The 49,120-nt window shown below is 51.1% G+C and carries 34 protein-coding genes and 1 pseudogene (1 of these 35 cut by a window edge); 7 read left to right on the top strand and 28 right to left on the bottom strand.

Translation table 11 applies throughout. The features are described from left to right. Window positions 1-97: 97 nt before the first annotated feature. A pseudogene (locus MSL71_RS19175) lies at window positions 98-793 on the top strand (IS256 family transposase); the annotation flags it as partial. A 1,164-nt stretch (window positions 794-1,957) separates the two neighbouring features. On the opposite strand, the gene MSL71_RS19170 reads toward MSL71_RS19175, so the two are convergent. Together MSL71_RS19170 and MSL71_RS19165 are read right to left on the bottom strand one after the other, a co-directional pair. Next, window positions 1,958-3,430 (bottom strand): AMP-binding protein, encoded by a 1,473-nt coding sequence (locus MSL71_RS19170; RefSeq protein ID WP_180143512.1) that lies wholly within the window; start codon window positions 3,428-3,430, stop codon window positions 1,958-1,960. Beyond that, on the bottom strand, window positions 3,427-4,203 hold the full coding sequence (locus MSL71_RS19165; protein ID WP_180143510.1) for an AAC(3) family N-acetyltransferase: 777 nt from the start codon (window positions 4,201-4,203) through the stop codon (window positions 3,427-3,429). The genes MSL71_RS19170 and MSL71_RS19165 overlap by 4 nt, the downstream gene beginning before the upstream one ends. 323 nt (window positions 4,204-4,526) lie before the next feature. On the opposite strand from MSL71_RS19165, the gene MSL71_RS26540 reads away from it, so the two are divergent. Beyond that, entirely contained in the window at window positions 4,527-5,027 is a 501-nt protein-coding gene (locus MSL71_RS26540) for a DUF4372 domain-containing protein (protein ID WP_246317832.1), read from the top strand. Window positions 5,028-6,962: 1,935 nt separating this feature from the next. On the opposite strand, the gene MSL71_RS19155 is transcribed toward MSL71_RS26540, so the two are convergent. The 9 genes from MSL71_RS19155 to MSL71_RS19115 all read right to left on the bottom strand — a co-directional run bounded on the left by MSL71_RS19155 (window position 6,963) and on the right by MSL71_RS19115 (window position 19,463). Next, window positions 6,963-9,026, bottom strand: coding sequence for an aminotransferase class III-fold pyridoxal phosphate-dependent enzyme (locus tag MSL71_RS19155; RefSeq protein WP_180143507.1), 2,064 nt, complete (start codon window positions 9,024-9,026; stop codon window positions 6,963-6,965). Continuing rightward, window positions 9,026-9,778 carry a hypothetical protein gene (locus MSL71_RS19150; RefSeq protein WP_180143505.1) on the bottom strand — a complete coding sequence of 251 codons (753 nt, stop codon included), beginning with the start codon at window positions 9,776-9,778 and terminating at the stop codon, window positions 9,026-9,028. The genes MSL71_RS19155 and MSL71_RS19150 overlap by 1 nt, the downstream gene beginning before the upstream one ends. Window positions 9,779-9,833: 55 nt before the next feature. After that, window positions 9,834-10,862, bottom strand: coding sequence for an SDR family NAD(P)-dependent oxidoreductase (locus MSL71_RS19145; RefSeq protein ID WP_180143503.1), 1,029 nt, complete (start codon window positions 10,860-10,862; stop codon window positions 9,834-9,836). 13 nt (window positions 10,863-10,875) lie between these two features. Beyond that, window positions 10,876-11,958 carry an N-acetylneuraminate synthase family protein gene (locus tag MSL71_RS19140; RefSeq protein ID WP_180143501.1) on the bottom strand — a complete coding sequence of 361 codons (1,083 nt, stop codon included), beginning with the start codon at window positions 11,956-11,958 and terminating at the stop codon, window positions 10,876-10,878. 1,651 nt (window positions 11,959-13,609) lie between these two features. Further along, window positions 13,610-14,638, bottom strand: a complete 1,029-nt coding sequence (locus MSL71_RS19135) for an NAD-dependent epimerase (RefSeq protein ID WP_281374534.1) — start codon at window positions 14,636-14,638, stop codon at window positions 13,610-13,612. After that, window positions 14,639-15,970 carry a UDP-glucose dehydrogenase family protein gene (locus MSL71_RS19130; RefSeq protein WP_180143499.1) on the bottom strand — a complete coding sequence of 444 codons (1,332 nt, stop codon included), beginning with the start codon at window positions 15,968-15,970 and terminating at the stop codon, window positions 14,639-14,641. A 14-nt stretch (window positions 15,971-15,984) separates the two neighbouring features. Then, window positions 15,985-17,022 carry an NAD-dependent epimerase/dehydratase family protein gene (locus tag MSL71_RS19125; protein ID WP_180143497.1) on the bottom strand — a complete coding sequence of 346 codons (1,038 nt, stop codon included), beginning with the start codon at window positions 17,020-17,022 and terminating at the stop codon, window positions 15,985-15,987. 65 nt (window positions 17,023-17,087) lie between these two features. Further along, the gene (tviB, locus tag MSL71_RS19120; RefSeq protein WP_180143495.1) at window positions 17,088-18,359 is read right to left on the bottom strand and encodes a Vi polysaccharide biosynthesis UDP-N-acetylglucosamine C-6 dehydrogenase TviB; all 1,272 of its coding nucleotides are present in this window, start codon (window positions 18,357-18,359) and stop codon (window positions 17,088-17,090) included. Between the two features lie 30 nt (window positions 18,360-18,389). After that, window positions 18,390-19,463, bottom strand: coding sequence for a Wzz/FepE/Etk N-terminal domain-containing protein (locus tag MSL71_RS19115; RefSeq protein WP_180143493.1), 1,074 nt, complete (start codon window positions 19,461-19,463; stop codon window positions 18,390-18,392). Window positions 19,464-20,026: 563 nt separating this feature from the next. Here MSL71_RS19115 and MSL71_RS19110 point away from each other — a divergent pair. Continuing rightward, window positions 20,027-20,635: an L-threonylcarbamoyladenylate synthase gene (locus MSL71_RS19110; RefSeq protein ID WP_180143491.1), complete on the top strand. Its 609-nt coding sequence runs from the start codon at window positions 20,027-20,029 to the stop codon at window positions 20,633-20,635. A 142-nt stretch (window positions 20,636-20,777) separates the two neighbouring features. On the opposite strand, the gene sppA is transcribed toward MSL71_RS19110, so the two are convergent. The 4 genes from sppA to MSL71_RS19090 all read right to left on the bottom strand — a co-directional run bounded on the left by sppA (window position 20,778) and on the right by MSL71_RS19090 (window position 25,985). Next, window positions 20,778-21,620 (bottom strand): signal peptide peptidase SppA, encoded by an 843-nt coding sequence (gene sppA / locus MSL71_RS19105; protein ID WP_180143489.1) that lies wholly within the window; start codon window positions 21,618-21,620, stop codon window positions 20,778-20,780. A gap of 632 nt (window positions 21,621-22,252) precedes the next feature. Further along, window positions 22,253-24,052 (bottom strand): 30S ribosomal protein S1, encoded by a 1,800-nt coding sequence (locus tag MSL71_RS19100; RefSeq protein ID WP_180143487.1) that lies wholly within the window; start codon window positions 24,050-24,052, stop codon window positions 22,253-22,255. A 104-nt stretch (window positions 24,053-24,156) separates the two neighbouring features. Beyond that, entirely contained in the window at window positions 24,157-24,831 is a 675-nt protein-coding gene (gene cmk, locus MSL71_RS19095) for a (d)CMP kinase (RefSeq protein WP_180143485.1), read from the bottom strand. Window positions 24,832-25,151: 320 nt separating this feature from the next. Then, window positions 25,152-25,985, bottom strand: coding sequence for a cytidylate kinase family protein (locus MSL71_RS19090; protein ID WP_180143483.1), 834 nt, complete (start codon window positions 25,983-25,985; stop codon window positions 25,152-25,154). Between the two features lie 167 nt (window positions 25,986-26,152). Between MSL71_RS19090 and MSL71_RS19085 the strand changes: the two genes are divergently transcribed. Further along, the gene (locus MSL71_RS19085) at window positions 26,153-26,671 is read left to right on the top strand and encodes an O-acetyl-ADP-ribose deacetylase (protein ID WP_180143481.1); all 519 of its coding nucleotides are present in this window, start codon (window positions 26,153-26,155) and stop codon (window positions 26,669-26,671) included. Window positions 26,672-27,107: 436 nt separating this feature from the next. Here the strand turns inward: MSL71_RS19085 and holA are convergent, their stop codons facing one another. From holA to rsmG, 5 genes are all read right to left on the bottom strand, one after another. Continuing rightward, window positions 27,108-28,514 (bottom strand): DNA polymerase III subunit delta, encoded by a 1,407-nt coding sequence (gene holA, locus MSL71_RS19080; RefSeq protein ID WP_180143479.1) that lies wholly within the window; start codon window positions 28,512-28,514, stop codon window positions 27,108-27,110. Next, entirely contained in the window at window positions 28,507-29,283 is a 777-nt protein-coding gene (gene lgt / locus MSL71_RS19075) for a prolipoprotein diacylglyceryl transferase (protein ID WP_180143477.1), read from the bottom strand. Before lgt ends, holA begins: the two co-directional genes overlap by 8 nt. Next, window positions 29,283-29,780 carry a signal peptidase II gene (lspA, locus tag MSL71_RS19070; protein WP_180143475.1) on the bottom strand — a complete coding sequence of 166 codons (498 nt, stop codon included), beginning with the start codon at window positions 29,778-29,780 and terminating at the stop codon, window positions 29,283-29,285. Before lspA ends, lgt begins: the two co-directional genes overlap by 1 nt. A gap of 679 nt (window positions 29,781-30,459) precedes the next feature. Further along, on the bottom strand, window positions 30,460-33,258 hold the full coding sequence (gene ileS / locus MSL71_RS19065) for an isoleucine--tRNA ligase (protein WP_180143473.1): 2,799 nt from the start codon (window positions 33,256-33,258) through the stop codon (window positions 30,460-30,462). 298 nt (window positions 33,259-33,556) lie between these two features. After that, window positions 33,557-34,246 carry a 16S rRNA (guanine(527)-N(7))-methyltransferase RsmG gene (gene rsmG, locus MSL71_RS19060; RefSeq protein ID WP_180143466.1) on the bottom strand — a complete coding sequence of 230 codons (690 nt, stop codon included), beginning with the start codon at window positions 34,244-34,246 and terminating at the stop codon, window positions 33,557-33,559. Window positions 34,247-34,446: 200 nt separating this feature from the next. Here rsmG and MSL71_RS19055 point away from each other — a divergent pair, with 200 nt between their 5' ends. Then, window positions 34,447-34,896, top strand: coding sequence for an NUDIX domain-containing protein (locus MSL71_RS19055; RefSeq protein WP_180143464.1), 450 nt, complete (start codon window positions 34,447-34,449; stop codon window positions 34,894-34,896). Window positions 34,897-35,049: 153 nt separating this feature from the next. Further along, the gene (gene elbB, locus MSL71_RS19050; protein WP_180143462.1) at window positions 35,050-35,709 is read left to right on the top strand and encodes an isoprenoid biosynthesis glyoxalase ElbB; all 660 of its coding nucleotides are present in this window, start codon (window positions 35,050-35,052) and stop codon (window positions 35,707-35,709) included. A 681-nt stretch (window positions 35,710-36,390) separates the two neighbouring features. Here the strand turns inward: elbB and MSL71_RS19045 are convergent. The 8 genes from MSL71_RS19045 to MSL71_RS19010 form a co-directional block, all read right to left on the bottom strand. Beyond that, window positions 36,391-36,921, bottom strand: coding sequence for a nitroreductase family protein (locus MSL71_RS19045; protein ID WP_246317831.1), 531 nt, complete (start codon window positions 36,919-36,921; stop codon window positions 36,391-36,393). A gap of 106 nt (window positions 36,922-37,027) precedes the next feature. Next, window positions 37,028-38,491: a 30S ribosomal protein S1 gene (locus tag MSL71_RS19040; RefSeq protein ID WP_180143455.1), complete on the bottom strand. Its 1,464-nt coding sequence runs from the start codon at window positions 38,489-38,491 to the stop codon at window positions 37,028-37,030. Between the two features lie 433 nt (window positions 38,492-38,924). After that, window positions 38,925-41,090: a formylglycine-generating enzyme family protein gene (locus tag MSL71_RS19035; protein WP_180143449.1), complete on the bottom strand. Its 2,166-nt coding sequence runs from the start codon at window positions 41,088-41,090 to the stop codon at window positions 38,925-38,927. 14 nt (window positions 41,091-41,104) lie between these two features. Continuing rightward, window positions 41,105-42,292 (bottom strand): hypothetical protein, encoded by a 1,188-nt coding sequence (locus tag MSL71_RS19030; RefSeq protein ID WP_180143441.1) that lies wholly within the window; start codon window positions 42,290-42,292, stop codon window positions 41,105-41,107. Between the two features lie 321 nt (window positions 42,293-42,613). After that, a complete protein-coding gene (locus MSL71_RS19025; RefSeq protein ID WP_180143439.1) occupies window positions 42,614-43,948 on the bottom strand; it encodes a hypothetical protein in 1,335 nt (444 codons plus the stop codon). Window positions 43,949-44,001: 53 nt separating this feature from the next. Next, the gene (locus MSL71_RS19020; RefSeq protein ID WP_180143437.1) at window positions 44,002-44,436 is read right to left on the bottom strand and encodes a type 2 periplasmic-binding domain-containing protein; all 435 of its coding nucleotides are present in this window, start codon (window positions 44,434-44,436) and stop codon (window positions 44,002-44,004) included. Between the two features lie 151 nt (window positions 44,437-44,587). Continuing rightward, window positions 44,588-45,103 (bottom strand): hypothetical protein, encoded by a 516-nt coding sequence (locus MSL71_RS19015; RefSeq protein ID WP_180143436.1) that lies wholly within the window; start codon window positions 45,101-45,103, stop codon window positions 44,588-44,590. Beyond that, complete coding sequence (locus MSL71_RS19010) at window positions 45,081-46,745, bottom strand: response regulator (RefSeq protein WP_180143434.1); 1,665 nt, start codon at window positions 46,743-46,745, stop codon at window positions 45,081-45,083. Before MSL71_RS19010 ends, MSL71_RS19015 begins: the two co-directional genes overlap by 23 nt. Before the next feature lie 639 nt (window positions 46,746-47,384). On the opposite strand from MSL71_RS19010, the gene MSL71_RS19005 reads away from it, so the two are divergent. After that, on the top strand, window positions 47,385-49,120 hold the 5' portion of the coding sequence (locus MSL71_RS19005) for an AAA family ATPase (protein ID WP_180143432.1). It continues 52 nt past the right edge of the window; 1,736 of the gene's 1,788 nt are visible here — the first part of the coding sequence; its start codon is at window positions 47,385-47,387; the stop codon falls past the right edge of the window.

Raw genomic sequence — 49,120 nt, 5'->3', positions numbered from 1 at the left:
GGGCTCCCGCCTGTTTGCTGAAAAGCAATACCCTATAAGACCATCGAGTACCGAAAACCGGGCTTCTTGAACAAAGGATTGATGTGACCTTCGGTCACGAGCAATCCTTAATGTTATTGTAGGTGTTACCGAGTATGACATAAAAGAACTGGTGGCTGTCGAAGACGGCTTTCGAGAATCAGAGGCCAGTTGGTATGAATTGCTCGCAGGCTTGCGTTCTCGTAGCTTAACCGAGGGCCCGAAGTTGGCCGTGGGTGATGGTGCTCTTGGGTTCTGGAAGGCGCTTTCCAAATGCTACCCAGATGCAAAACATCAACGCTGTTGGGTGCATAAGACAGCCAACGTATTGAACAAGGTGCCGAAGACCATTCAGCCAAAAATCAAAGCGGCCCTTCATGAAATATAGATGGAGGAGACTCGGAAGGACGCCCAAAAGGCATTCGACGAAGCATTGTTTCGGTTTGAGCCCAAATATCCGAGCGCGATGAAATGCTTGAAGAAAAGCAGAAAGGAACTTCTGGCATTTTACGATTTCCCCGCGGAACACTGGGTCCACATACGGACAACAAACCCAATCAAGTCAACATTTGCGACAGTTCGGTTGCGGACGAACCGTACACGAAACTGTGGATCAAGAGAGACTACTCTGTCGATGGTTTTTAAGTTGTTGGAGTCAGCTCAAAAGCGGTGGCGACAAATCAAAGGCTTTCGGCTGCTTACATTAGTGGTCAACAACATCAAATTTAAAGATGGAATCAAAGTGACGGATCAATCAGAGGAGAATGCTGCTTAGACCCCGTACACCAGATTTGACAATAACTCCGTATATTGAAAACCTCGGTCTAAAATGATAAAGCGACCCAGGTTCGGTTTTTCTCTGCGAAAAACGCCATGTCCATATCACTTAGTACCAAGTTTTGTCATGCGCTCTCTAATACACCAAGCAAGGGTTCTTCGAAAGTATTGACCTATGATAATGGCAAGGTAAGGCCACTTTTCAAGGGTCCAAAAATATGCAATATCGGTTGTACAAACCTTATTGACCGCCACAAGGGTAAATCTTTCTGTCTAAAGCATTTTCATCAACAGTGATACTTATGGTTGCTGTTCGTTGTAACTCTTTATTTTTTTTGTCGTTTTTAGGCGTAACCAAGCTTTTTCATCAATCGTCATGTTTTGCACCAGGCTATTTCAGTACCTTTGGGTTAGAAATCTATTTATTACAGGTCGAATTGAAATGCCCCTACGGTTCAAAAAAAACATCAAAAGCACTAAGGCTTACCATCATAACTCGGCATAGTACGGAACAGGGTAAGTCTGCATTTGTTGCTGGATGAAGTCAGATTTTAGTTTGAATATTCGACAAAGAAGGCCGCACCCTATTTAGGATTTCACGTTTCATTTCAAGGCGTTTGTTTTCAGCCTTCAAGCGCTGAATCTCGAATTTCAAATCTTTCATAGGTAGGATGGACAAGCTTCTCGGGTCTTTTTTACCAAGTTCCCACAAACTAACCCCAATACCTAAATGTTAATGGATTGATGCCAAGACATCCGGCGGGTTCTGCTCCATTATAGCCTGCGACATTCACAAAGGTGTGACAGCATCATTTTCAAGTCCTTGAAAATATTTCTTTCGTACTGAGGCCTTGTTCATAGGAACCTCGCTAATACTTTTTACATGCCTTAGCAAGGTGTCCGTAAAATCTATACACATCATAAAGCTTTTAATGAACCATAGGATGTCCACAAGTTTTGTAACTCTCGGCTTCAGAACAATCATTTTTTAAACATAAAATTTTTGCTCTACATGAAACCTGATACGCTTCAGCTGGATAAACTTTATTTTTATTGAGCAAAGTTATTATTTCCTACTTATCTATAGCGAAAGTTTAAAAATTAAGTAACTACAATTTAATTTCACTTGACTGAAGCCGAAAGGCGGCTTTTTAGCACAGTTTCATAAACAAGACAAATCGTCATTCACCAGACGAACTAACTGCTTACGATCAACTTTATCATTTGCATTACGAGGAAACACATTAATTGCACTGATTTTTGTAGGTATCTCATATTCAGGTAGGCAACAAGCTAAGGCTGACCTAATGACACTAAGGTCTGGTAAGGAATCAGTCTCAACAAAACTATGCAACATATTATCCACAAATACAGTATATGAGTTACCATATCCAAGGCCAGAAATCGCTGAATCAATTTCACTCAATTCGACGCGGTTACCTCGAATCTTCACCTGTGTATCAATACGGTCTTTAAAGTACAATTGCCCATCTTCAATCTTACACCAATCACCAGTACGGTAATACCGCCTGGAGCCATCACTGGTCTGAACTATATTGAAGACTCTTTTGGTTTCTTCCTGATTATTCCAATAACCACGCGCAAGCTGAGGCCCTGAAAGAATTAGCTCGCCCTCGGTGGAGTCATCCCCGCCCATCAATTCCATCTCCATCCCATCTATTGCACTCCCCAATGCAATACTAGAACCAGAAAACATACGGTAGTTATCTACACTAAGGCAAATTAACGTACACGAAACTGTTGCCTCAGTTGGCCCATACGTATTATTAACCTGAACATACGGGTTGGCCGCAAATATCGCATCAAGATGTCTTTGGTAGAGAGGTTCTCCGCAAAAAGTTAATAGTCGAAGTGAATCAAAGTGCTTTGTAGTTACTTGTCGCGCGCGTATCATTAAATCGACAACACTAGGAACAGAGTTCCAAATAGTTAACTTGCAACGACGAATAAAATCCCCTGGCAGAAGCCTGTCAATTTTAGATGTTAGTGGACATAGTGTAGCGCCTGCACATAATGCCCCATAGATATCAAGCACGCTAAGATCAAATGCAATGTTAGGATGCTGAGACATTCGATCTTCCGCAGTAATCCCCATATCCCTTATTGCCCATCGAACGTAATGAGATAAACCCTCACGAGGAATCATAACTCCCTTAGGATCACCTGTCGAACCCGAAGTAAAAATAACATAAGCTAAATCGTGCGAAGAATATATAGTATTTAATGGCACTGTCGGTAATTCTTCGATATCGACAAATTTAATCCCCATCTCATTAAGTGGAAAATCCTTTGATAGTTCTTTGTTGCTTAATACTACATCCGGTGAAAACTGTCTTAGTATCTCAATATTACGCAAAACTGGCGAATTTACATTGGTCGGTGTATAATATCCTCCAACCATCAGAGTACCGAACATGGCCGCATAAGCATCTGCACACTGCGGTAAATGAATAAAGACCTTGGGATGGTCAGAAGCACTAGAAAGTGCTGCCGCTATACGAGATGCAACTCTCCCTAATTCTTCATAACTAACAGAGCAGTTGTCCTCAATAACCGCAGCATGGGAAGGTCTTTCCTTCACATTATCAAAGAATCTATCGACAATATCTCTCATTCATCCCCCTTTACAGGTTTCACTAAAACATATTGGTCATTACTCAGCATTTGTGAAACACAAGAATAAATTTTTTCTAATGACATGAAGTAACTTTTGCCGATAGGTGCCTGTACTATTGACATTTTTTTTTGCTTTGCCATCTCCAACTCAACCAGCGTAAGATTATTTTCATAGCGCCCTGGATGTATGTGCCCGTAATAATGACACGTCATGTTAAGCAATGAGCCACTCTGACACTTCCTTATGCGATTTAGTTTCAGCCAGTTACGATATGGGACACCAACCTCGGATTCTACATGATGCACAAAAGTTGCTCCTTCCTGAAAGCTGCATCCTAACATCAACAACTTAAAACCCAACCTTCGCATCACTGAAAATGACGACCCTTGCCCCATTGATTTACACGGGTCCGCTTCTACTACACGAGCGGCTAAAGGCCCCGTTGCCAAGTGGCCATGCAAAGGACTATCACTTCTTAAAACATCAGGTAATGTCCAAACGTACTCACTGAGTGCGCCCATCGCAACTGGAGGTGTGTTACGAGGATCATAAACATCTTGGGGTCCCAAGTTTAAAGTATACGCTGGAAAGACTAAAGTTCCTTCAGGCCCAACAATTTGCCTAAGAGCCTTGTAAACAATAGCTGCACCTCCTTTTATAAAGCCGAATGATAACAACTTCGAGTGTACAGAAACATTATGTCCGGTGTGCAAGCCAAGCGATTTGAGATGTCTAACGATTGAATCAAAATCACTATTTGGAATAGGCATAAAAACCTCTATTACTCTCTATAATTAAATAACTAACTCAAAATCGCTGTCCGTGAATCTTTCTTTTTGATTATTGCGCTCACTGTTGTCCAAAATAGGATTTGACCGGAAGTAAACCGCTGAGAATTTGAAAAGAAGCTCCTCATAAGGCATGGTTAAGTTTGCCAACAAAGACCTCCCCAAACAAGGAGTATATCAGTAGGACGTCATGCCAGCCTTTTCAGTCAAATCGTAGGCTTTTTTGACCGTAACCGGTTTGCTCGCTTAGTCTTCTTGACCACGACGCAGAAAGAGACGCAAAAGGCTGGGACCATTTTGTTTCCATGCTTTTCTGCCAAATAGCTCAAGCAAAAAGCCTCCGAGAAATATCTGGTGGTTTAACCTCCGCCAATGGCAAGTTGAGGCACGTTGGAATGAAACAATCCCAAAGCAAGTCGACACTGTCATATTCAAACCAGAAGCAGCCCTGGGAGATGTATAGAAGTCTCTTTTATGAAACCCTTGGTAAAGCACAGACCTGGCATAAGTTTCGATTTAAGCACAAATTATTGTCACTTGACAGTACAACAATTTCCCTTTGCCTAGTGCTGTTTCCATGGGCAAAATTTCGAAGAACAAAAGGTGCAGTTAAGCTGCATCTCTTTTTAGACCATGATGGCTACCTGCCAAGTTTTGTGCATATCACAACAGGTGACACGCATGATGTCACCGTAGCGAGCGAGAAATTTGAATATCGCCCCAGAATCAGTAGTGGCAATGGACCGAGCCTACAACGATTACAAGCTATTTTGTCGATGGAACTCAGGATCATGTCCATTTTGTAACAAGAACGAAAAGCAATGCCGCATATCGAGTCGTTGAGACAAGAGCGGTTCCAAAAAATCGAAATATTATCAATGACGGGGGTATTGATTGAGTTCACAGATAAGAAGTCTTATGAAAATGTCCTTACCGGCTTCGGAAAATTGTCGTCTTCGATATGGACCGATGGCAAATCGAGCTGTTATTCAAAACGATAAAGCAGAACCTGCGAATCAAAAAATTCGTTGGAACCTCCGAAAATGCCATGATGAGACAGAGTTGGACAACACTTATCGCTATGTTGATTATCAAGTCCCTTCAGGCAAAATCAAAATTTAGCTCGTCACTGTCAAATCTTGTTGCCTTTTTGAGGTGCAACCTGTTTACACACCGAAATTTGTGGGCTTGGATAGATCAACCATATGATGTTCTGCCACTTGAGCCTATGTCAGTACAGTTAATGCTCCCATTTACGTAAGCTGGAGAGCATGCAGAACAATGGGACTTGTTCTGCAGAATTTTAACAACATTCAATAATCACAGGGGTCTCTCGAAGAAAATTTTTCTTGGGGCGGCTATTTTGGACAGTAGTGTATTGCGCTATCATCCAAATTTTAAGTATCCTATTAGAACTTGAGAACTAAAAATATGGTAACTATTCAGTTTGCCTCCGTCGATTCGCTTTTTTGAAAAAAGCTCCGCAAAAGAACTTTCCGGGTGCTCACTCTCTTCGTTTTCTGCCCCTGCGGGGCCGCCGGAGGCATAAGCTGAATAGTTACAAATTATGTATCAATTTAAGTTTAATTTGTCGATTCCGGTATTGAGCAGTAGATCGATAAACTAACAGTTTTTGATTTCTCTATCAGATATGAAAGGATTCAAAATATTCGCAATTACGACTGCAATTTCAATTCTATTTTTGAATCGATGGTTATGAAACTTCACTATTTTGAGTTTTCCCCAAAGATTTTCGATAGGAGCATTATCGTAACAGTTTCCCTTTCGAATCATGAATTGTTTCATCACGAAAGCATCTATTATTGGCTGACTTCACTATCACAATACTGTCCACCTTGTCCTAAGCGATAAATAAACCTTTGAGGCAGACTATGCAAGGCATTGACCTTAAAAAACGACGGAAAAACCAAGTTTCACTCATGCGTTGTGCCATAGCATAGCCAAGATCTTTCCTTGCATGTGTCCTGATTCCTCCAAAGACAGCGCCATTCCTCAATTGTTAAAAGAAACCGACACTTATCAATCAAGGGTTTCGGATTCCGAGAATTCAAATTCCTACTTTATATTAAGGTTAGTGCAACAGGATAGTCATGATTTTAAGTTGTTATAATTTTAAAAGGGCTGCTTATGCTTACGGACTTTGTAAAGGCATGCAGCCGCTATTGCAATCTTTTTGGCTCATGCATCTTTCTGGTTTCCTTATGAACGATTTCAATTTCAAGCCACAACGGTGCAGCGTACTGGGGGGAATTCATAATGAGAATTCTTCATAAAAGCATAGAACCGACTGCGAGATAACCCAAAATTATGACAAAGTTAGTCCACAGGTTAATTGCCTCGCTCTCGCTTTATAAACAGTCACTCGAGCACGTCTCCTTCGGAAAGTACGCAGTAATGTTTTTTAAAATATCGCGTTCCAATTTGGCATTAGAAATCTCTCTTTTCACACGGGCAATTTCATTGCTCAACTACGTGAGAAACCTCTTCCCTATGCAACAAAACTCTGATTCCCTTCCTTATGAAGGCGAAACGAATTTTCAAATTGGCCATTGGATTGAATATATTGCTTGCGGCTAAGCCTTCTTCCTTGATAAGGCGAACGACCTTGTTCGGAATATTGGTCGTATGATACTTTTGAAGTTAGGACACCTCCTATCAATACTTTCATAACCAGCAGTATTAACAGAAGGTGTCCGCTCTTTGCAGCATAAATCAGTGTTCTATACTCTCGCGCGAAATGCGGGAACAGGAATAGGCCCATCTAACCAATCTTTCGGGTCCACACCGAGTTTCCTAGCAAGTTGTACCCGCTTAAAGGCATGGGCAAATGCTGAAAGGACTTTAGTTACCAACGATTCATCAAGTGTCGAAGAAATGTTAAACGTGGTAAGAATTAAGACGCCCCTGCGAGTAAGCTCTTGTATCCAAAGTGCTCGAGTAGCAGAGTCATCATTACCATTTTCGTCAATGAATGAAAAAATGGCCCAATGAGGGTGCCCGTAAATTTGAAATACGTCCTTTAGCCCTGCGGCTGCCGCCATCACCTGAGCACCATCAAATAATTTTGTTCCAGCAGCCGTCATGCGATGATAGGTATCACCAGACTCCAAAAGATCAAGTACTTTCATTGCAGCCGCCATCGCAGCGACATCTCCAGCAAAGGTAAAACTCACAAAAGCATCTTCAAATACTTTCATGACATCTTTACGCCCGACGATACAACTGATTGGCCACCCATTACCGATGGCCTTTCCAAAAGTTGCCAAGTCAGGCGTCACACCAAAAATTTTCTGAGCTCCACCTAAGCCGAAATGAAATCCAGAACATATCTCATCAAAAATTAACAATGCTCCGTGACGATGCGTAATTTCTTTTACCTTCTCTAAATAACCTTTATCTGGCCAATAAAAATTCACCGGTTCCATAATAACTGCAGCGAACTGATTCGGCATGCTCGATAGTAAGGTATCCAATGCTTCTGGATCATTGTAGGGAAAGGGGTGCGCTAACTTCCGAACGGCCCCTGGCACTCCAGCTGAACGTGATGTGGTTCCTATGAACCAGTCCTGCCATCCGTGGTATCCACAAACAGCAACGTGCTCGCGTTCAGTGTATGCCCGAGCGACACGAACAGCACCGGCAGTGGCATCAGAACCATTTTTTCCGAATCGTACCATTTCCGCACATGGAATTAGCCGGCATAACCGTTCAGCAAGTTGAACTTCAATTGGATGCGGAAGAGAAAAGCTGTGACCTTTTAATGCGCGTTCATGCGCAGCAAGATTTACTTCCTCATTGGCATATCCGAGAATATTGGGCAACAAACCCTGGATCAAATCCACATACTGATTTCCATCAACGTCAGTAACAACTGACCCTGCGCCGCTATCCAAAAAAATGGGAGTAACGCCTTTAATGTGGTGACGCCAGCTTTTGGAATATGTTTGAGCCGCACCTGGAATCACTTGATCGCTACGCTCAAGCCAAGAATAACTTTTCTTAAGATCAAGGGGGCAAGCAGCCTCTCCAGTAGCCTCTTTAAATAATGATAAATAGAAGCCTTCATTAATAATTGATGAACCCGGTACTGCGCTACTCTCTTTAACAGCTGTCATAATTTCCTCAAAAATAAATGGACCGGCGCCTTGCCGGTCTAGCCAAGACCATACACAACGAGCAAACTCAAGATCATCAAGATAATCAACCGACCAACGCTGTGGAGACTGAACAGGCGAGGAATGAAGAAAATCCAATCTTTTAATATTAGCCTTTCGGCGTATCCAAGGTGTCACATGCTCACGATCAGTTGCCATCTCGGCGTTAACAGAAGCCTGGCTTAGAACTTCGCGTGTGAACACTTCTACATCCTGTCCCTCGGGCCTTGTGTATGGACTTACATTGGATGCATAATCTACACCAGCATCTATAAATCCTTCAATAACTTCATCAACAGTATCCGGTGAATGCAAGGGGCAATCAGCTGTTATGCGCACAACTATATCAGCATCTGAAACATCTGCCGCCAGTACATACCGGCTGAGGACATCATCCTCAGGGCCTCGAACCACACGAAAGGCCTGAGTTTCGGCAAAGCCTGCAATTATATCATCCGATGAATCCTTACTTGTAGCGACTACAACTTCATCAAGCAACGTTGACCCTGATAATTGACGAAGAACGCGGTTCAGCAATGGTGTACCAGCCAAGTCCATCATAGTCTTGCCTGGCAATCGGGATGATCCCATTCTTGCCTGGACAACTGCCACAATTTTTGGTGTCTTCACTATGACACTACCTCATCAACTAAAGGATTGAGTGGATATTCACTTATAATACTCTTCTCTTCCATATACCATCTCGTTTCATGGACAAACTTCATAGAAGTGATTTCTGTTGCAACAATCAATTTATTCGATAAACTATTAATCAGTTTTGAAAGTTGAATAAATCTTTCGCTTCCGACAGGCGCCAGTATGCGCCCTAAAGGAACATGTGCCCACCCGGATTGTTTCTTTGGTAGAAATGATATTTTATTTTTTATATAGTCTCGAATCTGGAAGAGTGCAGCATCATGGTCATAACCTTTCGCAACTACGCATCCATCAGGATTGATTTGAACTCCATATATACTAAAGGTGAATGATGGGTGTAATTTTGAACTGATTGCCGATTGTATCGATTCAATATCAGATATACTCAATGCCCCTTCTGGCCACTTGAAAACACAGTATTCTAAGCCAAGATTCTTTGGTTTCACCCAGTAATGCAAACAATCATCCAAAATGTAAGAAATCTGTCTTTGTATTTGAACGAGCTTTTGAGAGAATTCGGCTGGAAAAGACAATCCCGAGAGCAATGCATATACCTCAAATTTCTTAGGTAGAGGTTCTCCAATTACCAAACTTTCTGGTGTAAAAAGTTTCTTTGAGATATCGAGGTTGGATTCAAGAAAATCTTCAGCACACCAAGTACTGTTTCCTACCGCATTATATGCTTTATTAAGATTTTTAAAGTGCGTAGATGAGGTCACTGACATTTTTGACTAAAACCTATATATATCTATCTATTATCGACTACAAATTCAACAGCAACTATACATGGACTTTCCCCAAATCGAGCATTGAAACTATATCCGACTGATTTAAGAGACATGCATCTGATCGAAGGGGTTGAGCCAATCGCTTCAGTTCATCATACTTTGCGTACTCATATTGAATATCGTCAGGCATTAGGTCAACTGTAGACGGTAAAACCACATATGTACTGCCTACTAAAACCGTTCGAGGAGCTTCTTCTTCCGTAACGAGTTCCTCATATAATTTTTCTCCTGGTTTTATACCGATCTCTGAATATTTAAAGGGACGATCACCATTTACAGCTTTTGCCAAGCTCATGATATCGCAACTCCCCATACTCCTGACAAATATCTCCCCGCCCGCCATGGATTCCGATGCATCTATACACAAATCTACGGCATCTGTCATGGTAAGAAAAAACCGTGTCATATCTTTTGAAGTAATGGTTAACGGTATATTCCTGTCTAATTGTCGTTTGAAGATCTGTAGAACCGATCCATTGGAATTTAAGACATTGCCAAACCGAACACATGCGAATTTGGTCTTATGGGCCCCAACAAAATGGTTTGCTGCTATGAACAACCTTTCTCCAAGTAGTTTTGTCGCTCCCATTGTACTCGTTGGATTCACAGCCTTGTCGCTGCTCGTAAGAACAACTCGCTCTACCCCGACCGAAAGTGCTGCTTCTATAACATTCTGAGTTCCGCGAATATTTGTTTGCATAGCCTCGAACGGATTGTACTCAGAAAGATAAACATGCTTCATGGCAGCGCAATGAAAGACAACTTCTACGCCATCCATAGCTCGGCGCAAGCGGTCCTCGTCTCTCACATTGCCCATAAAGAGCCTTAATCTGCCACCAACTTCGCCCAACTCTTGATCAAGTTTAAAGAGACCATCTTCACTTTGGTCCAAAGCACAAACAGTATGCCCATCTTCTACGAGCCGTCGAACCAACGCTGAACCGACAGACCCACACGCACCAGTTACAAGCACTCGAGATTTTTCAGAGATAATAGGTTTCTGTATATCATTATTTAACATGTTATTGACCATCCTAAATCAAATCCTCCCATTTTACATGCTCACCGGACTTAATACATCGTTTCAATTTCTTCCCTTTCAGATTACGTAACTCATATGGTGCAATGCCATCTGGTGGGCAGGGTCTAAGCACTGTTAAATCATCGTAATCCAACTCAGAGTTCACCTTGAGGTCGCGTACAGCACGAATGCATCGCCGCTGAGCAATAACAGTGTCGAGTTCATTGCTCTCCACTTTCTTTTGCCCGTCCCCTAATGCAGCCTCAAGTTCACGGGTTCGATCAACCATCTCTCTCCATGACATTGGCGTCATGGAAAATGGGTGATCAGGTCCCTCACGATCAATTGAGTCCGTAAAATGTTTTTCAATCACACGTGCGCCCAGAGCTACTGCTCCCAGAACCGCAACATGTCCGGGCGTATGATCACTGAGTCCTAAAACTACCCCTGGGTACTGAGCTTCATACTCACGTAGTACATTAAGTTGAAGACATGAAAAATTCTCAGGATTCACAGTGTAGTTGGTATTGCATTGGAGCAAAATTAAATCAGGTGTCAACTTTAAAGTCTCATTTACAGCCCGCTGAACATCCAGCATATCTGAAGCCCCTGTAGCCAAAAGTACAGGTTTCCCCTTTGATGCCATTCGGGTAATAATCTCGGGCCATGTGATGTCACCTGAACCAACCTTATAGGCTGAGATAAAAGGGTCTACATAATCGACAAGGTCAAGTGAGTAGGGACTTGTAAAGAAAGTAATTCCCGCTTCATCACAAGTTGTCTTGAGTACAGATGTCCAGTCCCGATTAAGCGATGCATCCTGATAAGTATCGAATACAGATTTCTTCCACAAAGCCTGATGAGATTGCCGGCGTCCTAACTGATTGAAACCTTCATCACTTACCAAGGTTTCTGCTGAATAATGTTGAAATTTTACTGCATCTGCCCCTGATTCCTTCGCGAGGTGAATGAGATCCTTTGCTCTGCTTAGATCACGGTCAAAATTGGAACCAATCTCCGCAATAAAATAGACTGGATCACTCAGACTAATTCTCTTTTTATCAATATGAATTACAGAAGAGGGTTTATGAACCATGTTGATCCTCCCAACTCCACCTCACAGCAGAGAGTTGTCTTGATTAGTTTCACAAGAATGTATGATGAAGTTAGACTGTTAAGATAGATGCCTACAGCATTTTTAGTGGCCAACTAAAAACAGACATGCGGGTTATTCTGGAAATTTAAGAGGCTTTTTAGCCTTAGGTCTGTAAGGCAGAGGTACCCCAAACAAAGTTGAATACAACAAGTTAGGGATTGTACTGAGTTATAGAATTGAGGACTACTTGCTGCCGGCAATAACGAATAGGAATTATCCAGCACTTTAAAGTGCTCATGTATTAATTCCGGTAGTATGTCAGAGACCGATAACTTAACTGTTTTTATTTTCTCATTCGATTGTAAAAAACATTGATGTATTCCGTAATCATGGCAGCGACTTTTTTTTATTCTCAAATATATGTTTTGAGTTTCCCGCATAGACTTCGGTGGGCGTATTGTCAAAGCAGTTGCCTTTCCGACTCATGAATTTCCGAATACCGAAGACAATCAACTTATCGCTAACTTTGCCAGTACAAAACTGGCTCCTCCGGTCTGAATGGTGTATAAGCCCAGAAAATGGCCTATACAGAGCGCAGGCCTTCAAGAGTGATAAGGATCAGGTTTCTGATCATACGCTGTGCCATTACTCAGGTTAGTTGCTTAGCCTTGGTGTCGTTTTTGTTGGCCACTACATTGTGGCATTGTGGTCATGAAGGACCGCATCTGCTTGAAACAGATGCCCATATCTACCCTCAGCTTTAGAACCTTAAAAGGATTGCATCAACCCTTCTGTCCATCAAATAGGACTGCAGCCTCTTGGGGCCATACATCTCTCTGATTTCCTTATGGCCGATTTGAATTTCAAAACCCAATCGAGCATCGCTCTGAAAGATATCAGAACAAGCCTTTTTGGGTAAAACCATAGAACCAGCTCAAGGCGAAAAAGTCCAAACACTGGACAATGAAGTCGCTCACGTTTGATAAACACGCACTTCAGAGCGATTCGTTCGCAAAATACGCAGCGGCCTTTTTGAGTATTGCGCGCCATCTTGACCTTGACCAGTTCTCGAGAGTAGGTTTGGGAATCACGGGGGGATACACTGCCTGGTGCCAGCCCCTCTTCTGTTATGAAGCGAACAACCTCTTCTCGGTGTTCATTGGAATATTTGCCGTATGCCGCTTTTGGCATGCGACACTTCATGTTTGCCCTGTAATAAATAGCAGTTCACTTGGTGTCCACTATCTCCGGCATAGACCAGTTTTTAGTTTCCGTTCGAAGCCCTATTAGCACAAACATGTCGGGTCTAATATGAAACCATTCGTAAGTAACATCCTCAACACCATGATGAAAAAACATGAATTTGACATAGCCATAGGAAAAAGCTACTTCCAGATGAGACAGTACAGGGATCCATAAAGGATTTAGACACGCCAGCAGTTAAAGAGGACTCGGTCTTTCATTACTTATAAATAGTAACAATTCATCATGAACTTTGCAATTCACGTATCTTTAAATACAAGGACGAACTTGTCGAAGCTAAAATATTAGCCCATCAACAAAAAAGAAAACTTGATTCCAGTGCACCCCGCATATCCGACAATATTCAAGTACTTAGCCACCGAGACCACTATAAACCATATTTTAACTATTATTGATAGTATGTTCTGTACCAATCGACAAAACTTTTAACACCTTCTTTGATCGTAGTAGAGGGCTTGAAACCTGTCTCTCTGATCAAATCATCAACATCTGCGTAGGTCTCGGCTACATCACCCTTTTGCATAGGAAGAAGATTCCGCTTGGCCTTTTTTCCTAAGGCTTTTTCGATTTCTAAAATGAAATCGTTCAAACATACGGAAGAATTGTTCCCGATATTATAAACCTTAAATGAAGTATACGAGGTTCCTGAATCGGGATTTTTACCATCCCACTCTGGGTTGGAGGCAGGAATACGCTTCAACACCCTAAACACACCTTCCACAATATCGTCAATGTAAGTAAAGTCTCTCCTCATATCCCCTTTATTAAATACATTAATGGGTTTTCCCTCAGTAATTGCTTTTGTAAATAGAAAAAGAGCCATATCAGGCCGACCCCATGGGCCATAGACAGTGAAAAATCGTAGTCCAGTACATGGAATGCCAAACAAATGACTGTATGAATGGGCCAACAATTCATTTGATTTTTTGGTGGCGGCATACAGAGATATCGGATGGTCAACATTGTGATGGACCGAAAAGGGCATGGTAGTGTTTGCTCCATACACAGAACTTGATGAAGCATAAAGAAAATGCTTCACACCGGTGTGTCTACACCCTTCAAGAAGATTAACAAATCCTACTAAATTGGAATCCACATAGGCATTGGGGTTTTCGAGGGAATAGCGCACACCGGCCTGGGCTGCCATGTTAATCACGGCCTCGAAAGCATGATTCTCAAAAAGCGATGCCGTCGCGTCTCGGTCAGAAATATCGGTCTTTATAAAAACAAAACGATCGTAACCATTCAAAATCGATAGTCGTGCTTTTTTTAGTTCGACATCGTAATAATTATTCAGATTATCAACTCCGACAACCTCAATGCCTTCTTCCAGCAACCTTTTTGAGAGGCTAAATCCGATGAAGCCAGCGGCTCCGGTAACCAAGCATTTTTTAGGCGTAAATACTTCCATCATCATTTATCTTCCAATTCCAATATAATGAAAACCGGCAGATTTAACAAACTCGGGAGAATACTGATTTCTCCCATCAAAAATGACATTGCCTGTCATTTCCTCTTGTAGCGCTTTGTAATCAGGCTGCCGAAACTGCTTCCACTCTGTCACAAGAACCATCGCATCAGCACCCGTGACAGCGTCATACTGATTTTGAGCGAGAATAAGTCTCTGTTCCTTTAAACAAGTAGGATCGAAGTACTCAAGAGCCTCCCCCATGGCTTGGGGATCATAGGCCCTGACCGTAGCTCCAGCTTCAATCAAACTAGTTATCAAGACAATCGAAGATGCTTCACGCATATCGTCAGTACCAGGTTTAAATGCAAGTCCCCAAATACCGAAACTCTTTCCTGAAAGATCCGAACCAAATTTTGACACGATCTTTTTGAACAAAACGTTCTTCTGCGATGCGTTTCTCGACTCAACAGCATCAAGAAGCGTCGGTTCAAAATCATTTTCACGGCTTGTCCGGATTAATGCTTTCACATCTTTTGGAAAACAAGAACCACCATACCCGCACCCCGGATAAATAAAGGAGTAGCCAATACGTGTATCAGACCCTATGCCTTTTCTGACGTTTTCTACATCGACACCAAGACGTTCACAAATGCATGCGATCTCGTTCATGAATGAAATTTTGGTTGCAAGCATGGAATTGGCTGCATACTTCGTCATCTCAGCATCCTTGATACCCATAACCTGAACTTTGTCATGGTTTCGATTGAAAGGGCTGTACAATTCCTTCATATAGCTTTCAGCCTTCTTTGACTCAATTCCAAGAATGATTCGATCCGGTTTCATGAAGTCGTTAACAGCATCGCCTTCCTTCAAAAACTCGGGGTTACTTACAACATCAAATTCAACTTCAGCTCCGCGATTTTCCAACACTTTATTTATCGTCGCCGTAACATGTTCCGCTGTTCCAACAGGGACAGTTGACTTATTGACAACAACTGTATAATCGTTCATGCATTTACCGATTTCAGAAGCAACGGCCAACACATGCTGTAGGTCTGCGGACCCATCCTCTTTCGGCGGTGTGCCCACGGCGATAAAGACAATAGAAGCATCTTTCATTGAGGCTTCCAGCGAGTCAGAAAAAAGCAAAAAACCATTCTTATAGTTGTCTTTAACGATCCCATCAAGACCGGGTTCATAAATTGGCAGAATTCCTCTTTCGAGATTCTCCAATTTTTTTCTATCAACATCTACGCATGTTACAGTATTGCCCATTTCTGAAAAACATGCACCGGTTACAAGCCCAACATATCCAGTTCCAACAACGGTAATTTTCATTTTCTATTCAAGTCCTATGAATTTTTATCAAGAAAATTGATATACCAACCCATTGATTCATCCAATCCTGCATCGACATTGTGGGTTGGCGTATACTCGAGAAAATCGGTCGCTTTTGAGATATCAGCCTGAGAGTGCTTTACATCCCCGGCCCTGAAATTCCGAAATAATGGCTCTACTTCTTCATGTTTTTTAACTGTTGAAAGGACTTTCTCCTGTATGGAACTAAACAATTGATTCAGAGTCGTCCGATCTCCCACCGCCACATTATAGACCTGATTCAAAGCATCGGTATTCTCTGCTACTGCGGCAAGTATATTGGCCTGTACAGCATTTTTGATATAGCAAAAGTCTCGGCTGGTTTCGCCATCTCCGTTAATAAAGACCGGCTCATCTTTTAGGAGCGCTGCAACCCATTTTGGAATTACTGCCGCATAGGCGCCATCGGGATCCTGCCGTGGCCCGAATATATTAAAATAGCGCAAACCTATGGTATTAAGCCCATATGATCTCGCAAACACGTCCGCATACAACTCATTCACATATTTGGTCACGGCATACGGAGATAAGGGCTTCCCAATATTCTCTTCAACCTTGGGAAGTGCCGGATGGTCACCATAGGTTGAGCTCGACGCAGCATAGACAAAATTCTTGACATTAGCGTCGCGGGCTGCAACCAGTATATTCAGAAAACCCGATATATTTATCTCATTTGTAGTGATGGGGTCCTCGAGAGAACGCGGAACGGAGCCCAATGCCGCTTGGTGCAAAACATAATCCACACCTTGACAGGCGTCATTACATACTGAGATATTTTGTATATCGCCTTCAATAAATCTGAATCGGTCCCACTGGTCTGGTGTAACGAGCCCTTTCACTTCGTCAAGGTTCCTCTGGAACCCCGTTACAAAATTATCGACTCCGACAACCCGCTGGTTGAGCCGTAGAAGATGCTCAAGTAAATTGGATCCGATAAAGCCTGCTACGCCAGTTATAAGCCATCTATATTCATTTTCAATTAGAATTCTCTTAACCTGATCAAATCGTGACACGAAAAATCACCGTATTATTTTTGAAAGATTTTTAATAAATCGATAATACTTAAGCTATTATTCTTTTACAGCCGTCCATCTGTTAATTCTGATGCGAGAAGGCACTTGACATCGTAGACAACATTGACATCTTTACCAAAAGCTCTGATATCTTGAATATTCTTAAATTCAGCATGCGCAACAGCTAAAACAATTGCGTCGTAATACCCCTGCTTCATCTCTTTTACAGGAGTAATACCGTATTCGTACTCGGCCTCTTCCGAATCTACCCAAGGGTCATACACATCAACGCGGGTATTGTAATCCTTAAACTCAGATATGATATCCACCACCCGTGTGTTGCGGAGGTCAGGGCAATTCTCTTTAAAGGTAAGCCCCATAATAAGAATATTGGCTTCTTCGACCTGAATTCGCTTTTTAACCATCAACTTGACGACCTGAGAGACAACGTAAGCCCCCATGCCATCATTAATTCGCCTGCCGGCCAGAATCACATCGGGATGGTAACCGATCTCCTGAGCCTTGAATGTAAGATAGTAAGGATCAACACCAATACAGTGCCCACCAACAAGACCGGGTCGAAACGGCAAAAAATTCCATTTAGTACCTGCTGCTTTCAGGACCTCTTCAGTATTGATACCCAGCTTGTTGAAAATGATTGAGAGTTCATTAATCAATGCGATGTTTAAGTCACGCTGGGTGTTCTCGATTACTTTTGCAGCCTCAGCCACACGGATAGAACTTGCTTTGTGGGTGCCGGCCTCAATAATTATCTTGTAGAGGGCATCTACAAAATCGGCAATATCCGGAGTTGAGCCCGAAGTTACTTTCAAAATATTAGTAACTCGGTGTTCCTTGTCGCCGGGGTTGATACGCTCAGGGCTGTACCCAACATAAAAGTCCTCATTAAATGTTAGGCCTGAGGACCGTTCCAACTCAGGAACACAGACTTCCTCTGTGGCGCCGGGGTAAACTGTGGATTCATAGATTACAAGATCACCCTTTTTCAATATCTTCCCGAGCATCTCACTGGCTTTCACAAGCGGTGTGAGGTCTGGCTGTTTGTGAGCATCAATCGGTGTGGGAACGGTCACGATGAATACATTGGAATCGTTCAGGGCCTCAATCTTTGAACCAAAGGTAAGTTTAACTGCCTGTTTAAGAAGTTCTGGTTCAACCTCAAGGGTAGAGTCATTACCGGCAGTAAGTTCTTCAACTCTCGCTTCATCGATATCAAAACCGATAACATCGATTTTTTTTCCGAATTCAACGGCAAGAGGAAGACCTACATAACCAAGGCCAACAATAGCAAGTTTGATTTCGTCAATATTTAGCATTATCACTCTCTATGAATAGCAAACAACAATTTAAAAATCTTTGTCATTGTGAGGCATTACATACTCAACCACAAATGCGGTAAAAACCATAACGAAAATGCCACAGACAAAGCTCATTAAAATAATGATTTTTCGATTCGGGCTAACATGATCATTATCAACAATCACAGGCACGATCTCTTTAAAGTTTTTAATATTCTGTATAGCAAGCATATCTTCATCTATACTTGACTGAATTTCTTTAACCAATTCGTTTGTGTATTGAAGTCTATCCTCAAGCGAACCGATCTCAGCACTGATCGATCTTTGCTCTCTCTTCAAATCTAAAAAGTATTGCCTATTCTGAATCACGAGGCTGTTATGAAAAAGTGCGTTTTGAAAGTTCACATTGGAAGATTTAGCTGAAGACAAATTTTTCAGTGGTTGAATAATAAATTTTTTTCTTTTTATTGATAAGTCTAAAATTTCTTTTTTACTATTATTATTCAGCTTCTGTAGTTCGACTATACTATACGCAATATTGTCTTGTTTTATTTTACATTCAGACAAAAACTCTTTATTATTTCTCACTCTTAACTGCAAATCCATAACAATAGAATTTACTCTGTCGTTATCTTTTTTTCGCAACTCAGAAATCAAGAGACTTAAAACAGCCTTTCCAAACTCTGGTACCGGTGTATCATAAGACATGCTTAGAGCATCGGAATTGTTAGGTATGGCCACTTTAAGTAAATTTTGAACATATGATAAATCTGGGTATTTATCTTGAAGATGTTTATTTATCTGAGCACTGAATTCTCCAGCGTCAAGCCGCCCCTTGTAGTTTACCAATTTTTTCGTAAAGGTAGCCATTGCCTCCGGTCTTTGAGAAATAATACCTGGCCTCACCAGTGTCTTAGCCCTGTATATATCAGGCATGGAAAGAACAACCGCTGTGGCAACCAGCACAATCAAAAGAACACCAATTCCGATAAATTTTTTACGAGCCCAGAGAGTCGCAAAGACCTCTCTTAAGTCAATTTCGTCATCAGGATAGGGCATTGCCTGGTAAGGCGGCATGGGGTGAGTGAATCGCTGGGGATCGTTGTTCGTTTCAGTAGTCATTCTCGATTCCATGCTTTGGAAGATTTGATATGTTGATTCTGAAAGCGATTGACATTTTTGTTGAGGTGTAAAGGTGCGCACATAGCTCCGCCCCTCCACTTACAGTAAGCGGATTTGAGAATCGGTGGGGTAGACTAAAGAAACATCGGCAGTTACCTGAGTCTGCTTGAGTTTTAAATCGTCATGACACTACTTCTCGGGGAAGCCAATGTCAACAGTTATACCTTCCCAACTACCATTATCAAAAGCGGGCTAAAAGGCAGCCGGTATTGCAGAGCATATACATATCACACCCACACAACCAGCTGGTTGAATTTCTGAGACAAACGGCACATTCGCAATCATTGTATACACAAACCAAAAAGACATTTTCCGAATATCACGAAGCAACTTCAATCACTGGATATTTCGAGCCACCGAGCCACAAAAAAAGAACGTCAGCAACACCTTTTATTTATTGTTTTGACAAGAGCGAGGACTTATCCTATCAACTAATGAGTTGCCCACAAATGAAAAATTTCACAAAGCGAATTTATTCTATTTCCGTAAAGGCGAGCATCGCAATGATCCTGACCATCAACCCAATGAACCCACAGCCCCGTAACGTCTCCCGAGTCGTGGACTGCTTGAAAAGCGGCGGGCTTATCGCCTACCCAACCGACACCCACTACGGTATCGGCTGTGACATCATGAACAAAAAGGCCATTGAGAAGGTCTACCTTCTTAAACAGAGGGACAAGAGCAAGCCCTTCAGCTTTATCTGTTCGGACCTGAAAGATATCAGTGACTATGCAAAGGTATCTAACTATGCGTACCGAATGTTGAAAAAGCTGCTGCCTGGGCCCTATACCTTTATCCTGGAGGGAACCAAGCTGGTCCCGAAAATGATGCTCACCAAGCGCAAGACCGCGGGGATCCGGGTTCCTGACAACCAGATATGCATGGAAATTATCAGGGAACTCGGCAACCCGATCCTTTCCACGTCAGCAGGGCTTCCTGATGAGGAGATTCTCAATAATGCTTGGATGATTGACGATACCTTCGGTCACCTGGTGGATATCGTCATTGATGGGGGGGATGTGCCGGAGGTAGATTCCAGCGTGGTATCGCTATTGAATGATGAGCCTGAGATCATCCGGGAAGGAGCTGGGGACGTGTCGATGTTTGAATAGACGAGTATTATACCGAAAAAATGCAGACCATGCCCGAAACCGAGAGTATCGGGCATGAGAGGCTCTCATCGTAGATTTAAATACAAAACACACACGCCGTATCCTCCAGCCCACCACCACCACCTAACTGCCACCCACCGCTTTATTGACCCATCCTGTACAAAAACGACGGCCCCACCTCCGAAGGCTGAAGCGCAGATGAAATCCGCACCGCCGCGTTATCCATAAGATAATCTATCATCTTCTCTTTGGGACGTGGGGGATAGATGGCCTCGGACATACCCTCGAGCCCTCCAAGCTCTGCGGCCCATTCCAGGGCATCTTCGAAATTGCCGAGGCGGTCCACAAGGCCAAGCGCCAGCGCCTCTTCACCTGTGTAGATGCGACCGTCAGCAAGCTTGGCCACCTCAGGCACTTCAAGTTCCCTGGCCTGGGCCACGTCACGCACAAACTGAGCATGGAGGGACGTGACGAGTTTCTGGAGATAGGCTCGCTCTTGTTCGGTCATTTCCCGGGTGGGCGACCCGGCATCCTTCATGTCACCGCTTTTGAAAACCACGGGTTCAAGGCCGATTTTATCCAAAATTTGGCGGAAATTGGTATAGCCCATAATGACCCCTATGCTCCCGGTGATCGTCCCGGAATTGGCCACGATGCCATCTGTGGCGGCGGCAGCGTAATAGCCGCCAGATGCGGCTACGCCACCCATGGAGGTAATGACCGGCTTGAGCTCACGGGTCTTCATGAGGGAGCGATAGATCTCCTGGGACGGACCGACCCCGCCACCGGGGGAGTTGATCCTCACCACAATGGCCTTGACCTCGTCGGCATCGCGAAAATATTTCAGGTCATCCAGCACCTGCTGGGAGTCGGAAATCACGCCCGTGATTTCCACCACCCCCACACCTTCTTCCAGCACAGGCGCCTCGGGAGCCAGGGAAATCATCACACCCACGCTGATCACAACAATGGTCGCGGAAAACATCCCCGTCAACATCAGGATAAAAAACAGAATTGGATGACGTCTTGAAAACATAGTTTCACCTTTTGCTATAAAAAGACCATTATAAGGGTGATAATAATTCTAAAAAGTCGACACACGTCAATCCCAGAGCCCTGCGCTTGGTTTCGGCTACTCGGCGGTGCGCACGGCGCACCCTACCTATACCTCGGCACCCGAGCGCATCGGATTTTGAAAAAGGGATAAATCATCGACACACAGGCAATCATATTAGGATACACTCCGTGCACCAAAATCAAAGCCCGTCATGCCCCGAACACCTTGGTAAAATAGAAACCTTGGGTGCCCCAGACACGGTGTACAGAGTTCACCCTACGGGCTGCCAACCTTTTGGGACGGCGTCATCAATAACACTCTATTGGCCCAAACAATGACAAAGCCCTACAAACACACCAAATTTCTGAGCCCTGCCCTTAATTTCGGCTACCCGGCGGCCCGGCCCTACCAAAACCTCGGCCTCCCAAAAGCATCGGCCACTGGGCATTGCGCCGGATAAAAAAAATGCCCCGGAAAGACTCACGTCATGACCGGGGCATTTTTCACACTTTTATCAGGCCCTCCTTAGAAAGCCTGCAGGCAGATCGTAAGGGATATGCCTACTCAGCAGCGTCATCACCGCCTTCTTCTTCGCCTTTCAGCTGATCCGCCAGGTTTTCGCGGAGGATCTCGCCGAAGTCAGAAGTGGGCTTCTTGGAGTTGCTGATGTATTCGCTCAGAATCGCCTTGTCGTCTTCCATCTCGAGACGCTTGATGGAGAGGCCGATACGACGCTCGTCACTGTTGATATTCATCACCTTGGCAACCAGAGAGTCGCCCACGTTGTAGGTGCCAACGGGGGTCTTGATCTTCTCTTTGCTGATCTCGGAAACGTGAACCAGGCCTTCGATACCCTCTTCCAGCTCAACAAACACGCCGAAGTCGGTCACATTGGTCACGGTACCGTTGATCTCGGTGCCCACGGCGTAACGCTCGCCAACGCTCTTCCAGGGATCTTCCTGGATCTGCTTGATGCCGAGAGAGAAACGCTCGCTCTGCTTGTCGATATCCAGAACAACCGCCTGCACCACATCGCCCTTCTTGTAAACTTCGGAGGGGTGCTTGATGCGCTTGGTCCAGGAGATATCTGAGATGTGGACCAGGCCGTCGATCTCGTCGTCGATGCCGATGAAAAGACCGAAGTCGGTGATGTTCTTGATCTTGCCTTCGATGATGGTACCCACGGGATACTTGTCGCTGATAACCTCCCAGGGGTTCTCCGCAACCTGCTTCATACCCAGAGAGATACGGCGGTTGTCGGGCTTGATGTCGAGAACAATGGCCTCGATCTCTTCGCCCACGGAGATGATCTTGGAAGGGTGACGGATCTTTCGGGTCCAGGACATTTCAGACACGTGAACGAGGCCTTCGATGCCCTCTTCGAGTTCAACGAATACACCGTAATCGGTGAGGCTGACCACGCGACCGCCCACTTTGGAGCCCACGGGGTACTTCTCTGCGGCAGATGCCCAGGGATCCTCGGAAAGCTGCTTCATACCCAGGGAGACACGCTCCTTCTCAAGATCGAAGGAGAGGATCTTCACGGTGATGTTGTCACCAACGGAGAAGAGCTCGGAAGGATGCTTGACACGGCCCCAAGAGATATCGGTGATGTGGAGGAGACCGTCCACGCCGCCGAGGTCCACGAAGACACCGTACTCGGTGATGTTCTTGACAACGCCGTCCATGACCTTTCCTTCCTCGATGGTCTCGAGGGTTTTGGAACGGGTCTTTTCACGTTCTTCCTCAAGGATAACCCTGCGGGAGAGGACGATGTTGCTGCGTTTTCTGTTGTACTTGAGAACCTTGAAGGTATAGGTCTTGCCAACCATCTCGTCGAGATTGCGGATGGGTCGCAGGTCGGCCTGGGACCCGGGAAGGAAAGCCTGAAGTCCAACGTCGACGGAGAAGCCACCCTTGACGCGGCTGGCGATAACACCTTCCACGGTGCCTTCTGCGTCGTAGATCTCTTTGATCTTCTCCCATACCTTGATCTTGGCCGCTTTGTCTTTGGAGAGGACAACACGCTCTTCCTCTTCGTCCCAAAGCTCAACCATGACCTCCACTTCATCGCCAATGGCAACGTTAACTTCGCCGTTCTCATTTTTGAATTCGTGGATGGAAATGAGACCTTCGGATTTGTATCCGACATCAACAAGGACGTAATCTTTGTCTACGGCAATGATCTTACCAATTGCGAGTTCGCCTTCGGAAAAAGATTTGAAGCTCTCCTCATAAAGTTTGAGAAAATCCTCGTAACTCTCTTCCCCGTCTGTGGTAAGATTACCGTCGATTGCATCACCAAAAAGATCTGTTTTCACTTCCCTATTACCCTTGGTTTCGTTTGTACTGAATGACATTAATATTAACCCCCTAAACAATGTATTTTACGCCCCCACCGGTTATGAATGAGAGCGTAATCCGGGTCAACATATCAGTTGGTTCAAAAAAATTCAACGAAAAATTATGCTCTTATCTCAGCCACAACCTTTGCCATCTTTTCCACCACTTCGTCGACGCCGATGCGGCTTGCGTCCACATGGATGGCATCCTCCGCAGGCTTCAGCGGAGCCAGCTTGCGACTGCTGTCGTTGGCGTCCCGCGTGATCAGGTCCCGCTTCACCTCTTCGTAGTCCAGGCCTTCCCCCCGGGCCTTCAATTCAAGGTAGCGGCGCTCCGCCCGGATATCGGTGTCGGCGTCGAGGAAAAACTTCACGTCTGCCTTGGGAAACACCACGGTCCCCATGTCCCGGCCCTCGAACACCACAGAGCGTTCTTCCCCCAGACGCCGCTGAAGGACTGTCAAGAAGGCACGTACCGGCGCAAGGGCAGACACGGCCGAAGCGCGCATGGAGATCTCCGGAGTGCGGATCAGCTCGGAAATATCCCGCGAACCGGAGTAGAGACGAAGCTCGCCCTCTTCAATGCGAAACCGAAGGTCAATGGTCCGACACGCCTCCTCCATGGCCTTCTCATCGTCGGCTGCAATCCCACGCTCAAGTGTTTCAAGGGCAATCCCGCGATAAAGGGCCCCGGTATCAATGTATCGGTAGCCGATCCTGGCTGCCAGCGTCTTACTCACCGTTGTCTTGCCGGCACCCGATGGCCCGTCAATCGTAATAACCAGTTCTTTTTTCAAAATCTCTTCCTGTTGGTTGGATCGTATCCCCGACGACACATGCGCCCTTGGCCTTGTCTGCAGGGTCCGAGGCAGAGAGGGGCCACCTCCCTGCGATGCCGCCCGAAATGAATCATGCTTGCCTGTTGCAGCACCTGTATATGTGAAAACGGGAAAAAAAAGTAGCCCCTGCCCCGCAGAATTTTTCTGGTCAAAGCCACACCTCACCCCCCTCACGGCCCCGGAAGCCCTTCGGACGCGGCGTGAGCCCCAAATGCGATACAGCCAGAAATCAATCTACAGCCATAACAACACAACCCGTCATACCGGCACCCGCCCCGTCAATACCAGGGCCGCACAGGAAACTGGGACACCACAATGCGATTGTCCACCTTGTGGATCCCCTTAACGCTCCGGACGATGTTTTCCGCAGAGACCCGCTCTCCTTCGGTGGGAAGATAGCCGGTAAGCATCACCTTGCCGCTTTCACAAGGGGACACCTTCACAGCGTTGGATTCGCCCATCTCCATCATCAGCATCAACTCGGCCCGCTTGCAGATGGCCATCTGCCGGAACTCCATCTTGATCTCAGCGGTCACCGGATGAAGCCGGCTCAGCTCTTCGGCCGTCTCATGAATGAGCCTTACCGCCATGTCTTTGGAGACCACCCGGGTGTTGATGATGAGGTCATAGACATCCGGTTCCGCGATGTTCCGGTTGTGGAGGTACTTGATAAAGGAGCTGCGCTCACGGTCCGAAGCCTTGATGATATCCCCGGCCATGCCGATCTCGATGCCCTTGAACCCGGCGTAGTTGCGGATCCGCTCTTCGACGGGCGAGACCACGCGCACATTGAGAACACACTTAAGTCCCTCAAGGATAAACTGCCCTCCCCTGCCCACCACCACCACGTGATCTGCGGCAGCCGCTTCATACACCATGGCGGCGATGATATTGCCGTACACGCAATGGTTGTGGAACAACTTTTCAAACAGCTTGGGCGGACTCTCGTTGGTCAGAGCCTCCACCTCCCGGGAAAAATGACCGTCAAACCCCTCGGCCTCACGGTGAAATCGTTCCTTGTTGAAAAGTTGGTAACCCTTCTCTTCGGCGAGCCGTGCGGCGATGGTGCCGCCATGGCTCCCTACCTGCCTGGATACGGTAATCACGGTCATGGCATCCCCTTTCGAAAGCCTCGGAAGTCCCGGCAGTTACAGAAACGCCCTACCACCGGAAGGAACCTCCCGGGGACAATCCCATTCGAATTCCTACCCTTGCCTTTCAGGATTGGGTTGCCTACACTTGAAAATCATCACGAACCCTATCCAATCGAGGCACTTCCATGAAAAATGTTACGCAAAAAATCGCTATCAGGCAAGCAGATATCACCACCCTTGATGTGGATGCCATTGTCAACGCCGCCAACAACTCCCTGCTCGGCGGCGGGGGCGTGGACGGCGCCATCCACCGGGCCGCTGGCCCGGAGCTCCTGGCTGAATGCAAAACCCTCGGGGGCTGCCCCACGGGTGAGGCAAAAATCACCAAAGGCTACCGCCTCCCCGCCCGCCACGTGATCCACACCGTGGGTCCTGTCTACAGCAACAACCCAAGCGATCCCGACCTCCTTGCCGCCTGCTACAAAAACAGTTTCACGCTAACCGCCGAACACGGGCTCTCTACAATCGCCTTTCCGGCCATCAGCTGCGGGGTGTACCGATATCCTGTGGAAAAGGCCTGCGCCATTGCCCTTCGAGAAACAGTTGAAGCGCTGAATCGGTACCCGACTATCGAACAGGTGGTGTTCGCGCTCTTTTCCGATGCGCATGTCAAGGTATACACGAAACACCTTGCAACACTTTGAATCTCCGACACTCATCGTTCGAGATATTGCTGCGTTCCGATAAAAAACGAGGCACCCTACGGGATGACGTGTGGTCCCACATTTTCCCTGATTGATAAAGGTCTGAGCCATTGCCCTGCAAGATGCCGTGAAGGCGTTCCAGCATGACCATGAATGGAGCCATGACGTGATTGCGCTCAAGCGCTCGTCAGTGGTTGAAAATTTAAATCGTTAGGATGTGGGGAGGCAGAGCCTGGGAACGAAATGAAAAAGCCGCACTGGAGTGCGGCGCTCCAATGCGGCTTGGCCAATTTCGGACTTGCCCGAGGCCTCAACGGGCGAAGCCCGTCAGCAAATGGGACGTCCCTGAGGAACGAAGGGACGGAGCATTTGCGAGCCTGGGGTGCAGGGGATTATCCCCTGCCCGCCGGAGGCATGTTTTTAAATGACCCCCGAATTACGTCTCCCGGGTACAAATCCGCAGGATAATTCGGTCAAGGAGCACGGTGGGGTCTTCCGGACTGCTTTTCATGGTGCGGTCGCAGTCGGCCAGGAGCGAGTGAATGGTGGTGAGTTCGGCCATGGAAAACCTGGCCGCGTTCTGCAGGAGAAGAAACAGTGGATACGGGCTTCCGCCGCGGTTAAGCAGCAGATCGCTCTTTTTTTTGGACAGGCCCAACGATGCCTGCCACGCCTCTACCCGGCCTCCCATGATCTCGTCGGCGGCTTTCACGGCGTTGATACCGCTGGCACGGAACTGGTTGTAGTCCCTGAGTCCACCGAGGGAGCGGCCCTCACGGCTCTCCAGAAACGCCCGGGCCAGCAGAAGACGGCGAACCTGGTTCACCAGGGCGGCCAGCACCTGGAGGGGGTGGGTCTCGTTGGCAAGGAGGTTGCGCACGCAGGCCAGGGCTGTACGGCCGTTGCGCTCAGAGATGGCGCCGGTGAGCTCATAGATGGGGTCCTGCCTGGTCTTTTTGGCAATACGCCGAGCATCGTCGTAGGTGATGGACGGGTTGTCCCCCACAAAGGAGCAGAGCTTTTCCACATCACCCACAAGGGCCCTTAAGTCAAAACCCACCATCTCCACCAGATACTTCACCGCACGGGGCTCCATCTTTTTCCCGTACCGGGAGAGCACCGCTTTGACGGTTTCGTCAATGATCTTACCCTGCTGGTCTTTGTCGGCTTTGCGCTCACCCTTGGGGGCCGAGCAATCCACGATACTGCCGCACTCTTTAAAGGCTTTGAAGAGGCTCTTGCGCTTATCGGCCTGGTCTGTGGTGAGCACCAGGTAATGCCCTGCAGGAAGCCCGGCGCGGATGGCACGCTCCACCAGGCTCTGGTCGTCCATGGGCTCGGGAACCACCACTTTGTTGGCTTCTGCCCAGGCCGCCACTTCACCCACCCAGGGAGGCACCTGGCCGTCTTCGGAGAGGGCCTTGAGCTTATCCAGCCCCTTGGGCATGGAGAGGTGCTTGAACTGAAGCTTCAGCTTGGAGAGCAGCTGGGCAAGACGCCTTGCCGCAAGCTTCATTTTGCCGTCATCAAAGGCCTTGGTGATCTTGGCAAGCTCCTTGTTCTCCCCTTTTTTGGCATAAAAGATGTGGGAATCACGAACCACAACCACCTTGCCGCTGGAAAAAAGGGAAAACGTAGACACCTGCTCCAGGGCGTCCCGAAGCTCGGCATCTCCTTCCACCACTTCACAGCAGGAATCCCCCAGACCACCGGGAAGCAGGGTCCCCACAAGGGCCTTCAGGGAACGGTCCACAAGGAACTCTTCCCCGTAAATCAGCCAGACAGGAGAGTCCGATGCCTTGGCCAGCCCCTTTTGAAGGGTATTATGCGCCAGCTCAGCCACGGATCACCTCCCTACGCCCCCGCCTGGAAAGGACATAAAGCATCACGGCCCCGGAAAGGCACAAGAGAACGCCCACCTGCTGGGCCGGTGAAAGCCCCAACAGATACGAGCCCCGTTCATCCCCCCGGGCAAACTCCAGAAGAAAACGGATCACGCCGTAGGCCACCACATACCCCCAGAAAAGCTGTCCCTCGAACCGTTTTTTCTTGCGCACCGCCATGATCACCCCGAACAGGGCCAGGTTGGCAAGGGACTCGTAGAGCTGGGTGGGGTGGAGCGGGGTGTGAAGGGGCGCCAGGGAATCGGGGTTCGTAAAGGTCACTGCCCAGGGCAGGTCACACACCTTACCGTAACAGCACCCGGCGTTGAAACACCCGATGCGCCCCAAAAAATGGCCAAAGGGAAGGGCCGGGGTCAGGATGTCGAAGCTCTTCCAGAAAGGGATCTGCCGCTTGCGCACACAGTAAAGCGCCGCGCCCAGGCCGCCGATGAACCCGCCGTAAAACACAAGGCCGCCTTCCCACACCTTCACCACGTCAAGGGGATGGGCGGCAAACCAGGAGAGATTCACGGCAACATAAAACAACCGGGCGCCGATCACTCCCCAGAGCAGAATATAAAAAATCAAATCGGCGATCTTGTCGGGATCTTCGCCGAACACCCTGGCCTCGCGTTTGGAAATCACCATGGCCGCGAGAAACGCCAGGGCCATCATCAACCCATAGGTGTGGACCACCACCGGACCGATTTTAAAGAGTACCGGATGCATCAATTCTCCTCTGGCATGCGGTTGAAAAGGATATGGAAAATGAGAATCCCCACCCCGATACATATGGCGCTGTCTGCCAGGTTAAAGGCAGGCCAGTGCAGATCGCCAATGTACCAGTCGATGAAGTCCACCACGTTGCCGAACCGAAGCCGGTCGATGAGGTTCCCCACGGCCCCGCCAAACACCATGGCAAGACCTGACGCAAGGATCCGGTGGGTTTCGGGGATCGTGTTGTAGACCCACAGGATGAATATCGTGGCAACACCGGTCACAAAAAGAAAGAAAAACTCCCGCACCGACTGGCTCTGGCCGGAGAGAAACCCAAAGGCTCCGCCCGGGTTCCTCACATGGACAATGTCGAAAAAGCCGTCAATCAAGGGAAACCCGCTGCCCACGGGCATGGAGTGCAACACCAGCTGCTTGGAGAGCTGATCCAGAAGCACCACCAAACCGGCCACCAGCAAAAGCCGGGGCCATTTTTGCTTAAACCATGTCATCCAATTATCCTTTCAGTGATTAAAATCGTGCCTTCTATGGTCAAAACGTATGGAAAAACCAGCCTCCAGCGGCCAGGTGATAAATCCCCTCAACCCCAGAATCGGGAATGCTCCGGGCCTTCGGTCCTCAGGCCCTTCTCAGCCACCACCACCATTATTATCAGACACAAGTCCACGGCCAAGCAGGATGGGCAAAGCGCGAAGCGTGCCCATCTTTCATCGAGGTACCCGCAACAATGATAATCACAAGAGATCTGATGCCGGGCACCAGTCCCCCGGCGTGGGCGGTTATATCCGTGCCCGATGGGCACGGCACTACCTTTGCCCATCCTACAGGGCTCTAACCATATCCATCGGGGACGCCCGTAGGGTGCACTCCGTGCACCATTGCCAACCAACCGCTGGCCTGAATTATTCCTGCCCGTTCGGTGTAACAGGCGTGCCGTCTCCGGCGAATGGGGTGCTTGAATACCCGTCAGCAAATGTGACGTCCCTGAGGAACGAAGGGTCGGAGCATATGCAAACCTGGGGTGCAGGGGATTTATCCCCTGCCCGCCGGAGGCATTGCTTTTTGCTTTTTCTCTCAGCCCTGCATAATACCACACATGTACAAACCTAAAAAAAAGGGCCGGGGCACGCTTGCATGCCACCGGCCCTTTCTATTCAGCTTTTATACGCTTTAGGCGGTGCGGTCAAGGATCCCGCGGCAGCGGCTGCACAGGGTGGGCCGTTCGCTGTCTTCGCCCACGGAGGGGCTCCAGGTCCAGCATCGTTCGCATTTGTCGCCCGAAGCGGAGGCAACCTGAACGGCAAGGCCTTCCACTTCATCGCTCACAAAGGCGCCTTCAGGGGCGTCGCCCTCTGCCAGGGTGAAGTCGGAGACGATGAGCACCTGCTTGAGCTCTGAAGCAAAGCTTTCAAGGAACGCCAGGGTCTCGCCCTTGGCTGTCACAGTGACTGCCGCGTCGAGGTTCTGGCCGATAAGCTTTTCGCTTCGTGCCTTTTCAAGGGCTTTGTTCATCTCGTCGCGCAGGGTCACCAGGTGCTCCCAGCGCTCGATGATGGCCTCGTTCTTCCAGTCAGCCTTGGGCTCAGCACCTGCCATGAGGTGCACGCTCTCTTTCTTGCCTTCGAAATCGGGCACGTGCCCCCAGATCTCCTCGGCGGTGAAGCAGAGGATGGGAGCCATCATGCGGACAATGGCGTCCACGAGATCGAAGAGCACCGTCTGAATGCCTCTTCTCACAACAGAATCCGTGCCTTCCACGTAAAGGGCATCGCGAACGATGTCAAAGTAGAAGCTGGAGAGGTCCACCGTGCAGAAGTTGTTGAGGCTGTGGTAGATGGTGTGGAACTCATAGGTCTCGTAGGCCTTGTTCACCCGCTCGATGAGGTCCGCCAGACGGGCCAGGGTGAACCGGTCGATGTCCCGGAGGTCCTCGTAAGCCACCCGGTCGGTGTCCGGGTTGAACCCGCTCAGGTTCCCCAGCATGTAACGGCAGGAGTTCCTGATCTTGCGGTAAGCGTCGCTGAGCTGCTTCAGGATATTGTCGGAGATGCGCACATCGTCACGGTAATCCGTGGATGCCACCCACAAACGCAGCACTTCCGCGCCGTACTTGTTGATCACCTCTTTGGGGGCCACCACGTTGCCCACGGACTTGGACATCTTGTGTCCCTTGGCGTCCACAACGAACCCGTGGGTAAGAACCGCCTTGTAAGGCGCTTTACCGGTTTTGCCCACGCTGGTGAGCAGGGAGCTGTGAAACCACCCGCGGTGCTGATCGGAACCCTCAAGGTAGAGATCCGCAGGGCGCCTGAGCCCGTCACGGTCGTTCAGGACAGCAGAGTGCGTGACCCCGGAGTCAAACCAGACGTCCAGGATGTTGGTATCCTTAGTGAAGGTGCCATGGCCGCACTTGGTGCACACGGTGCCTTCGGGAAGCAGGTCCGCCGCCTCTTTTTCGAACCAGATGTCTGCGCCGTGCTCTTTGAAGAGGTCGTAGATCTTGTCCACGGACGCCTGGTCGGCATGGACCTCACCGCACTTTTCGCAGTAGAACACGGGGATGGGCACACCCCAGGAGCGCTGGCGGGAAAGACACCAGTCCGGGCGGTTTGCGATCATCCCGTGGATGCGCTCACGGCCCCAGGAGGGAATCCACTCCACCTTGTCAATCTCGGCCAGGGCCTTTTCACGCAGACCGGTGTTGTCCATGGAGAGGAACCACTGGGGCGTTGCCCGAAAGATCACCGGCTTTTTGCAGCGCCAGCAGTGGGGATAGGAGTGACTCATCTCGTTGTGCTTCACCAGGGCGCCGCAGGCATCCATCTTTTCGATGAGCTCGGCGTTGGCCTTGAAGATGAATTTCCCTTCGAACTCTTCCCCGACTTCCTCGGTATAGCACCCGTTGTTGCCCACGGGCGAGTAGGGCTCCAGGCCGTACTTAAGGCCGGTGATGTAGTCGTCGGCACCGTGGCCGGGGGCAGTGTGAACACAGCCGGTACCGGCTTCCAGGGTGACGTGGTCTCCCAGGATGATCACGGAGTCCCGGTCGATGAAGGGGTGACGACACACCTTGTTCTCAAGGGAGGCACCGTCGGTCTCAAAGAGCACGTTATACGACTCTTTGCCAAAGGAGGTCATGAGACCTTCCAGGAGGTCCTTGGCCACCACCATCACCTCGCCGTCGGTTTCCACAAAGGCGTAGGTGAACTCACCGTTCAGACACACCGCAAGGTTTGCAGGGATCGTCCAGGGAGTGGTGGTCCAGATAACAAAAGAGACCTTCTTCCCGGCAAGGGAGGCGTCGATATCCGCGGCGTCGCCCTTTAAGGGAAACTTCACGAAAATGGACGGCGAGGTATGGTCCGCGTACTCGATCTCTGCTTCGGCAAGGGCAGTCTGGCAGCTGCAGCACCAGTAGATGGGCTTTTTGCCGATGAACATATCGCCGTTGGCGGCAAATTCACCGCACTCCTTGGCGATGCGCGCCTCAAAGGGGTAGTTCATGGTCAGGTAGGGGTCTTCCCACTCACCCATGACGCCGAAGCGCTTGAACTCCTCGCGCTGGATGTTCACGAAGTTGCCCGCATACTCGCGGCACTTCCGCCGGATATCCGCCTTGGACATCTCTTTTTTCTTGGAGCCCAGTTTCTTGTCCACGTTGTGCTCGATGGGAAGGCCGTGGCAATCCCAGCCGGGCACGTAGGGCACGTCAAAACCATCCATCTGCTTGGAGCGGATAATAATATCCTTGAGGATTTTGTTCAGGGCGTGTCCGATATGAAGGTTACCGTTGGCATACGGAGGGCCGTCATGCAGAATAAACTGTTCACGACCCTTGGACTCTTCCCTGATTTTTGCATAGAGTCCGCTCTCCTCCCACGCCTTGAGCTGCTGAGGCTCTTTGGTCGGCAGGTTGGCCTTCATGGCGAACCGCGTCTGTGGCAGGTTCAGCGTTTTCTTGTAATCCATTATCTCCTCCAGCGTGTGGAACTTCTTAGTCGCACCAAGATATACTTTGGTCTTCATGAAATGAAACGCACCATGCATCGCCCGGCCCCATAAAAAACAAAACGGCACGAAAAAAAGGACGAAGGACACCTTAAGTCCCTTCCTTTGGTACCGCCCTTTTTCTTGCGGGCATGAAGGGCTTCCTGCATGGAAATATGCAGCAAACAAGGCCCCGAAACCCACGTCCCGAGGCTGTCACATCAAAATAACCACCAACTTTATGGCATAGTACCGCCCAATGTCAATGGGATTGCCCTATTTAAGGAAGGTCGCCCATAGTGATCACGAACAGGGCCCGCTGTGCCCCGCAAAAGGGAAGCTCGTAGCGGATCATCTCCGTGGCAAGAAAAATCCCCCGGGAGGCAAAGTCGGCTTCGCATGCCTTGAGGTTTTCAAGGTCCTCTTCAAAGCCCTTGCCCTTCATGGCAATGATGCGCCCTCCGGGTTTTAAAAAAGGAAGGGCCATGGGCACAAAGATATCCATGGCCGAAAAGGCCCGGGAAGTCACCACATCGTAGCCCTGCCCCCGCCCCTCTTCCTCACTCAGCTCTTCAGCACGTGCATGGATGGCCTCCACGCCGCCGAGCTTCAAGGTCCGCGCAGCGTGCTTCAAAAAGCTCACTTTTTTCCGAACCGCATCCACCAGGGTCACGGAGAGGGCGGGGTCAGCAATACGGGCCGGGATCCCCGGAAACCCGCCGCCGGATCCGATATCCAGGAGTCGGGAGCCCTTGGGGATGTACGGCACCACGGCAAGGGCGTCCACCATGTGCTTTTCCGCCACGTCCATGGGATCGGTGATGGCCGTGAGGTTGCACTTCCGGTTCCAGGCCAAAAGCTCTGCGGCATAGGCCGCCAAAAGATCCGCAGCTTCCGGGCCAATATCCACGCCCAGGCGCCCTGCCCCCTTCACGACCTGCGCCGTCCATCTTTCGTCTATTCCAGCCATGTCCTTCTCTCTTATCGTCTATCTAAAATATCTGTTCATATTCAGGCCCGGTTCACACCCGCCGCCAGCCATTGATTTACGGTTGACAGGGAACGGCGCCTGTTCTTATATGGACCTATGGCAAGGTTGCCGGAAAGCATCCCTGCCATCAATCATCCGAAATCAAACGAGAACCCCACCCCGCGAGGCAGTGAAACACCATGAAAGAGCACCCCAGAAACCCATTCCTCACCGTAGACGCCATCATTGAGACACCGGGGGGCATCGTACTGATCAGACGGAAAAACCCGCCCCACGGCTGGGCCTTGCCCGGGGGGTTCGTGGACTACGGCGAATCCGTAGAACACGCCGCAAAGCGCGAAGCACTGGAAGAGACAGGCCTTGACGTTACCCTTGTCCGCCAGTTCCATACCTACTCGGACCCCGCACGGGACCCGCGGCACCACACGGTTTCCGTGGTCTTTCTTGCCACGGCCACAAGCTCCCCGGTGGGGGGCGACGATGCCGCCGAAGCCCGGGTCTTTGCCCCGGACAACCTGCCGGAGCCCATTGTCTTTGACCATGGACGCATCCTGGCGGACTATTTCATCCACAAAAACGGGGCGCCCGACACAACGCTTTTTGACGTTGATAACGATGCGTCATCGTAGACGAACCGCGGCATTACCCGCCGGTGCGCCCAAAGGCAGTCGGTTCGTCGGAAGCGATACCATACCCATGTAGACCACGCATTTCAACCAGGTTGTCCCCGGAGAGGGCGCGCACAGGCCTTCTTAATCCTTGAACAGCCACTGGAGGTAGTGATGAAAAAAATAGGTGTTCTTCTTTCAGGTTGCGGCAACATGGATGGCTCGGAAATACACGAATCCGTCCTCTCCCTCCTGTTCATCGACAAGGCCGGGGCCACGGCCGTCTGCATGGCCCCGGAGATGACGCAAACCGAAACCGTTAACCATCCCAAAGGCGAAACCACCGGAGAAAAGAGGCAGGTCCTTGCCGAAGCCGGTCGCATCGCACGGGGGAAAATCCGCCCCATCACCGATGTCAACGTCGAGAACCTCGACGCCCTCATCATCCCCGGAGGCGCAGGCCCCATCAAAAACCTCAGCAACTACGCAGAAAAAGGAGCCGACCTTGAGGTGCGCCACGACGTGACCATGCTCATCCGGGCTTTTTACACCGCCGGAAAACCCATCGGGGCCATCTGCATCGCCCCTGTGGTCCTTGCCAAGGCCCTGAACGCACACAGCCCCACGGTCACCATAGGCGACGACGCCACCACCATTGAAAACCTGAAAACCTTCGGCGCGTCCCACGAGGCCCAACCCGTGGATGGCATCTGCATTGACGAAGCCAACAAACTCGTCACCACCCCCGCCTACATGTGCGGACCGGGCATTGCCGATATCGCCCCGGGCATCGAAAAACTCGTCAACCAGGTCATCGCCATGACAAAAGGGTGAGAGAGGCTAAAGGTCTAAGGCAAAAGGTTAAAGGTTAAAAGCATGCCTCCGGCGGGCAGGGGATAAATCCCCTGCACCCCAGGGTCGCACATGCTCCCGACCTTCGTTCCTCAGGTCGATCACATGTGCTGACGGGCTGCGCCCGTGGATGAAACGGCCGTTATCCTGGAATGCGGCGCTCCATGTTCAATGGAGCATGCCATGGCAGAGGGCAAACCATCCGCGATGGATGCAAATTGAAGGAAGCCACCGGACTACCAGCCACAAGTTCCTACCGCCCATCCGAACCCCAGTCGCTTTGGAGCGCCGCACTCCGTGCGGCACGAACAGCGACACCCTCCCAAAAAGCCGCACTGGAGTGCGGCGCTCCATGTTCACTGGAGCATGTCATGGCAGAGGGCAAACCATCCGCGATGGATGCAAATTGAAGGAATCCACCGGGCTCCCAGCCACAAGTTCCTAACGCCCCTCCGACCCCCCGCCGCCTTGGAGCGCCGCACTCCGTGCGGCATGAACGGCGCCCCCCTCCCAAAGAGCCGCACCGGAGTGCGGCGCTCCAATTATCAAGAAGCCCCCCCCGAAGAGTGACAACCACAACACGGGCCTAGCCCGTCAGGGAATGGGATGAGCCTGAGGAACGAAGGCGAAAGAGCATTCCCGAACCTGGAGGCATGCTTTTTTTTAAAATCCCTCGTCGTGAACCTTGCCGTAATCCAGTTCGCTTTGCAGATGTCCTGGTTTCTCTTCGGCGGGGTAGCCGATGCCGATGATGGAGGCCACTTCAAGGTCATCCGGGATGGAGAGGATTTCCCGAACGCGGTCAGCGGCCATGCCGCCTTTGCCGTCCTCCCTCAGGCGGATCTGGCACCAGCAGCTTTTCAGGCCCAGGGATTCTGCGGCAAGTTGAATGTAAGTGGCGGCGATGGCGGTGTCCTCCACCCACACGTCGCAGCGTTCCGGGTCTGCCACAATGGCGATGGCCAGGGGGGCCTTGGCAAGGAACCCGCCGCCGTGGGGCTTGACACCAGCGAGGGCCTCTCGTTTTTTTTCATCCTGAACCACCACAAACTGCCAGGGGTTGAGGCTCCGTGACGAGGGGCTCCTCAGGGCAGCCTCCACGATGAGTTCCTGGGTCTTTTTTTCCACGGGACGGGCCTCAAAGGCCCGCACGCTTCGCCGCTGGCGAATAAGCTCCATAAACGATGCTTTCACAATCCCTCCTCCAGACAAAAACAGGCGATGGAAGGGGCTCGCCCTTCCATCGCCCGGATGTACGAAAATTCGGTAAAAAACAGTCGTGTTTGCCTTTATGCTTGCGCTACTTCTTTTTCTTCATGGCCGCCATGAGCAGCTCGCCCATGGTCCCCATGGCCGCGTCGGATTTGGCCTTGGGCTTTTCCACGTAGCCTTTCCAGTTGGATGCTCCGTCGGCGGCTTCGGTGGAGACCAGGGTAATACGGCGTTTCTCTTCGTCCACGGCCTCCACGAGGAGGGTGACCTCGGCGCCGGGCTTGGCGGCACTCAAGGCTGCGGCGTCTGCGGCTTCAGCCAGCTTGGACTTGGGCAGCAGGCCGGTGACTCCGGGCTCCAGTTTGACGAAGATGCCGTAGCTCTCTTTCTTCTCCACGGTGCCCTGAACCTTGGACCCCACGGGGTATTTCAGGGCCGCGCCCTGCCAGGGATCTCCGTGGGCGTCGCGCATGGAAAGGGAGAGGCGTTTTTTCTCCAGGTCGATGGCCTTGACCACCACCTGAACGGTCTCCCCCTGGGACACGGCGTCCTCGGGCTTTAAAATTCGTTTGGTGTAACTCATCTCGCTGACATGAACCAGACCCTCGGTACCGGGGGCCACTTCCACAAAAGCTCCGAAGGGCGCAAGGCGCACGACCTTGCCGCTGAACTGCTCGCCCACGCGGATGGTCTCTCCGGCCAGCTCCCAGGGATCCTGGGACGCCTGCTTCACGGACAGGGCGATACGGGGAGCGTTTTTGCCCTCCACAGCATCGATCTTCAGGACCTTAACAGGGAGAGTGTCTCCCACGGTCACCGCCTCTTCACAGGACTGCACACGGCTCCAGGAGAGCTCGGAGATGTGGGCCATACCCTCCACTCCGGCATGAAGCTCCATGAAAGCACCGTAGGGCATCAGCTTGATCACCTTGGCTTCCACGGTATCGCCCTCGGAAAGGTCTTTGAGGAATGCTGCACGAACCTCTTCGAGTTCTGCCTCAAGAAGCTTGCGCCTGGAGATGACGATGTTTTTGCCCTCGCCTTCGATGCGGGTCACGAGAAAAGGAAAGCTCTTGCCCACAAACTCCTCGCCGCTTTCAACAAAGGAGGTATCGATCTGGCTTACGGGACAGAAGGCCCGCTTGCCCATGAGGGAGACGGAAAAACCGCCCTTGATCTGTTCGTTGACCTTCCCTTCCACCGGTGTCTTTGCCGCAAAGGCGTCAAAGAGCATCTCCATGGTTCCGGCCCCGGACATCTGCTTGGAGAGGACCACCTCACTTTCGGTGGCGCTGACCACATAAAGGGTCACCATGTCACCGACCCCGACGGTCAGTTCACCGTCTTCGTCGGTGAGTTCCATGCGGTCCACCACGCCGTCGCTTTTTGTTCCGGTGTCCACGTAAACGCTGCTCTCTCCGATGGAGATCACCTTTGCGTCCACCTTGTCACCGCTTTTCAGCTCCTCACCCAATCCGTCGCCATACGCATCCAGCAACGCCTCAAAGCTCTCCTCTTCAGGAACGCCCATATCACCCTTGTCGTTCATCATACTCTCCGACATGCCCCCTGGCGGGGGGATCTGGTTCACCCGGTATCTGACTGTTGATTACCTGCGTTGTGCCGGCGTCTCACTCCGTTGCTGTTGAAGGGCTCTCCCCGGTTAACCCAGGGGGTGCGAGCCAAAAAGACGCAGCACACGACACCATTTCGGCATGGGGTGAGAAAATCCCCGCACCCTGCATGGCCCCGCCCGTGTTTTCCGGGCGAAAAGGGGCATGCCACGGCCGAAATGCCGTCAACAGCTCATCTATAAACTGTATTCATCAAATACGCCACCCTTTTTCACTCGGTCCGAATGCAGAAACCCCGTGGTATTCAAGCCTATCCTCAGCAGGGCTTCCTTGCCAGGGGGACCCATGCGGCCGAGCCGGCAAAGCAAACGCCCGGATCACTCGCCCCGGAACACCTGCAGCACATCGGGATTATCTCGGGACCTCCACCACAAGGCGCATGCCCACTTCGCTGCAGCCTCGGGACGGATCCGAGGCTTCCCGCTTGGCGCACCGGGCGTTGTAGGCATAGGTCGCCCAACCACCGCCTCGCACAACGCGATTCGTGCCGGAAGGCGCCCCTTTCGGATTTTTCACAGCCTTTCGCGGGTAGCGGCCATACCAGTCCCCGCACCACTCCGCCACGTTGCCGTGCATATCGTAAAGTCCCCAGGCGTTGGGCTCAAAACTTCCCACGGGCATGGTGCCGCTGGAAGCGGTCCCTGCCGGGCATCCCCCCCAGCTGGCATTGGCGTCCACATTGGCATCTACCGAGCCCAGACACTCTCCGGATGAAAACGCAGACGTCCCGCCGGCACGGGCCGCGTACTCCCACTCCGCCTCGGTGGGCAGGCGGTAGGCGTTTCTGGACCGACCGTTGATCCACTTCAGGTACGCTTCGATATCCGCACAGGTGAGCCCTGTTACCGGGTGATCGTCCCCTTGGGGAAACCCGGGGTTCTTCCAGGAATACTCCCGGCTCTGGGTCCAGATGTAATCTTCCAGGGCAAAGGCTCCCCCGGCCGTCTCTGCCTCGCTTTTGTACCCGGAATCATCCACAAAGGCCTGCCACTGGGCCAGGGTGACTTCCTTGTCCTGCATGAAAAACCCCTGGGTAAGGGTCACGGGATGGGACTCTTCGTCCCCCTTGCGCCTTGGTTCGGAAGACGGGCTGCCCATGGTGAACGAACCCGGCTTGATGTAGACAAAACGCCCCCACTCCCCCTTAAAGGAAGAACGGGGCTTGAGAAACACCTCAACCCAGGCGTCCTTGCCGGGGGCGACAACCACTTTGGCCTGCCCGGGCTTGAACAGAGGCGAACTCACCTTGACCGTATGGGTTCCGGCGCTCACCGTCTCCCCGCTTTTAAAAGACTCCCCGTTGAGACGTACCGACGCCCCCTTCGGCTTGACCTTCACATAAAGCCGCCCCTTTTTCGGGGGTTCCTTCGTGAGGGTGGCGGTCAGGCTGCGCGCCTTGCCCCGCTGGATGTCCACGCTGCCGTTCCAGGCCAGGTAACCCTCTTTGCTCAGGCTCACTTCATGGGTGCCGGGTTTCAGGGTAATATCGCCCACAGGGGTGGTGCCCTGCTTTTTCCCGTCGATGTATAGCTCTGCCCCGTTGATGTTGGCCGACACCTTGAGCTGCCCTTCCAGGGGCTTGCGTTTCGGCTTGGGCGGGACCAGCTTTACCACGGCCACAGGCGCCGTCGCTGGCTTGGGCTTGGGCTTGACGCGCGGCGTTTTCACCACCACAGGGGCAGGCGCCGCCGGCGCGGCAAGCAAAAAGACAAATTCTCCGCCCTGGTCGCCGGTGTTGCGAATGGACCGGCAACGGGGAGGCAGGACCCCGGAGGCGCGCAGCTCTTTTTTCATGCCGCTGAACATCTCCATGGTGGTCAGGCACGGCCCTTTGGACGAAAGGGCCGAGGCAACGCCGCGCGCAAAAACGCTGATCCCGTCATTTTCGGCCACGGGCAGGGTGTTGCCTGATATCATGGCCCAGCGGCTGCGCTTATTGAAGAGACCCACGTAGTAGTCACCGTCCCGGCGAGATGCCAGCCGGTGGGTGGCCCCGAACATGGTGTCCCCCAGGGCCGCGTCCGAAAGGATCAGCACATCGCGCGCCTTCATGGTGTTCACCGCGTCCTGGATCTCATGGTCTGCGATCCAGGTGGCGGCATCGTCGGACCGGGCATCGCTGGGAAGCCACCACGCCTTCCGCGAAGCCTTGTCCGTATGGGAGGAACCGGAGAAATAGATCAACACGCTGTCGTTGATCCCCATACCCCTGGCCAACCCGCGAAACTCGCGCATCACCGAGGCCCGACCGGCCTCTTCATTAATCAGCAGCTTCACGTCGAAGCCTGCCCGGCCCTTGAGGGCATCAGCCACATGGCGGGCCCCGGTCACCGCGGCAGGCGACCCTTCAATGACCGAATCAGCGTAGGTGTCGATACCGATCACCAGGGCTTTGTAACTTCCCACCGCCCCCTGCCGCCGCTCCAGCTCATCAAAGGTTTTCACGTCCGCCAGGGCAGTTGCCGCCCACACTGCCGTCAAAAAAATCACAATAACGGATCTGATTGCTCTCGCCATGGTCTCTCTCCACCTTACTCGCTGGTCTTTTCACTTGTGAAATGAGGATTGGTCCCACCTTTGGTCCGTCCTCGCTGGCCGTTGATGCTGGTGTATTCACCCTTGGCTGTGTTTTTCGTCCCCCCCAGAATGGAGGCATACGTTCCCCGGGCTTTGTTTCCTTTGCCACCGGCAACAATGGAAAAATCACCGCTGGCCTTGTTGCTTTCCCCCCCGAGAACGGCACTGCAGTTGCCACTCACGGCGTTGCCGCGACCGGAAACCACGCTGCCGAAGCCTTCGAAGCGGTTGGCTGCCCCCACCACCAGGTTATGGGACCCGGAGCCTGTGGCTCCGTAGCCGATCACCACGTTCCCCTTACCGTTGACCTTGTCGGCCTTGCCCGTGCCGTTGGTTACGTAAAGGTTGACCCCGTTAAAATAGATGTTGCCGCCTTTGCGGGTGATGTTGGCAAGGAGGCCCTCAAGGGCCCTTACCCTGGCCTCCAGCTCCGCCACCCGCAGCTGGAGCTCCGGAGAACCGGCACCGGCCTTCACCACGGGAACGGCCTTGGGGATATCCTCCTTCCTGGCGTACCCGGAGAGAAGCTGCATCAGCTCACTGTCCCGGGTAATGGAGTCGTCGATGAAGGACTCCCCCACCACGCCCCGGCAGATGCTGTCTCCGGACAGCAGCGCCACCGGCTCAGGCGTATCGGGCTTGGGCACCGGAGCTGCCGCCACCACCTTCACATCTGCACCGGCTTTGCGAAAACGGGCCGCTACCTCGGCATCGGCCATGGTCTCGTAGGAAGCAATCTCACCGGGATCTGCGAGGATCATCAGGTGCTGCATCTGATGGTCCAGCCCCCCGTCTGCTTTCTTCTGGAACAAAAGGACATAGATGGCCGGTTCGGCCTTGGCCCGGGCGCTGCCCGCTTTTTTCACACGGGCGGAAAAAGCAGCCGACATGTAGCGGTCCCCCAGAACCCGGACGTCCAGGGGCTTTTCCAGGGTCACGTCCCGCTTGTAGCGATGCAGTTGGGTTTTGCCCACGCTGCGGAGGGCGTTGGTCATGAGTTCTGGCTGCACTTTGCCGCCAAAGGCCTGGGCAAATCGCGAGGCCGTCTCCACATCTTCGACTTTCTTGGCCGCCGCAGGCCACGGCATCATGAAAAACACGGCAAGAACACATGCGATCCATTGAAATCTTCGTCTGGTCATTACACCCCCCGAAAAGGTCATTGGCAGTTACGTCGAAAAAAGACAGAGGCGATGCGGCCCGACGGGCGCCGCTTGTGTGCATCTCTGTTTTTTCCGAGTCCTTTCATTTGTCACGAATCGTATCCATGAAGGCGGCCGAAAAGGAGAACATCACATAAGAAAAGCGGCCGTTGTGTGTGTTGTGAGGCAGGGTTGTTCATCGCGGAAGGCCCCTCCCGAAAGAACCGGGAGCCGGGCGTCCCACATAGCGATCATGCCGGCACCGCCATAAACATGGCTGATGCCGGCATATCGATCAGAGCGTCGTGAGGCCCAAAGGCATCAGAAGCTGAAAGAGACTTTCGCCGTGTAGAGCTCCCAGTCTTTGGTGTAGCTGGGGCCTTCGATCTGGCCATCAACAACACCCATGGCGTTGGACGGGTAAAAATCCGTGTTCCCGTCGGAGTTCAGCATGATGGCGCCCCCGCGCATCTTATGTCCCTCGAGCTTGAGGATCCAGTTCTCGGTGATATCGAACCGAAGGGAAAGGGCCAGGTCCTTGAGGTAGGCTCTGTGTTCCTGACCGGGGGGATATCCGCCTGCTAAACCACCGGAGTCAGCCCACCTCTTAGCAGCATCCTCCCCGTCCTTGTCGTCCCGGTTGGCGTAGTACTCGGAGTAATAAGTACCCACCTCAAACCAGTCGGTGAACCGGTAGGTGATCATGCCGTAGTAGCCTTCGCTGTCAAAGTCCGCTGCAGGTGAATCTTCGGGAATATACCCCGGGGATACCATTTCGTAGTTGATGCGGTTGTATTCGGTGGAGAAGACAAAGTCCCCTACGGCATACTGCAGGGAGGTGGTCCATCCCGTCTGGGTCACCTCAATTGTGGAAGGGTCTTTTTGCAACTCAGGAGGTATGGTCACACTGCCGTCAGGAGTACTTGTAATATCTGCATTGAAGTTCATCTCCCAGCCACTCAGGCCAAAGGAGAGGCCTTCAAGGGGAGACTCCCAGAGCACGCTGCCCACATAGGTGCGGTCCACCTTGTTGTTGGAGACGTCCACACCCAGGTAGATGGGGAACTGGTCTTCCAGAAGCCGCATCTCAGGGCCGTCGTCCTCAAACTGGTTGACCCCGCCCAGGAAATGGTACTCAAAGCTGCCCACCTTGCCGGCCGGGGCATACCCGTAGTACTCAAAGCCGTTGAGGGCGTTGATGGAGTCTCGCCACCCCTCGTTGTACACACTCTGGGGAAGCAGCACCGAGGTACGCAGCATGTCCACGTCCCGGCTGGTGTTGTAGAGGCCCTGGGGCATCTTGAGCTTACCGGCCCTGAAGTTGGCCCACTCGGTGAAGGAGTAATCGGCATAGGCCCAGTCGATGGTTACGTCGTTGTTTCCCAGATTGCCAAAATCCCGGGAGAAGAACTGGATACCCAGACGCAGCCGGTCGCTGACGTCCGAGGTGAAGTTGATGCCGCGCTCGTTGAAATGATACGTGCCGCCGTTATCGGTATCCCCGAAAAATTTGTTGTCCGAGGAGAGAAGGTACCCCTGGGTAATGAAACCGTGAATACTCACCTGCCCCTCAGAGCCCAGCTCCAGGGCACCGGCAGACTGCGCCGATAGAAACACCAGAATCACGGTAAACAAAATGGCCGTTCTTTTCATCATTGTTGTTAGCCTCCGCATCGATAAAGGTATGTGAAATATAATCGTAAACAAGGTTAGATGGTCATTTCGCTCAAGATCTTCACCTGGTCCGTGGCAGCGCCTGAGGAGACAAAGCCGATGGCCCCTTTTGTCTTCTCAACGTACTCCACGAGGTCCCGTTCTTTATCAAAACTCTTGGGTGCCTGGCCTCCTCCGGTAAACACCTTCTTTTTCCAATACCGCGTGAAGGTGCTGTGATTTTTCTTGAGGTATTTGTTCAAAAACGCGTCCTGGGTGTCACCTTTACCAAGGATAACAAACTGTACACGCATGCCGTTTTCCCATACTTTCTTCTTCCCGAGGTAGATATTCCGAATCTCCCGCTGTTCAAGGGAAGCGACGGGAACGCTTCGATTGCCGATGACTCTCAACTGCTCTGCAGATACACTGCCCGCTACCAGGCAGAGAATCGAAGCAACCAACATGCACCTTAGAACCATTCTCATCATTCCTTGCACTCCTTCCTTCCTTTCGTGGTGAAAATCATCGCTCAGCATTACCAAACAAATTGTGCACACACAGAATACCAACCGTATGGAATTAACATTGTTATCCTTTGTGCACTACTAATTTCCTCACAAGGTGTCAATACCGTTCGTGTTACAGACTACTCACCACCGCATCACGCGCAGAGCTGCGAAGGCTTGCCAGCTCTGCGGATGAGGCGGCGGAAGCCCCTCTGGAGACAATATCGATAACGGCCTGCCCTTTTTTGGGAAAAAAGAGGCGAACGGTCCGATCCTGAGCGGTCCAGACCCTCTGGGCCCCCTCTTTCCCGGTCTCCCGGCTGGCCACCCCGTACCTCAGGGAGACCAGCTCCTCGAGTTTATCAAGGGAATCCGACAACTTGACCGGAAGAACATAGCGCACACCCACCAGGCGATCCCCGGCCAGTCGATACATCAGGTGCGCAGGCCGCTTGAACAAAGAGACGCGATACAGCAGTTCGTGCCGCCCCATGCGTTTCGGGGCGATTTTTTCAGAGGCCATCACCTCGAAACGGTTCATGCCCCAGCGCACACTGCGGAAGTCAAAGCTCTCCGCAACCGCGCTTCGCGAGGCCAGCAACAGGCCCAGGGCACAAACCAATCCGTTAATGAGATGACAAGGTTTCATCTGTCCCCCTGCCTGTAAGGGCATTGCGGATGGATGCGGAAAGCTCCCTGATTTCAAGGGGCTTCATGAGCAGAAAATCGATCCCCGCGTCCGAGACTTCCCCTGCCGAAAAGCTGTCGCTGTATCCGGTGCAGATGATCACCGGCACCTCCGGTCGCAGGGCTTTGACCTTGCGGGCCAGGGCGACACCCGTCATCTTGGGCATGGTCAGGTCCGTCACCACCAGGTCAAAGGCTTCTGGGGATTTGGAGAAAAGGTCGAAGGCCTCCCGGCTGTCCGTAACGGATGTCACCGTATACCCCAGGCGCTCCAACATGGCCCCGACCATCTCGGCCAGATCCGGCTCGTCGTCCACAAAAAGGATGTTCTCCTGTCCGCGGGCAAGCCCTGCTGCAACCTTGGGTTCTTCACCGGCACGTCCTTCGGAGACCGGAAAGTAAAGGTGGAATACGCTGCCCTCTCCCTCCTCGCTCTCCACGCGAATCGCCCCGCCGTGGACCTTCAGGATGCCGTGGACAACAGAGAGCCCCATGCCGGTGCCCTGGCCCTTTCCCTTGGTGGTGAAATAGGGATCGAAAATGCGTTTTTTCACCTCAAGGTTCATGCCGCAGCCCGTGTCTCCCACCGAGAGCTTCATGTACGCACCGGGCTCCAGTTCGATGAACTCATGCACGTCCACCTCATTTAAGGTGACCACGTCCAAAAGAATGGACAGGGTCCCTCCGTCGGCCATGGCATGGGCCGCGTTGGTGCACAGGTTCATGAGGATCTGGTGAATCTGGGTGGAATCTGCGTCGATGGGATAGACCTTGGAGGTCATGGACTGCTTGATCTCAATGGTGCTGGGAAGGCTTGCCCGGAGGAGTTCCAGGGATTCCCCGATAATCTGCTGCATGAAGACCGGCTTCTTCTCATGGACGGTCTGCCTGCTGAAGGAGAGAATGTGGCCCACCAGGTTTCTGGCGCGCTGGGAGGCTTTGTAGATCTGGTCGATGCTTTTTCGCGCCGGATTGGACTCGTCCACATCAAAACGGGCAAGCTCGATGTACCCAAGGATGGCGGCCAGCACGTTGTTGAAGTCATGGGCGATGCCCCCGGCAAGGGTCCCCAGGGCTTCCATTTTCTGGGCCTGCCTGAGCTGCTCTTCCATGGACTTGCGGGCCGAGGTGTCCCTGACCAGGGTCAGCTTTCTGAAAGGTTCCCCCTGGGTGTTGCGCAACAGCCAGCTTCGAACCTGGGTGGGCACCCGGCTCCCACCCTTTTTAATGTACTCCTTTTCGTACTCCCCGGATTCGCCCTTGGCAAGGAGAGCAGGAGCCACGATGCGTGACTCCAGCAGGCGCCACTTTTCCGGCGTTATCTGTTGCTCAAAGCGATCGCACACCTCCTCCAGGGGGTATCCGACCATGTCGAGGAACGCGGGGTTGGCATCTTCGATGCGCCCGTTCAAGTCCGTAAACAAAATGCCGTCGCGGCTTGTCTTGAACAACTCTTCATATCGTACACGATCATCGGACGAACCCCTTTCAGGCCCCTGTTCTTCAACATGGATGCCTTCTGATTCGAGGAGCCGCCGGGCACGGGCCAGGCTCTGTTCATCGCCATGTACTACAAGAACCGTTCGGTCAGAGTCCCGGTTCAATGCCACCCCCTTTTCTCTTTTTCTGGAAGAGGTTATCACGCAGTGCACACATTATGTTTACTCATATCGGCACGCGATCGGTTTATCTTTATGCCAAAACGGTGGGTTCCGGGAAAAAGGAGCTGCATTTTCCCGTGCATATTGCATCTTGCGACGGCGACTCCCTCCCCTGCTCTGCACGGGATTCAGGCCTGTCTTGTCACCGCCGGATCATTTGATTATCACGACACGTTCAACGAGGGTTTCTAACACACCTGTCCCGGCAGCACCACCCCTGCCTGCCTCTTTTACCTCCCCATGCGCCCCCGGACCGACTATTTTCTAACAAAGCGATCCGCCCAGGCACAATAGAACTGTTATTACGTTCGCTTACCAAAGCAAGAACCAGGTAGTCCAAAGTACTTCCATCTTCTGAATTTTCAGTGCCTGGGGGTAAACCACACCATCTGCAGCACGGATGCCTTAATCGATGGATGCCCTCGACGCGTGAAATATCCGGGCTGAAACTCGGGCACAGAGGCAGGCGCCCCTTCACTCCTGTTTTTACACAGGATTGCACTCCAGCAAAGCAAGAACAGAGGCCCTTACGCGGCGCCGCCCCCTTGCAATTCACCAGCCCGTGTTTATATTGGAGTGACCATGAGCCATTATAACGAAAACATACCCGACCCCAAGGAACTCGAAAAGGAGATCGGTAATTTCCTCAATCAAAAGTTTGGCGGAAACGTAAAGATCGTCTCTCCCTTCTCGAAACCCGAGCGGGACAAAACCGAAGGCAAGAGCGTCAGAGCGGAGAAGAAGGGTTTTCAACTCGACTTCGACATGAAGCCTGAAGACCTGGTGGCCTATCTGGACCAGTTCATCATCCGTCAGGAGAGGGCCAAAGCCGTACTGGCAACAAAAATCTGCACCCATTTCAATCGAATCCGCCACTTGGGGGACGAGGGACGCAAGACCTCCGGCATTGTGGGGGGCATCAAAAACAACGTCCTGATGATCGGCCCCACCGGCGTGGGCAAGACCTACATGATCAAGCTCATCGCCGACAAGATCGGGGTCCCCTTTGTCAAGGGAGACGCCACCAAATTCACAGAGGCAGGCTACGTGGGCGGCAACGTCGAGGACCTGATCCGGGACCTGGTGCGTGAAGCCGACGACGACATTGAGCGGGCCGAATGCGGCATCGTCTATATCGACGAAGTGGACAAAATCGCCTCCTCACCCAACCTCGTCGGAGCCGATATCTCCCGCACCGGTGTCCAGCGGGCTCTCCTCAAGCCCATGGAAGAGACCGACGTAGAACTCAAGGTCCCCCATGATCCCGTCTCCATGCTCAAGGAGATGGAGCGCTACCAGAAGACCGGCAACCTGGAAAAGCAGGTGATCAACACCGGCAACATCCTTTTTATCATGAGCGGCGCCTTCAACGGCCTGTCCGAAATCATCGAAAAGCGCAACCGTAAAAAAAGCATCGGTTTCGGCGCCACCCTCCACGACAACGCGGACACCGACGCCATCTTCCGCGAGCTGCGCACCGAAGACCTGGTGGAGTTCGGCTTCGAATCCGAATTTGTGGGGCGCCTGCCCGTACGCACCACCCTGGAGTCCCTCTCCGAGGACGATCTCTTTGAGATCCTTAAAAACCCCAACAACCCGGTGATCCTGAGCAAAAAGCTCGATTTTTCATCCTACGGCATCAGCATCCGGTTCGACGATGAGATTCTCCGGGAGATCGCGCGGCGTGCCCACCTTGAAAACACCGGGGCCCGAGGCCTCGTGAGCGCGGTGGAGGATGTGCTCCTCCCCTTTGAGACCCGCCTGCCCTCCACGGGCCGGAAAGAGTTCCCCGCCACCATCGAAGCGGCCCTGGAGCCTGAGGAGACCCTGCGGTCTCTGTCGGATCCTGCCATGGCCGACGAATGGGCCGCCCGCTTCCGGCATCTGGAGGCCCTGGAAACAGAATCCCTGTCCGGGTACATCACCAACCACTGGGATCAACTCACCGTGGGCCACCTGCTGCCCATGACGCCCTGGCGAACGGACCTGGCGTCAACGCTCTGTATCGCAAGCGGAATCTCCACGGGACGCGCCATTGAGAGAATTCATTCACATTATGAAGAGGTTAAAAAACTTGAGGTGAATTTTTTCTCGAAATTTGGTATGCATGTCCTGTTTGATGAAGAGGCGGTGGATTTCCTCATGGATCAGATCCTGACGGCCGGGGCCACCTTCGACGAGTTGTTTGCAAAAATCACCGGAGATTTCGAGCTCGGTCTCTCCCTGATCCGGGAAAAAACCGGCAAGACTCACTTCTTCATCACACGGGAGGCCCTGTTGTCGCCGGAAACCTTCCTGGACGACCTCATCAAAGAGGA

Origin of the sequence: Desulfoluna butyratoxydans, assembly GCF_900699765.1 — a bacterium.
GTDB lineage: Bacteria > Desulfobacterota > Desulfobacteria > Desulfobacterales > Desulfolunaceae > Desulfoluna > Desulfoluna butyratoxydans.
Note: the sequence above shows the minus strand (reverse complement) of the source record. Positions and strands in the feature narration are given on the sequence as shown.

Coding starts and splice junctions, on each gene's coding strand:
- MSL71_RS19090 (WP_180143483.1), bottom strand. CDS start 25,985: ATGACCGTGATTACCGTATCCAGGCAGGTAGGGAGCCATGGCGGCACC.
- MSL71_RS26540 (WP_246317832.1), top strand. CDS start 4,527: ATGCTTTTCTGCCAAATAGCTCAAGCAAAAAGCCTCCGAGAAATATCT.
- tviB (WP_180143495.1), bottom strand. CDS start 18,359: ATGCTAAATATTGACGAAATCAAACTTGCTATTGTTGGCCTTGGTTAT.
- MSL71_RS19135 (WP_281374534.1), bottom strand. CDS start 14,638: ATGATGATGGAAGTATTTACGCCTAAAAAATGCTTGGTTACCGGAGCC.
- MSL71_RS19110 (WP_180143491.1), top strand. CDS start 20,027: ATGATCCTGACCATCAACCCAATGAACCCACAGCCCCGTAACGTCTCC.
- MSL71_RS19015 (WP_180143436.1), bottom strand. CDS start 45,103: ATGAAACCTTGTCATCTCATTAACGGATTGGTTTGTGCCCTGGGCCTG.
- MSL71_RS19055 (WP_180143464.1), top strand. CDS start 34,447: ATGAAAGAGCACCCCAGAAACCCATTCCTCACCGTAGACGCCATCATT.
- MSL71_RS19165 (WP_180143510.1), bottom strand. CDS start 4,203: ATGCCTATTCCAAATAGTGATTTTGATTCAATCGTTAGACATCTCAAA.
- MSL71_RS19025 (WP_180143439.1), bottom strand. CDS start 43,948: ATGATGAAAAGAACGGCCATTTTGTTTACCGTGATTCTGGTGTTTCTA.
- MSL71_RS19140 (WP_180143501.1), bottom strand. CDS start 11,958: ATGGTTCATAAACCCTCTTCTGTAATTCATATTGATAAAAAGAGAATT.
- MSL71_RS19030 (WP_180143441.1), bottom strand. CDS start 42,292: ATGACCAGACGAAGATTTCAATGGATCGCATGTGTTCTTGCCGTGTTT.
- MSL71_RS19145 (WP_180143503.1), bottom strand. CDS start 10,862: ATGTTAAATAATGATATACAGAAACCTATTATCTCTGAAAAATCTCGA.
- MSL71_RS19040 (WP_180143455.1), bottom strand. CDS start 38,491: ATGATGAACGACAAGGGTGATATGGGCGTTCCTGAAGAGGAGAGCTTT.
- rsmG (WP_180143466.1), bottom strand. CDS start 34,246: ATGGCTGGAATAGACGAAAGATGGACGGCGCAGGTCGTGAAGGGGGCA.
- ileS (WP_180143473.1), bottom strand. CDS start 33,258: ATGGATTACAAGAAAACGCTGAACCTGCCACAGACGCGGTTCGCCATG.
- MSL71_RS19150 (WP_180143505.1), bottom strand. CDS start 9,778: ATGTCAGTGACCTCATCTACGCACTTTAAAAATCTTAATAAAGCATAT.
- MSL71_RS19020 (WP_180143437.1), bottom strand. CDS start 44,436: ATGATGAGAATGGTTCTAAGGTGCATGTTGGTTGCTTCGATTCTCTGC.
- MSL71_RS19115 (WP_180143493.1), bottom strand. CDS start 19,463: ATGACTACTGAAACGAACAACGATCCCCAGCGATTCACTCACCCCATG.
- lgt (WP_180143477.1), bottom strand. CDS start 29,283: ATGCATCCGGTACTCTTTAAAATCGGTCCGGTGGTGGTCCACACCTAT.
- MSL71_RS19085 (WP_180143481.1), top strand. CDS start 26,153: ATGAAAAATGTTACGCAAAAAATCGCTATCAGGCAAGCAGATATCACC.
- sppA (WP_180143489.1), bottom strand. CDS start 21,620: ATGTTTTCCGCGACCATTGTTGTGATCAGCGTGGGTGTGATGATTTCC.
- MSL71_RS19130 (WP_180143499.1), bottom strand. CDS start 15,970: ATGAAAATTACCGTTGTTGGAACTGGATATGTTGGGCTTGTAACCGGT.
- MSL71_RS19035 (WP_180143449.1), bottom strand. CDS start 41,090: ATGGCGAGAGCAATCAGATCCGTTATTGTGATTTTTTTGACGGCAGTG.
- elbB (WP_180143462.1), top strand. CDS start 35,050: ATGAAAAAAATAGGTGTTCTTCTTTCAGGTTGCGGCAACATGGATGGC.
- MSL71_RS19170 (WP_180143512.1), bottom strand. CDS start 3,430: ATGAGAGATATTGTCGATAGATTCTTTGATAATGTGAAGGAAAGACCT.
- MSL71_RS19100 (WP_180143487.1), bottom strand. CDS start 24,052: ATGTCATTCAGTACAAACGAAACCAAGGGTAATAGGGAAGTGAAAACA.
- lspA (WP_180143475.1), bottom strand. CDS start 29,780: ATGACATGGTTTAAGCAAAAATGGCCCCGGCTTTTGCTGGTGGCCGGT.